Origin of the sequence: Oryzomicrobium sp. (assembly GCF_036820405.1) — a bacterium.
In the GTDB taxonomy this organism is placed as follows: domain Bacteria; phylum Pseudomonadota; class Gammaproteobacteria; order Burkholderiales; family Rhodocyclaceae; genus Oryzomicrobium.
This window is the reverse complement of sequence record NZ_DAISLS010000003.1, coordinates 55792-110882: the sequence shown is the minus strand read 5'-3', so window position 1 is coordinate 110882 and position 55091 is coordinate 55792. Positions and strand designations below refer to the sequence as shown.

Annotated in this window: 51 protein-coding genes (1 of these 51 running past the window's edge); 26 read left to right on the top strand and 25 right to left on the bottom strand. The window is 70.0% G+C overall.

Features of this window, described 5'->3' with window-relative positions; genetic code table 11:
- The 4 genes from V7Z98_RS03565 to V7Z98_RS03550 form a co-directional block, all read right to left on the bottom strand.
- Positions 1-337 carry the 5' portion of a hypothetical protein gene (locus tag V7Z98_RS03565; protein WP_334157016.1) on the bottom strand. Its footprint begins 281 nt before the window's first position, so 337 of the gene's 618 nt are visible here — the first part of the coding sequence; it begins with the start codon at positions 335-337; its stop codon lies beyond the left edge, outside the window.
- A gap of 156 nt (positions 338-493) precedes the next feature.
- Positions 494-781: a DUF1330 domain-containing protein gene (locus V7Z98_RS03560; protein WP_334157015.1), complete on the bottom strand. Its 288-nt coding sequence runs from the start codon at positions 779-781 to the stop codon at positions 494-496.
- Between the two features lie 148 nt (positions 782-929).
- Entirely contained in the window at positions 930-1736 is an 807-nt protein-coding gene (locus V7Z98_RS03555; protein WP_442951807.1) for an enoyl-CoA hydratase/isomerase family protein, read from the bottom strand.
- A gap of 2 nt (positions 1737-1738) precedes the next feature.
- Positions 1739-2467, bottom strand: coding sequence for a GntR family transcriptional regulator (locus V7Z98_RS03550; protein WP_334157013.1), 729 nt, complete (start codon positions 2465-2467; stop codon positions 1739-1741).
- Between the two features lie 274 nt (positions 2468-2741).
- Between V7Z98_RS03550 and scpA the strand changes: the two genes are divergently transcribed.
- From scpA to accC, 4 genes are all read left to right on the top strand, one after another.
- Positions 2742-4895, top strand: coding sequence for a methylmalonyl-CoA mutase (gene scpA, locus V7Z98_RS03545; RefSeq protein ID WP_293263174.1), 2154 nt, complete (start codon positions 2742-2744; stop codon positions 4893-4895).
- Between the two features lie 33 nt (positions 4896-4928).
- Positions 4929-6002 (top strand): methylmalonyl Co-A mutase-associated GTPase MeaB, encoded by a 1074-nt coding sequence (gene meaB, locus V7Z98_RS03540; protein WP_334157012.1) that lies wholly within the window; start codon positions 4929-4931, stop codon positions 6000-6002.
- Between the two features lie 61 nt (positions 6003-6063).
- Positions 6064-7596, top strand: a complete 1533-nt coding sequence (locus V7Z98_RS03535; RefSeq protein ID WP_293263170.1) for an acyl-CoA carboxylase subunit beta — start codon at positions 6064-6066, stop codon at positions 7594-7596.
- A 69-nt stretch (positions 7597-7665) separates the two neighbouring features.
- The gene (accC, locus tag V7Z98_RS03530; RefSeq protein ID WP_293263168.1) at positions 7666-9657 is read left to right on the top strand and encodes an acetyl-CoA carboxylase biotin carboxylase subunit; all 1992 of its coding nucleotides are present in this window, start codon (positions 7666-7668) and stop codon (positions 9655-9657) included.
- Positions 9658-9780: 123 nt separating this feature from the next.
- On the opposite strand, the gene V7Z98_RS03525 is transcribed toward accC, so the two are convergent.
- On the bottom strand, positions 9781-10962 hold the full coding sequence (locus V7Z98_RS03525) for a hypothetical protein (RefSeq protein ID WP_334157011.1): 1182 nt from the start codon (positions 10960-10962) through the stop codon (positions 9781-9783).
- Between the two features lie 161 nt (positions 10963-11123).
- Here V7Z98_RS03525 and V7Z98_RS03520 point away from each other — a divergent pair, with 161 nt between their 5' ends.
- Positions 11124-12998: a 7TM diverse intracellular signaling domain-containing protein gene (locus V7Z98_RS03520; protein WP_334157010.1), complete on the top strand. Its 1875-nt coding sequence runs from the start codon at positions 11124-11126 to the stop codon at positions 12996-12998.
- A 147-nt stretch (positions 12999-13145) separates the two neighbouring features.
- Here V7Z98_RS03520 and V7Z98_RS03515 read toward each other — a convergent pair whose 3' ends face one another.
- The 3 genes from V7Z98_RS03515 to lgt all read right to left on the bottom strand — a co-directional run bounded on the left by V7Z98_RS03515 (position 13146) and on the right by lgt (position 15968).
- On the bottom strand, positions 13146-13622 hold the full coding sequence (locus V7Z98_RS03515) for a VOC family protein (RefSeq protein ID WP_334157009.1): 477 nt from the start codon (positions 13620-13622) through the stop codon (positions 13146-13148).
- Between the two features lie 85 nt (positions 13623-13707).
- Positions 13708-15087, bottom strand: coding sequence for a malonyl-CoA decarboxylase (locus V7Z98_RS03510; RefSeq protein WP_334157008.1), 1380 nt, complete (start codon positions 15085-15087; stop codon positions 13708-13710).
- Positions 15088-15158: 71 nt separating this feature from the next.
- On the bottom strand, positions 15159-15968 hold the full coding sequence (gene lgt, locus V7Z98_RS03505; protein WP_334157007.1) for a prolipoprotein diacylglyceryl transferase: 810 nt from the start codon (positions 15966-15968) through the stop codon (positions 15159-15161).
- Positions 15969-16158: 190 nt separating this feature from the next.
- On the opposite strand from lgt, the gene ilvD reads away from it, so the two are divergent.
- Entirely contained in the window at positions 16159-18009 is a 1851-nt protein-coding gene (ilvD, locus tag V7Z98_RS03500; protein WP_334157006.1) for a dihydroxy-acid dehydratase, read from the top strand.
- A gap of 141 nt (positions 18010-18150) precedes the next feature.
- Here the strand turns inward: ilvD and V7Z98_RS03495 are convergent, their stop codons facing one another.
- Positions 18151-18828 (bottom strand): c-type cytochrome, encoded by a 678-nt coding sequence (locus V7Z98_RS03495; RefSeq protein ID WP_334157005.1) that lies wholly within the window; start codon positions 18826-18828, stop codon positions 18151-18153.
- 296 nt (positions 18829-19124) lie between these two features.
- Here V7Z98_RS03495 and V7Z98_RS03490 point away from each other — a divergent pair, with 296 nt between their 5' ends.
- The 9 genes from V7Z98_RS03490 to V7Z98_RS03450 all read left to right on the top strand — a co-directional run bounded on the left by V7Z98_RS03490 (position 19125) and on the right by V7Z98_RS03450 (position 28178).
- Entirely contained in the window at positions 19125-20657 is a 1533-nt protein-coding gene (locus tag V7Z98_RS03490; protein ID WP_334157004.1) for a protein adenylyltransferase SelO, read from the top strand.
- 366 nt (positions 20658-21023) lie between these two features.
- Entirely contained in the window at positions 21024-21332 is a 309-nt protein-coding gene (locus V7Z98_RS03485; RefSeq protein ID WP_293263150.1) for a c-type cytochrome, read from the top strand.
- Between the two features lie 260 nt (positions 21333-21592).
- Entirely contained in the window at positions 21593-22864 is a 1272-nt protein-coding gene (locus V7Z98_RS03480; protein WP_334157003.1) for a branched-chain amino acid ABC transporter substrate-binding protein, read from the top strand.
- A 63-nt stretch (positions 22865-22927) separates the two neighbouring features.
- Positions 22928-23851 (top strand): branched-chain amino acid ABC transporter permease, encoded by a 924-nt coding sequence (locus tag V7Z98_RS03475; RefSeq protein WP_334157002.1) that lies wholly within the window; start codon positions 22928-22930, stop codon positions 23849-23851.
- The gene (locus V7Z98_RS03470; RefSeq protein ID WP_334157001.1) at positions 23851-24960 is read left to right on the top strand and encodes an ABC transporter permease subunit; all 1110 of its coding nucleotides are present in this window, start codon (positions 23851-23853) and stop codon (positions 24958-24960) included. Before V7Z98_RS03475 ends, V7Z98_RS03470 begins: the two co-directional genes overlap by 1 nt.
- Positions 24957-25766 (top strand): ABC transporter ATP-binding protein, encoded by an 810-nt coding sequence (locus tag V7Z98_RS03465; RefSeq protein WP_334157000.1) that lies wholly within the window; start codon positions 24957-24959, stop codon positions 25764-25766. Before V7Z98_RS03470 ends, V7Z98_RS03465 begins: the two co-directional genes overlap by 4 nt.
- Positions 25759-26469 (top strand): ABC transporter ATP-binding protein, encoded by a 711-nt coding sequence (locus tag V7Z98_RS03460; protein ID WP_293263140.1) that lies wholly within the window; start codon positions 25759-25761, stop codon positions 26467-26469. Before V7Z98_RS03465 ends, V7Z98_RS03460 begins: the two co-directional genes overlap by 8 nt.
- 170 nt (positions 26470-26639) lie before the next feature.
- Positions 26640-26951: a metal-sulfur cluster assembly factor gene (locus V7Z98_RS03455; RefSeq protein ID WP_293263138.1), complete on the top strand. Its 312-nt coding sequence runs from the start codon at positions 26640-26642 to the stop codon at positions 26949-26951.
- 75 nt (positions 26952-27026) lie between these two features.
- Entirely contained in the window at positions 27027-28178 is a 1152-nt protein-coding gene (locus V7Z98_RS03450; RefSeq protein ID WP_334156999.1) for a hypothetical protein, read from the top strand.
- Between the two features lie 148 nt (positions 28179-28326).
- Here V7Z98_RS03450 and V7Z98_RS03445 read toward each other — a convergent pair whose 3' ends face one another.
- Positions 28327-29541 (bottom strand): EAL and HDOD domain-containing protein, encoded by a 1215-nt coding sequence (locus V7Z98_RS03445; protein ID WP_293263134.1) that lies wholly within the window; start codon positions 29539-29541, stop codon positions 28327-28329.
- A 19-nt stretch (positions 29542-29560) separates the two neighbouring features.
- Positions 29561-30595 (bottom strand): CDP-6-deoxy-delta-3,4-glucoseen reductase, encoded by a 1035-nt coding sequence (locus V7Z98_RS03440; protein ID WP_334156998.1) that lies wholly within the window; start codon positions 30593-30595, stop codon positions 29561-29563.
- A gap of 294 nt (positions 30596-30889) precedes the next feature.
- Between V7Z98_RS03440 and V7Z98_RS03435 the strand changes: the two genes are divergently transcribed.
- The 4 genes from V7Z98_RS03435 to V7Z98_RS03420 all read left to right on the top strand — a co-directional run bounded on the left by V7Z98_RS03435 (position 30890) and on the right by V7Z98_RS03420 (position 33947).
- The gene (locus V7Z98_RS03435; RefSeq protein WP_334156997.1) at positions 30890-31756 is read left to right on the top strand and encodes an NAD-dependent epimerase/dehydratase family protein; all 867 of its coding nucleotides are present in this window, start codon (positions 30890-30892) and stop codon (positions 31754-31756) included.
- 38 nt (positions 31757-31794) lie between these two features.
- On the top strand, positions 31795-32220 hold the full coding sequence (locus V7Z98_RS03430; protein ID WP_334156996.1) for a CopD family protein: 426 nt from the start codon (positions 31795-31797) through the stop codon (positions 32218-32220).
- A 75-nt stretch (positions 32221-32295) separates the two neighbouring features.
- Positions 32296-33507, top strand: a complete 1212-nt coding sequence (locus tag V7Z98_RS03425) for a THUMP domain-containing class I SAM-dependent RNA methyltransferase (RefSeq protein ID WP_334156995.1) — start codon at positions 32296-32298, stop codon at positions 33505-33507.
- A 119-nt stretch (positions 33508-33626) separates the two neighbouring features.
- The gene (locus V7Z98_RS03420) at positions 33627-33947 is read left to right on the top strand and encodes a c-type cytochrome (RefSeq protein ID WP_293263124.1); all 321 of its coding nucleotides are present in this window, start codon (positions 33627-33629) and stop codon (positions 33945-33947) included.
- Positions 33948-34040: 93 nt separating this feature from the next.
- Here the strand turns inward: V7Z98_RS03420 and V7Z98_RS03415 are convergent, their stop codons facing one another.
- The 3 genes from V7Z98_RS03415 to V7Z98_RS03405 all read right to left on the bottom strand — a co-directional run bounded on the left by V7Z98_RS03415 (position 34041) and on the right by V7Z98_RS03405 (position 36888).
- Positions 34041-34589: a gamma carbonic anhydrase family protein gene (locus V7Z98_RS03415; protein ID WP_334156994.1), complete on the bottom strand. Its 549-nt coding sequence runs from the start codon at positions 34587-34589 to the stop codon at positions 34041-34043.
- Between the two features lie 86 nt (positions 34590-34675).
- A complete protein-coding gene (locus V7Z98_RS03410) occupies positions 34676-35812 on the bottom strand; it encodes a PilT/PilU family type 4a pilus ATPase (protein ID WP_293263120.1) in 1137 nt (378 codons plus the stop codon).
- A gap of 32 nt (positions 35813-35844) precedes the next feature.
- The gene (locus V7Z98_RS03405; protein ID WP_293263118.1) at positions 35845-36888 is read right to left on the bottom strand and encodes a type IV pilus twitching motility protein PilT; all 1044 of its coding nucleotides are present in this window, start codon (positions 36886-36888) and stop codon (positions 35845-35847) included.
- A 268-nt stretch (positions 36889-37156) separates the two neighbouring features.
- Between V7Z98_RS03405 and V7Z98_RS03400 the strand changes: the two genes are divergently transcribed.
- From V7Z98_RS03400 to V7Z98_RS03385, 4 genes are read left to right on the top strand one after another with little or no spacing between them, the layout of a single operon-like run.
- Positions 37157-37861, top strand: a complete 705-nt coding sequence (locus tag V7Z98_RS03400) for a YggS family pyridoxal phosphate-dependent enzyme (RefSeq protein ID WP_334156993.1) — start codon at positions 37157-37159, stop codon at positions 37859-37861.
- Positions 37858-38679 (top strand): pyrroline-5-carboxylate reductase, encoded by an 822-nt coding sequence (gene proC / locus V7Z98_RS03395; protein WP_334156992.1) that lies wholly within the window; start codon positions 37858-37860, stop codon positions 38677-38679. The genes V7Z98_RS03400 and proC overlap by 4 nt, the downstream gene beginning before the upstream one ends.
- Positions 38680-38693: 14 nt before the next feature.
- Positions 38694-39260, top strand: a complete 567-nt coding sequence (locus V7Z98_RS03390) for a YggT family protein (protein WP_293263112.1) — start codon at positions 38694-38696, stop codon at positions 39258-39260.
- Between the two features lie 59 nt (positions 39261-39319).
- Entirely contained in the window at positions 39320-39577 is a 258-nt protein-coding gene (locus V7Z98_RS03385) for a DUF167 domain-containing protein (RefSeq protein ID WP_442951810.1), read from the top strand.
- Positions 39578-39841: 264 nt separating this feature from the next.
- On the opposite strand, the gene V7Z98_RS03380 is transcribed toward V7Z98_RS03385, so the two are convergent.
- The 6 genes from V7Z98_RS03380 to V7Z98_RS03355 form a co-directional block, all read right to left on the bottom strand.
- Positions 39842-41122, bottom strand: coding sequence for a dihydroorotase (locus V7Z98_RS03380; RefSeq protein ID WP_334156991.1), 1281 nt, complete (start codon positions 41120-41122; stop codon positions 39842-39844).
- 2 nt (positions 41123-41124) lie between these two features.
- On the bottom strand, positions 41125-42114 hold the full coding sequence (locus V7Z98_RS03375) for an aspartate carbamoyltransferase catalytic subunit (RefSeq protein ID WP_293263108.1): 990 nt from the start codon (positions 42112-42114) through the stop codon (positions 41125-41127).
- A gap of 134 nt (positions 42115-42248) precedes the next feature.
- Entirely contained in the window at positions 42249-42752 is a 504-nt protein-coding gene (gene pyrR / locus V7Z98_RS03370; protein WP_293263106.1) for a bifunctional pyr operon transcriptional regulator/uracil phosphoribosyltransferase PyrR, read from the bottom strand.
- On the bottom strand, positions 42742-43227 hold the full coding sequence (gene ruvX / locus V7Z98_RS03365; protein WP_293263104.1) for a Holliday junction resolvase RuvX: 486 nt from the start codon (positions 43225-43227) through the stop codon (positions 42742-42744). Before ruvX ends, pyrR begins: the two co-directional genes overlap by 11 nt.
- Complete coding sequence (locus V7Z98_RS03360) at positions 43220-43819, bottom strand: YqgE/AlgH family protein (protein WP_442951806.1); 600 nt, start codon at positions 43817-43819, stop codon at positions 43220-43222. Before V7Z98_RS03360 ends, ruvX begins: the two co-directional genes overlap by 8 nt.
- Positions 43820-43871: 52 nt before the next feature.
- Positions 43872-45545: a DUF342 domain-containing protein gene (locus tag V7Z98_RS03355; RefSeq protein WP_334156990.1), complete on the bottom strand. Its 1674-nt coding sequence runs from the start codon at positions 45543-45545 to the stop codon at positions 43872-43874.
- A 197-nt stretch (positions 45546-45742) separates the two neighbouring features.
- Here V7Z98_RS03355 and V7Z98_RS03350 point away from each other — a divergent pair, with 197 nt between their 5' ends.
- Together V7Z98_RS03350 and V7Z98_RS03345 are read left to right on the top strand one after the other, a co-directional pair.
- Positions 45743-47233: a cryptochrome/photolyase family protein gene (locus V7Z98_RS03350; RefSeq protein ID WP_334156989.1), complete on the top strand. Its 1491-nt coding sequence runs from the start codon at positions 45743-45745 to the stop codon at positions 47231-47233.
- Between the two features lie 77 nt (positions 47234-47310).
- Positions 47311-48372 (top strand): MBL fold metallo-hydrolase, encoded by a 1062-nt coding sequence (locus V7Z98_RS03345; RefSeq protein WP_334156988.1) that lies wholly within the window; start codon positions 47311-47313, stop codon positions 48370-48372.
- Positions 48373-48554: 182 nt separating this feature from the next.
- On the opposite strand, the gene V7Z98_RS03340 is transcribed toward V7Z98_RS03345, so the two are convergent.
- From V7Z98_RS03340 to cbiB, 3 genes are read right to left on the bottom strand one after another with little or no spacing between them, the layout of a single operon-like run.
- On the bottom strand, positions 48555-49481 hold the full coding sequence (locus V7Z98_RS03340; RefSeq protein WP_334156987.1) for a cobalamin-binding protein: 927 nt from the start codon (positions 49479-49481) through the stop codon (positions 48555-48557).
- On the bottom strand, positions 49478-50584 hold the full coding sequence (gene cobD, locus V7Z98_RS03335; protein ID WP_334156986.1) for a threonine-phosphate decarboxylase CobD: 1107 nt from the start codon (positions 50582-50584) through the stop codon (positions 49478-49480). Before cobD ends, V7Z98_RS03340 begins: the two co-directional genes overlap by 4 nt.
- Positions 50577-51602, bottom strand: a complete 1026-nt coding sequence (gene cbiB / locus V7Z98_RS03330) for an adenosylcobinamide-phosphate synthase CbiB (protein WP_334156985.1) — start codon at positions 51600-51602, stop codon at positions 50577-50579. The genes cobD and cbiB overlap by 8 nt, the downstream gene beginning before the upstream one ends.
- A 341-nt stretch (positions 51603-51943) precedes the next feature.
- Here cbiB and V7Z98_RS03325 point away from each other — a divergent pair, with 341 nt between their 5' ends.
- The gene (locus V7Z98_RS03325; RefSeq protein ID WP_334157113.1) at positions 51944-53461 is read left to right on the top strand and encodes a cobyric acid synthase; all 1518 of its coding nucleotides are present in this window, start codon (positions 51944-51946) and stop codon (positions 53459-53461) included.
- A 67-nt stretch (positions 53462-53528) separates the two neighbouring features.
- Here the strand turns inward: V7Z98_RS03325 and V7Z98_RS03320 are convergent, their stop codons facing one another.
- Positions 53529-53771 carry an RNA recognition motif domain-containing protein gene (locus V7Z98_RS03320; RefSeq protein ID WP_293263088.1) on the bottom strand — a complete coding sequence of 81 codons (243 nt, stop codon included), beginning with the start codon at positions 53769-53771 and terminating at the stop codon, positions 53529-53531.
- A 58-nt stretch (positions 53772-53829) separates the two neighbouring features.
- Positions 53830-54984, bottom strand: coding sequence for a polyphosphate kinase 2 (ppk2, locus tag V7Z98_RS03315; RefSeq protein WP_293263086.1), 1155 nt, complete (start codon positions 54982-54984; stop codon positions 53830-53832).
- Positions 54985-55091: the final 107 nt, after the last annotated feature.

The following is a 55091-nucleotide window of genomic DNA, read 5'->3' as shown; positions in this document are numbered from 1 at the left end:
CCAGGGCCGCGCCGGCGAGGAAGCTGCCCCAGCGGATGCCCAGGGGGGCCTGGGCGGACGCAAAATCCGCACGCCGGGCCGTGTCCGCCGCCAGGACGGCCCGGGCCTCGGCCAGCAGGGCGGCCATGTCGTCGGCCAGCTTGGGTTTGAGCAGCAGGGGCGGCCGGGCCTGGTCGAGCAGGAACTGGGCGTACAGCCAGCGCTTGTTGGTGATCCGGGCCAGGGTGTCGAGGGCCTCGCGGATTTCGGCGTTGCCCGGCGCCGGCACGGCGGGGTCGGCAAAGGAGCGGCTCAACTGGTTGATGAGCGCGGCGATGGCATCGAGGCGGACGGTCATGGCGGGACGGGCGAGGGCGTTGAAAAGGTTGCCCGGCGATTGCCCGGGTAGTCGCTATTATCCCAAATGTATATTGATTTGCGGCATTGCAGTTGCCGATGTCCTGACTGCCGGCCTGCCGCCGCCCACGGGGCCGGTGTTTCGGCCCGGTTCGGCTCAGGTGCCGTAGGCGGTCAGCACGATGTCGGCGGCGGCCGTGCGCAGGGGGATCAGGGCTTGGTAGGCGGGGGAGGCGTGCCAGGCGTCGAGGGCGGCCTGGTCGGGAAAGCGGATCACCACCACGTGGGCGTGGGGCTGGCGGCCGGCCAGGTCGCCCAGGCGGGCGCCGCGGAACACCAGTTCGCCGCCCCAGGGGGCCAGGGTGGTCGGCACCTGGCTACGGTAGTCGGCCCAGCGCTGCGGGTCTTTGACGGTGATGTGGCCGATGACGTAGGCGTGACTCATGGGAATCTCCTCCGGGGGGGGCGGTTGCCGGCACGGGCGGCGGGCATGGCAGCGGCCACGGTCGGGCGGTGCAAGGATCGGTTCGCCGCGCCGGCCGGCAGCCCTGCCAGGCGTTGCCCGGCCCGGAGCCGGCCGGCCGTTGCCGGGTTCAGCGGCCGGAAAAGCGCGGCTTTTCCTTGGCGAAGAAGGCGCGCAGGCCTTCCTTGTAGTCGTCGGTGGCGAGGAAGGCGAAGGATTCGGCCTTTTCCCCGGCCGTCAGCGGGGCGTCGTGGAGCAGGCGGCGCACCCACTGCTTGTGCCAGCGCGCCACCAGAGGGGCGCCGGCGGCGATGCGGCGGGCGGTGGCGTCCACTTCGGCGGCCAGGGTGCCGTCGTCCACCACCCGGGTAAGCAGGCCCTTGGCGTAGGCTTCCGCAGCGGCGAAGACCCGGCCTTCGAGGAGAATTTCCAGCACCACGGCGGGGCCGGCGAGGCGGACCAGGCCGGCCATTTCGCCGGGGTACATGGAAAAGCCCAGGCGGTTGATCGGTGCGCCGAAGCGGGACGAGGCGGTGGCGATGCGCAGGTCGCAGGCGGCGGCGATCTCCAGCCCGCCGCCGATGCACGGGCCGTCGATGGCGGCCACCGTGGGCAGGGGGCAGTCGGCGATGGCGTCGAGGGCCGGGGCCACCCGCTCGTCGTGGTAGTGCAGGGCCTGGTCCAGGGTGGTGCGCAGGGTGAGGAATTCTTCCAGGTCGCCGCCGGCGGCGAAGGCCGGGGTGGCCCCGTCCGGCTCGCCGGTGATGACCACCACCCGCAGTTCGCTGCCCGGAGCGTCGGCCTCGCGGCGCAGGTCGTCCAGGGCGGCCTTCAGCTCGCCCCACATGGCGTAGTCGACGGCGTTGAGCTTGCCCGGGTTGGCCAGGGCGACGGTGGCCACCGGCCCTTGCCGGCGGGTGTGGATCGCGCCGCCCACGGTCAGGAGGAGCGGACGGCGTCGCCGCGGGCCGGCGAGGACTGGGTGGCTTGGGCGGCTTGGGCGGTGCCGGATTCGCCGGCCAGGTTCTTGGTGACCGCCTCGCGGCCGGCCATCAGGTGGTCGCGCATCAGGCTCTCGGCCAGGGCCGGGTCGCCCTTGAGCACGGCGGCGAGGATGGTCCGGTGCTCTTCCAGGGACTGTTGCAGCCGGCCTTCGGCGGACAGGGAGTGGAGCCGGGTGAGCTTGAGCACCTTGCGCAGGTCCTGGATCACCTGGAGCAGCCAGCGGTTGCCGGTGATGGCCTGGAGGGTGCGGTGGAATTCCTGGTTGGCCTCGAAGAAGCGCGGGATGTCGCCGTCCCGGGCGGCCTGTTCCAGGTCGTCGTGGAGGGACTGGAGGCGTTCCCGGTCGGCGGCGCTGGCGCGCTCGGTGGCTTCGAAGGCGCAGCGGCCTTCGAGCAGGGCCATCAGCGGGAAGATGTCGCTGATGTCCTTGGGCGACAGCTCGGTGACGTAGCAGCCGCGACGGGGCTTGAGGATCACCAGCCCCTCGGCGGCGAGCACCTTGAGGGCCTCGCGCAAGGGGGTGCGGGAGATGCCGTATTGTTCGGCGATGGCCTGTTCGTCGATCCACGCGCCGGGTTTCAGCTCGTGGGCGAAAATACGCTGGCGAAGCCGCTCCGCCACCTCTTCATAGAGGGCTGGCTGGGCGATGCGATGGCCGGTCATGTTCCGTTTTCTCTCCCTGGGCGTGGGCGGGTGGCGCTCACTGCCGCCGGTGGTTGCATTCATAATTATGGATAACGTATTATCGAAGGTTTCCGCTGTCAAGCTGCGCCGTGAATTGCAAGGGGCATAATCTCTCTCCACCCTTGTTGGCGCGCCCGCTCAGGATGCGGTGCCCGGTCTGCCGGCGCCGTGCCGGCGGGTATGGCTGGACGGAACAGAACGCGGACCAGAACGAAAAGTGCCCCGGCGCCGGGGCCGAACACGAGGTGATGCCATGACCGAACCGACCCAACGCAACTCCGACCACCTGGATCAGTGGGAGAAGGCTGCCGCCAAGCAGGCTCCCGGCGGCGATGTCGCCAACCTGAACTGGGTGACTCCGGAAGGGCTTACGGTCAAGCCGTTGTATACGGCCAAGGACGTGGCCGGGCTGGAGTATACCGATACCCTGCCGGGCTTCGCCCCCTTCGTGCGCGGCCCCCAGCCGACCATGTACGCGGTCAAGCCGTGGACCATCCGCCAGTATGCCGGTTTCTCCACCGCCGAGGAATCCAACGCCTTCTACCGCAAGGCCCTCGCCGCCGGCGGCCAGGGCGTTTCCGTGGCCTTCGACCTGGCCACCCACCGGGGCTACGACTCGGACAATCCCCGGGTGCTGGGCGACGTGGGCAAGGCCGGCGTGGCGATCGATTCGGTCGAGGACATGAAGATCCTCTTCGATGGCATCCCCCTCGACAAGATTTCCGTGTCCATGACCATGAACGGCGCCGTGCTGCCGATCTTGGCCGGCTACATCGTGGCCGCGGAAGAGCAGGGCGTGCCGCAAGAGAAGCTGTCGGGCACCATCCAGAACGACATTCTCAAAGAATTCATGGTGCGGAACACCTACATCTATCCGCCCAAGCCGTCGATGAAGATCATCTCCGACATCTTCGGCTACACCGCCCAGCACATGCCCAAGTTCAACTCGATCTCGATCTCGGGCTACCACATCCAGGAGGCGGGCGCGAACCAGGCCATCGAGCTGGCGTTCACCCTGGCCGACGGCATGGAATACGTGCGCACCGGCATTGCCTCGGGCCTCGACGTGGACGCCTTCGCCGGGCGCCTGTCGTTCTTCTGGGCGGTGGGCATGAACTTCTACCTGGAAATCGCCAAGATGCGCGCCGGCCGCCTGCTGTGGCACCGCATCATGAGCCAGTTCGAGCCGAAGAACCCCAAGTCGCTGATGCTGCGCACCCACAGCCAGACCTCCGGCTGGTCCCTGACCGAGCAGGACCCCTACAACAACGTGGTGCGCACCACCATCGAGGCCATGGCGGCCGTGTTCGGCGGCACCCAGTCCCTGCACACCAACGCTCTGGACGAAGCCATCGCCCTGCCCACCGAGTTCTCGGCGCGCATTGCCCGCAACACCCAGCTGATCATCCAGGAAGAGACCCACATCTGTAACGTGGTGGACCCGTGGGCCGGCTCCTACATGATGGAAAAGCTGACCCAGGACATGGCCGACAAGGCCTGGAGCATCATCCAGGAGATCGAGGCCATGGGCGGCATGACCAAGGCCGTGGAATCCGGCTGGGCCAAGATGCAGGTGGAAACCTGCGCCGCCGACAAGCAGGCCCGCATCGACTCGGGCAAGGACGTAATCGTCGGCGTCAACAAGTACAAGCTGGCCAAGGAAGACCAGATCGACATTCTGGACATCGACAACCACGCCGTGCGCGAAGCCCAGATCGCCCGCCTCAAGAAGATTCGCGAGACCCGCGACGGCGCCGCCGTCCAGGCCGCCCTGGCCGCCCTGACCCAGTCCGCCGAGAGCGGCGAGGGCAACCTGCTCGACCTGGCGGTCAAGGCCATCCGCCTGCGCGCCACGGTGGGCGAAGTGTCCGACGCCCTGGAAAAGGTGTTCGGCCGTTTCCGTGCCAACAACCAGACCATTTCCGGTGTCTATGGAGGCGTCGTGGAAGGCGAGAACAGCTGGGAATCCCTCAAGGCCGAGGTGGCCAAGTTCGCCGAGGAAGAGGGGCGCCGCCCCCGCATCATGATCGCCAAGCTGGGCCAGGACGGCCACGACCGGGGCGCCAAGGTGGTGGCCACCGCCTTCGCCGACCTGGGCTTCGACATCGACATGGGCCCCCTCTTCCAGACCCCGGAAGAGGCCGCCCGCCAGGCCGTGGAAAACGACGTGCACGCCATCGGCGTGTCGTCCCTGGCCGCCGGGCACAAGACTCTGCTGCCGGCCCTGGTGAATTCCCTCAAGGAACAGGGCGCCGACGACATCATCGTCTTCGCCGGCGGCGTGATTCCGGCCCAGGACTACGACTTCCTGTACCAGGCCGGCGCCAAGGCCATCTTCGGCCCGGGCACCCGCATCGAGGATTCCGCCAAGCGGGTCCTGGAAGAAATCCGCAAGGCCCGCGGCTAAGTTCCGATGACCGGGATTACCGGGACTTCCGGAATGGCCGCATCCGCCGGCGCCGCCACGGCCGCCGGCGGCGCGCCGTTGCCCCCTGCCGACCAATCCCTGGTGGACGGGGTGCTGGCGCGGCAGCGGCGCGCCCTGGCCAAGTCCATCACCCTGATCGAATCGACCCGGCGCGACCACCAGGAGCGGGCCCAGCAGGTGCTGGGCGCCCTCATGCCGCATACCGGCCGGGCCATCCGCATCGGCATCTCCGGCGTGCCCGGCGCCGGCAAGTCCACCTTCATCGAGGCCCTGGGCACCTACCTCATCGACCGGGGGCACCGCCTGGCGGTGCTGGCGGTGGACCCCTCGTCCTCGGTGACGGGCGGTTCCATCCTGGGCGACAAGACGCGCATGGAGACCCTGTGCCAGCGCGAGGAGGCCTTCATCCGCCCGAGCCCGTCCGCTGGCAGCCTGGGCGGCGTCGCCGAGAAGACCCGGGAGGCCATGCTGCTGTGCGAGGCCGCCGGCTTCGACGTGATCATCGTCGAGACCGTCGGCGTCGGCCAGTCGGAAACCGCCGTGGCCGGCATGGTGGACATGTTCTGCCTGCTGCAGCTGCCCAACGCCGGCGACGACTTGCAGGCGATCAAGAAGGGCATCGTCGAGATCGCCGACATGGTGGTCATCAACAAGGCCGACATCGACCCCCGCGCCGCCCAGGTGGTGCGCGCCCAGTGGAAGAACGCCCTGCACTTCCTGCGCCACGCCAGCCCGCACTGGGCGCCGCCGGTGCTGACCCTGTCGGCCCTGCACAAGGAAGGCATCGTCGAGTTCTGGGAACAGGTCCTGGCCTACCGGGACGCCCTCACCCCCAGCGGCGAGTTCGAGGCCAAGCGCCGCCACCAGGCCCGGGCCTGGATGTGGAACCTGATCGATTCCGGCCTGCGCCAGTTCTTCCGCCATCATCCGGCGGTGCAGGCCGATCTGCCCGGCCTGCTCGACCAGGTGGATGCCGGACGCACCACGCCGACGGCGGCGGCCTACCGCCTGCTCGGCCACTTGCAGGCTCCGCCTGCCCCCAACATTGCGGCGGGTTCGGCGTCGGCCGACGCCAGCCCGCTGTGAGCCATGATTTCATGGCGCTCCGTTAGACAGTAGAACGCGAACTCTTCCGAGGGAGATTTTTATGCACGACATCATTCATCTGCTGGAGAAAAAGCGCGAAGCCGCCCGCCTCGGCGGTGGCCAGAAGCGCATCGACAGCCAGCACGCCAAGGGCAAGCTGACCGCCCGCGAACGCATCGAGCTGCTGCTCGACCCGGGCTCCTTCGAAGAGTGGGACATGTTCAAGGAGCACCGCTGCACCGACTTCGGCATGGCCGAGACCAAGAACCCGGGCGACGGCGTGGTGACCGGCTACGGCACCATCAACGGCCGCGTGGTGTTCGTGTTCTCCCAGGACTTCACCGTGTTCGGCGGCTCCCTGTCCGAAACCCACGCCGAGAAGATCTGCAAGGTCATGGACCACGCCATGAAGGTCGGCGCCCCGGTGATCGGCCTCAACGACTCGGGCGGCGCCCGCATCCAGGAAGGCGTGGCCTCCCTGGGCGGCTACGCCGACGTGTTCCAGCGCAACGTCATGGCCTCCGGCGTGATCCCGCAGATCTCCATGATCATGGGCCCCTGCGCCGGCGGCGCTGTGTATTCCCCGGCCATGACCGACTTCATCTTCATGGTGAAGGATTCCTCCTACATGTTCGTCACCGGCCCTGAAGTGGTGAAGACCGTGACCCACGAGGAAGTGACCGCCGAGGAACTGGGCGGCGCCGTGACCCACACCAGCAAGTCCGGCGTGGCCGACCTGGCCTTCGAGAACGACGTGGAGGCGCTCAACTACCTGCGCCGCCTGGTGAACTTCCTGCCCGCCAACAACCGGGAAAAGCCCCCGGTGCAGCCCACCAGCGACCCGGCCGACCGCCTGGATTACTCGCTGGACACCCTGGTGCCGGACAACGCGAACAAGCCCTACGACATGAAGGAACTGATCATCAAGATGGTTGATGACTGTGACTTCTTCGAGATCCAGCCCGACTACGCCAAGAACATCATCACCGGCTTCGCCCGCTTCGACGGCCACCCGGTGGGCATCGTCGCCAACCAGCCCCTGGTGCTGGCCGGCTGCCTGGACATCAAGTCCTCGATCAAGGCCGCCCGCTTCGTGCGCTTCTGCGACGCCTTCAACATCCCGGTGGTGACCCTGGTGGACGTCCCGGGCTTCATGCCCGGCACCTCCCAGGAATACGGCGGCATCATCAAGCACGGCGCCAAGCTGCTCTACGCCTACGCCGAATGCACCGTGCCCAAGGTCACCCTGATCACCCGCAAGGCCTACGGCGGCGCCTACGACGTGATGTCGTCCAAGCACCTGCGTGGCGACGTGAACTTCGCCTGGCCCTCCGCCGAGATCGCCGTGATGGGCCCCAAGGGCGCCGTGGAGATCATCTTCCGCGAAGAGAAGAACGACCCCGCCAAGCTGGCCGAGCGCGAAGCCGAGTACAAGGCCAAGTTCGCCAACCCCTTCGTGGCCGGCGCCCGCGGCTTCATCGACGACGTGATCATGCCCCACGAGACCCGCAAGCGCATCTGCCGCTCCCTGGCCATGCTGCGCGACAAGAAGGTCGAGAATCCGTGGCGCAAGCACGGCAACATCCCGCTCTGATCAACGATTAACCGCATTCGACACGGAGGCCGCTCCTCTGTGTTCTCTGTGTTGAGAGAGGTTGCATAAATGTTCAAGAAAATCCTGATTGCCAACCGCGGCGAAATTGCCTGCCGCGTCATCAAGACCGCCCGCAAGATGGGCATCAAGACCGTCGCCGTCTACTCCGAGGCCGACAAGGACGCCCTGTTCGTGGAGATGGCCGACGAAGCCGTCTGCATCGGCCCGGCCGCTTCCAAGGAATCCTACCTGGTCGCCGACAAGATCATCGCCGCCTGCAAAGCGACCGGTGCCGAAGCGGTGCACCCCGGTTACGGCTTCCTCTCCGAGAACGCCGAGTTCTCCCGCCGCCTGGAGGAAGAGGGCGTCAAGTTCATCGGCCCGAAGCACTACTCCATCGCCAAGATGGGCGACAAGATCGAGTCCAAGAAGCTCGCCATCGAAGCCAAGGTCAACACCATCCCCGGCTACAACGAGGCCATCTCCGGTCCTGACGAGGCTGTCGAGATCGCCAAGAAGATCGGCTATCCGGTGATGATCAAGGCCTCCGCCGGCGGCGGCGGCAAGGGTCTGCGTGTGGCCTACAACGACGCCGAAGCCCATGAAGGCTTCTCCTCCTGCGTCAACGAAGCCCGTAACTCCTTTGGCGATGACCGGGTCTTCATCGAAAAGTACGTGCTGGAACCGCGCCACATCGAAATCCAGGTGCTGGGCGACTCCCACGGCAACTACGTGTACCTGAACGAGCGCGACTGCTCCATCCAGCGCCGTCACCAGAAGGTCATCGAGGAGGCGCCGAGTCCCTTCGTCGATCCCGAGATGCGCAAGGCCATGGGCGAGCAGGCTGTGGCCCTGGCCCGGGCCGTGAATTACGAATCCGCCGGCACGGTGGAATTCGTGGTCTCCGGCGCCACCAAGGAGTTCTACTTCCTGGAGATGAACACCCGCCTCCAGGTGGAACACCCGGTCACCGAACTGATCACCGGCCTCGACCTGGTGGAACAGATGATCCGCGTCGCCTACGGCGAAAAGCTGCCCCTGACTCAGGCCGACGTGAAGATCAACGGCTGGTCCATGGAATGCCGGATCAACGCCGAAGACCCGTTCCGCGGCTTCCTGCCCTCCACCGGCCGCCTGGTGAAGTTCCAGCCGCCGGCCGAAGTGGCCGGCGAGGTGCGCGTCGATACCGGCGTCTACGACGGCGGCGAGATTTCGATGTACTACGACTCGATGATCGCCAAGCTGATCGTGCACGGCAAGGACCGGGCCGAGGCCATCGGCCGCATGCGCGACGCCCTGAACGGCTTCGTCATCCGCGGCATCTCCTCGAACATCCCGTTCCAGGCGGCGCTGATGCAGCACCCGCGCTTCCAGTCCGGCATCTTCGACACCGGCTTCATCGCCAAGGAATACCCGAAGGGCTTCGACGCCTCGATGGTTCCCCACGACGATCCGGCCCTGCTGATCTCGGTGGCCGCCTTCGTGCATCGCCGTTACCTGGACCGGGCCGCCCAGGTCTCCGGCCAGCTGCCCGGCCACGAGCGCAAGGTGGGCGACGAGTGGGTGGTGATCCGTAGCGGCGAGCGCTACCCGGTGGTGGCCAAGCCCGTCGCCGGCGGCTATCTGGTCGACTACAACGGCGAGCAGTACGAGATCCTGTCCGACTGGCGCCAGGGCCAATCCCTGTTCAACGGCACCTGCAACGGCGAGGAATTCACCCTGCAGGTGGAACGTCACCGCATGACCTACCAGCTGTTCCACTGGGGCACCCGCGCCGACATGATGGTGATGTCCGCCCGCGCCGCCGAACTGCTGGCTCTCATGCCGGAAAAGGCCGCCCCCGACCTCTCCAAGTTCCTGCTCTCCCCCATGCCCGGCCTGCTGCGCGAAGTGGCGGTGAGCGTGGGCCAGGAGGTCAAGGCCGGCGAGAAGCTGGCGGTGATCGAAGCCATGAAGATGGAAAACATCCTCAAGGCCGAACAGGACTGCAAGGTGAAGAAGATCTCCGCCGCTGCCGGGGAATCCCTGTCGGTGGATCAGATCATCATCGAGTTCGAGTGATCGCCTGATCCGTCCGCGTCCGCCGCCGCAACGCGGCGGGCCGCCGATGAAAAAAGGGACCTGCGGGTCCCTTTTTTCATGGTGCGCGGAACATGCCGCCCGGGGAGCTGGCGCCCGAAAGTTTCAGCAGGGCGCGCCCGGTTCCCGCTCGCCGACGAAGGCGGCCAGGGCCGCCGCCAGGCGGGGCAGAGGGGCGGGCCAGCGGTCTTCGGCCACCGCGTCGATCTGGCCCGACATGCCTTCCAGGGCCGACTCCAGGCGCGCGCGCACCGTGGCCGACTCCAGGTCGGGGGCGCCGAAATCCACCGCCCGGGACAGCAACTGGGCCACTTCGGCCAGGGGCGCGAGCCCGTGGCCGGCGGCCTCGTCGGCCAGTTCGGCGGCGCCCAGGGCCAGGGCGTGGCGGTCCGGCGGATAGCGGTGCAGGGCCTCGCGCAGTTCGGCCAGGCGCTCCGCCGCCTCGGCGGCGAACTCGGCGGCGACGGACAGGGAGCCGAAGGGGCGTTCGGCCGGCGCCGCCGCAGCGAACGTACCCTGTTCGCCTTGTCCGGCACGGGCCGGTGCCTTGGCGATGGCGTCGAGGCGCCGGGCCAGGTGGGCCACCCGGTCGGCGAAGCCGGGGCGGGCGGGGGCGTCCTCCTCGGCGAAGGCTTCCAGGGTGGCGGCCAGGGCGGCCCGGACGTCGGCCGGCGGATCGTCCCGGCCATCCATGCCTTCCAGCCGCTCCAGGGCGTCGGCCAGGGCCACGGCCAGGGCCAGGGCATCGGGTTGCTCCGGGGCCAGGGCGGTGGCGGCGGCGCACAGGGCGGCGGAGCTGCGGCGCAGTCCCTCCCACTCGGGCCGCACGGCGCCGTTCCAGGCCTGGGCCAACTGCCGGCCGGCGGCGTTCCAGGCGGCCAGCAGGGCCGGGTCCAGGCTGCGGCCGAGCAGGCCCGCCAGGGCGGCCAGTTGAGGAGGGAGGGGCGGTGGCGTGCCGGCGGATTCCGGCGCCGGCAGGGCGGCGCGCAGGGCGGCCAGTTCGCGGGCCAAGGTCGGGTCCAGATCGCCGCCGCGCTGGCTGCGCCGCATCTGCCGCTCCAGCCGGGTGCTCCACAACCGCTGGGCATCGCCGGGGGGCTCTCCAGCCGCAGCCAGAGCGTCATAGAAGGCGGTGCCACCATCCCACAGTTCGGCTTCGTTCCGGGGCCGTTCCCGGGCGAAGCGGCGCAGGGCCTCGGCCATGGCGGCGGCGTCGCTCCCGTTGCCCCGGCGCAGGAAACCGAGCAGGGCGGACTGGAAGGCGTGGAGGGGGGAAGGCAGGGTCACGGCGAAACGGGCGAGGAAGGCGGGGTGGGCAAGCCCGAGGATGATAATCCATGGTGGGGGCCGCCATTGCTCGCAATTCGCCGCGATTTATTCCGGCTGGCTGACAAAAGCTGGCATGCAGTATTGATACAATATTTGCATTGCTCTCCGTGGTTCCGCCCTTGCCCCCGCCTTCGCCCCTCCTTCGTTACTGGTTGTGCCTGCTCTGGTTCGTCCTTGCGGTCGGCTCGGCGGCGAAGGGTGCGTGGGCTGCCGCTCCGGCCCTGACCCTGGCGCCCCTGGCCCAGGGCCAGTCCCTGACGCCCTTCCTCGAAGTGCTCGAAGATCCGTCCGCCACCCTGTCCCTGGCCGGGGTGAAGGCCGAATCCGGGCGTTTCAGCCCTTTAAGCGGCCAGGGGTCGGACGTCAATTTTGGTTATTCGGCCAGCGCCTACTGGCTGCGCGCCACGGTGCAGGCCGGGACCGGAACGGTGCCGGGGAACGAGTGGCTGGTGGAGGTGGGCTACGCCTCCCTGGACCGGGTCACCCTCTACGTGGATGGCCCCGACGGCGCGACCGAGCAGAGCGCCGGCGACCGCCAGCCCTTTTCCGCCCGAGCCTTTCCCCATCGCCATTTCGTCTTTCCCCTGATCCTGCCGCCGGGGGAGAGCCGTACCCTGTACGTGCGCATCCAGTCCGAAGGTTCCTTGACCGCTCCGGTGACCCTGTGGGCACCCCGGGCCTTCCAGGTGCACAACCAGGAAATCTACGCCGCCCTGGCCCTCTACTACGGCATGTTGCTGGCCCTGGGGCTGTACAACCTGCTGCTCTACTTTTCCCTGCGCGAGCGCATCTACCTGGTCTACGTGGCCTTCGTCGCCGCCATGGCGGTGGGCCAGCTTTCCCTCAACGGCCTGGGCAACCAGTTCCTCTGGCCCGGCCTGCCGGCCTGGGGCAACGTGGCCCTGCCGAGCGGCTTCGCTGCCACCGGCTTCTTCGGCGCCCTGTTCACCCGCCAGTTCCTGATGACCCGGGGGCGCTACCCACGCATCGACCGGCTGCTGCTGGCCCTCACCCTGGGGTTTGCCGCGGCGGCCTTGGCGCCCCTGTACCTTGCCTACCGGCCGGCGGCGGTGTTCACCTCCCTGGTGGGGGTGGCCTTCTCCGCCGTGGCGGTGGCGGTGGCCATCTACTGCCTGCGCCGGGGCGATCAGGGGGCCCGCTGGTTCCTGCTCGCCTGGTCCTTGCTGCTGGTGGGGGTGGGTGCCCTGGGGTTGCGCAACCTGGGCTGGCTGCCGACCAACGTGTTCACCTCCAACGCCATGCAGATCGGCTCGGCCCTGGAGATGCTGCTGTTTTCCTTCGCCCTGGCCGACCGCATCCACGTCGCCCGCCAGGAACGGGCAGCGGCCCAGGCCGAAGCCCTCCAGACCAAGCACGACATGGTGGAGGCGCTGCTGCGTTCGGAACGGGAACTGGAGAATCGGGTGGCGGAACGGACCCGGGATCTGGCCGATGCCAACACGCGCCTCCAGGAAAGCGAGCGGTTGTTGCAGCAGATGGCCCACCAGGACCCCCTCACCGGGGTGGCCAATCGGCTGCTGCTCGACGCCCGCCTGGGCCAGGCGGTGAGCCTGGCGCGGCGCAACGGCAAGCGCTTCGCCGTGCTGCTGATCGACCTGGACCGCTTCAAGCCGATCAACGACCAGTTCGGCCACGGGGTCGGCGACGAGCTGCTGTCGGCGGTGGCCCGGCGCCTGGTGTCCCTGGTGCGCAACAGCGATACGGTGGCGCGCCTGGGGGGCGACGAGTTCGTCCTGCTGCTCGACGACGTGCGCTACCGGGAAGACGTGGAGAGCATCGCCCGGGGCGTGGTTTCCAGCCTGTCGGCGCCCTTCGAGATCCAGGGGATCAAACTCCAGATCGGTGCCAGCGTCGGCGTGGCCATCTACCCGGACCACGGCACGGACGCCCAGACGCTGCTGCAACAGGCCGACAGGGCCATGTACGCGGCCAAGAACGCCGGCCGCAACGCCTATTCCACCGCGCCGGAGTAAGCGGGCGGTGGGGCAGCGCGGGCAGTGGGGCCGCACGGCCCCGGGGTGATTGCCCGCAAGCCGGCGGCGGGGTAGGGGGCGCCGCCTCCGCGCCACCCCGCAACTGGCCGCCGTTACATAGGTGCAGCCGGCGGGATTGGCGGGACGTCAGCCGGCCAGCTTGGCGAAGGCTTCCACCACTTCCTGGGGCGCCTGGACCAGTTCGATCAGCACCCCTTCGCCGCCGATCGGGGCTTCCTCATTGCCCTTGGGGTGCAGGAAGCAGATGTCGAAGCCGGCCGCGCCCTTGCGGATGCCGCCCGGGGCGAAGCGCACGCCGTTGGTGCTGAGCCATTCCACCGCCTTGGGCAGGTCGTCGATCCACAGGCCCACGTGGTTGAGCGGGGTGGCGTGCACCGCCGGCTTCTTTTCCGGGTCCAGGGGCTGCATCAGGTCCACTTCCACCTTGAAGGGGCCCTTGCCCATGGCGCAGATGTCCTCGTCCACGTTCTCGCGCTCGGACACGAAATTGCCGGTGACCTCCAGGCCGAGCATGTCCACCCACAGGGTCTTGAGCTTGTCCTTGGACGGGCCGCCGATGGCGATCTGCTGGATACCGAGCACCTTGAACGGACGCTGGCTCATGGGGTTTCTCCTTGAATGCGTTAAAAATTCATAATTATACGCATGGCGGCGCCCGGTTTCCGGGGAGCACAGGGCGTGGCCCCGCTCAGTCCCGGGCGGCGCGGCGCACCTTGGCCACGGCGGCGATGGTGCCGTCGCGCAGCAGGGCTTCCACGTTTTCCTCGATGTCCTCGGGCCGGTACAGGTAGTTCACCATCATTCCGTAGGACTGGCCGTAACCCTTGGCCGAGGTGTCGGCGAGCATGTTGAGGCGCTCGATGCGGGCACCGTTGCCCAAGTGGAAGCGGGCCACCGGGTCCCGGGGCTTGCCCTTCAGGGTGGCGGTGACCAGGTAGCGGGCGGCCAGGCGCTCCAGCCCGTCGCGCAGGGCGCCCACCAGGCGGGGATCGGCGTCGGGGCCGGCCCAGGCCGGGGTGGCGAGCAGGTTGCGGATGGCGTGCAGGGTGGGGGCGATGCCGGCCAGCTTGGCGATGCGCTGCCGCTCGACCTCGGGAAAGGCCCGGGCCCACTCGCCCGGTGCCGCGTCGCTCTCCTTGTCGCCGTGGGCCTCGCTCCAGGCGCGGAAGCCAGGGAGCGGCGACAGGGTGGCGAAGGTGTCGAGGCGCGGGTAGTCGCGCTTCAGGTCGTCGATCACCCGCTTCAGCAGGAAGTTGCCGAAGGACACGCCGCGCAGCCCGGTCTGGGTGTTGGAGATCGAGTAGAAGATGGCGGTGTCGGCCCGTTTCGGGTCGAACACCGGGGCATGCACGTCGAGCAGGTCCTGGACGTTGCCGGCCAGGTGGTCGCACAGGGCCACCTCGACGAAGATCAGCGGCTCGTCGGGCATGCGCGGGTGGAAGAAGGCGTAGCAGCGCCGGTCCGAATCGACCCGGTTCTTCAGGTCGGCCCAGGACTGGATTTCATGCACCGCCTCGTAGGCGATCAGCTTTTCCAGCAGGCCGGCGGGGGAATGCCAGGTGAGCCGCTGCAATTCCAGGAAGCCCACGTCGAACCAGGCCGACAGGCGCGCTTCCAGTTCCCGGTCGAGCACCGCCAGTTCGGGGGCGTGGGGCAGGAAGCGCAGCAGGTCGGCGCGCAGGTCCACCAGGAACTTGACGCCCTGGGGCAGGGCGAGGAACTGGGTCATGATGCGGATGCGCGCCGAGCGCATGGCGGCGCGCAGGGCCGCCTCCGCCTCGCCCTCGGCCGGGGTGCCGATGGACGATTGCCAGGTGGCGTGGGCGCTGGCCACCTTGACCGGGTCCGGGCCGAAATCCCGGGCGATCAATTGCAGCACGGCGCGGCGGCCGGCGGCGTCGAGCTTGAGGTAGGTCTCGCCCAGGCGCGCGGCCCGGTTGCGTGCCGAGACCTCGCCACCCAGGCTGGCGGCGCATTCTTGCAACTGGGCGCGGATGCGCTCCAGTTCCTTGGCCGGGAGTCCTTCCACGGGGGCGGGCTGGGCGGCGGCGTGAGCGGTGCTGGTCATGATTCCCTCCTTGACCTCCCGATTCTGCCCCACGAAGAAGGGGAGTCAACCGCCGTGCCGCGCAGAATGGCTCAGGGCGCCGGTTTCGGAGCGGTGGCTGGAGCGCGGCGCAGCAGCAGCCACAGGCCGGCGGCGATCATCGGCAGGGACAGCCACTGGCCCATGCTGACGGTGGTGGACAGGCCGAAGATGCCGTCGTCCGGAGTGCGGAAGAATTCGCCGACGAAGCGGGCCAGGCCGTAGCCGATCAGAAACAGGCCCGACACCCGGCCGGCGGGGCGCGGCGTGGCCGAATACAGCCACAGCACGGCGAACAGCACCAGCCCTTCCAGGCCGGCCTCGTAGAGCTGGGAGGGGTGGCGCGGCAAGCTGTCCACCTGGGGGAAGACCATCGCCCAGGGCAAGGACGGGTCCGCCGGGCGGCCCCACAGCTCGCCGTTGATGAAGTTGCCGATGCGCCCGAAGAACAGGCCCAGGGGCACCAGGGGCGCAACGAAGTCGGCCACCTGGAACCAGCTGCGCCCGGTCTTGCGCGCGAACAGGGTGAAGGCAGCGAGGACGCCGAGAAAGCCGCCGTGGAAGCTCATGCCGCCCTTCCACACCGCCACGATCTCCAGGGGGTGGCTGAAGTAGTAGCCCGGCTCGTAGAACAGCACCTGGCCGAGGCGGCCGCCGAGCACCACGCCGATGGCGCCCCAGAAGAGCAGGTCGTCCAGCTCCTCGACGCTCCACGGCTTGGCCTGGCCGGCGCTGGCCAGGGCACGGCGCCGGCCGAGAAACCAGAATTGCAGGAAGGCCAGCAGGTACATCAGGCCATACCAGCGCACGGCCAGGGGGCCGATGGCCAGGGCGACGGGGTCGAACTGGGGGTGGACGAGCATGGGCGAGCCGTTCTTTCGCAGATAGAATGGCAAGATTATAGGCGTTACGCCGCATCGCCCTCGCCGGTCCGCCCCAGGCGGACCACCCCCGAGCCTGCTCACGGGGTGCGTCGGCCATGCGGCTTTTTGTTCCCCGTCAGGCCTGCCAGGCCCACTAGGCTTTTGCACCCAGGTTCCAGGAGTCCGCACCATGCCCCAGTACCGTTCCCGCACCTCCACCCATGGCCGCAACATGGCCGGCGCCCGCGCCCTGTGGCGCGCCACCGGCATGAAGGAAGGCGATTTCGGCAAGCCGATCATCGCCGTGGTGAACTCCTTCACCCAGTTCGTCCCGGGCCACGTGCACCTCAAGGACCTGGGCCAGCTGGTGGCCCGCGAGATCGAGGCGGCGGGCGGCATCGCCAAGGAATTCAATACCATCGCCGTGGACGACGGCATCGCCATGGGCCACGACGGCATGCTCTACAGCCTGCCCTCCCGGGACCTGATCGCTGACTCGGTGGAGTACATGGTCAACGCCCACTGCGCCGACGCCATGGTGTGCATCTCCAACTGCGACAAGATCACCCCGGGGATGCTGATGGCCGCCATGCGCCTCAACATCCCGGCGATCTTCGTCTCCGGCGGCCCCATGGAGGCGGGCAAGGTGCAATGGCAGGGCAAGACCATCGCCATCGACCTGATCGACGCCATGATCAAGGCCGGCGACAGCTCCTGTTCCGACGAGGACGTGGCCGCCTTCGAGCGTTCCGCCTGCCCCACCTGCGGCTCCTGTTCCGGCATGTTCACCGCCAACTCGATGAACTGCCTGACCGAAGCCCTGGGCTTGTCCCTGCCGGGCAACGGCACCGTGGTGGCGACCCACGCCGACCGCAAGAAGCTGTTCCTCGCCGCCGGCCGGCAGGTCGTCGAACTGGCGCGCCGCTACTACGAGCAGGACGACGCCTCGGTGCTGCCCCGGGCCATCGCCAGCAAGCAGGCCTTCGAGAACGCCATGAGCCTGGACGTGGCCATGGGCGGTTCCACCAACACCGTGCTGCACATCCTGGCCGCCGCCCAGGAAGGCGGGGTGGACTTCACCCTGTCCGACATCGACCGCATCTCGCGCCAGGTGCCCTGCCTGGCCAAGGTGGCCCCGGCCACCGAGAAGTACCACATCGAGGACGTGCACCGGGCCGGCGGCATCATGGGCATCCTCGGCGAAATGGACCGGGCCGGCCTGATCCACCGCGACGTGCCCACCGTCCACGCCAAGACCCTGGGCGAAGCCATCGACACCCACGACGTGATGCGCACCCCGTCCCTGGGCGTGCTCGAATTCTTCAAGGCCGCCCCCGGCGGTGTGCCCACCCAGACGGCCTTCTCCCAGGAGCGCCGCTACCCGGAACTGGACCTGGACCGCACCCACGGCTGCATCCGCAACAAGGAAAACGCCTATTCCCAGGATGGCGGCCTGGCCGTGCTCTACGGCAACATCGCTGAGAACGGCTGCATCGTGAAGACCGCCGGGGTGGACGATTCCATCCTCAAGTTCACCGGCCATGCCCGGGTCTATGAAAGCCAGGACGACGCGGTCAAGGGCATCCTCGACGGCGAGGTGGTGTCCGGCGACGTGGTGATCGTGCGCTACGAAGGCCCCAAGGGCGGCCCGGGCATGCAGGAAATGCTCTACCCGACCTCGTACCTCAAGTCCCGCGGCCTGGGCAAGGAATGCGCCCTGCTCACCGACGGCCGCTTCTCCGGCGGCACCTCGGGCCTGTCCATCGGCCACGCCTCGCCGGAAGCCGCCGAGGGCGGCGCCATCGGCTTGGTGGAAACCGGCGACACCATCGAGATCGACATCCCCAACCGCTCGATCCAGCTCAAGATCAGCGACGCCGACCTGGCTGCCCGCCGTGCCGCCATGGACGCCAAGGGCGACGCCGCCTGGAAGCCGGCCGACCGGGAGCGCAAGGTGTCGGTAGCCCTGCAAGCCTACGCCCTGATGGCCACCTCGGCCGACCGGGGCGCGGTGCGCGACCTGTCCCAGCTCAAGCGCTGATTTCCGGCGCGGCCTCGGTTTTCCGGTCCTCCGGCTGGAGAATCGAGGTGTGGCGCGGGACACAAGCGAAGGGGCTCCCGCGGGAGCCCCTTCGTCGCATCGGCGCCTGGCTAGGCGCCAGGTGCCCGGCGCGATGCCTGATCAGTTCTTAAGGGCCGACAGGTAGGCCACCACCGCTTCCACGTCGCTGTCGCTCAACTGGGCGGTCACCGCGCTCATCGGCGCGTAGAGACGCTCGCCGCTCTTGTTGCGATAGCGCAGCAGGGATTTCTTCAGGTATTCGCCCTGCTGGCCGGCCAGCCGCGGAATGGTCTCGTTGCCTTTGGCCTCGGCGCCGTGACAGCCGCTGCACACCCGGCTGAACAGGCCCTTGCCCCGGTTGATGTCGCCCACTGCGCCGGCCTTGATCGGGCTGACCTTGGCGTCGGCGTAGAACAGGGCGATCTGGGCCTTTTGCTCGTCGTTGAGCACCTTGATCAGGCCCTGCATGAAGTCGTCCTTGCGCTCGCCGCTGCCGAACTTGCGGATCTGCTCCACCAGGTAGGCGGAATTTTGCGCGGCCAGGTTGGGAACTTCCGGGTAGCGGCTGTTGCCATCATCCCCGTGGCAATTGGCGCAGAAGAACGCGGCCTTTTTCCCCGCGCCGATGGCGCTGGTCTTCTTGCCGGCGTCGGCTTCCCAGGCCTTGACCAGGTCGATGGGCTTTTCGCCCTGGGCGGCCGCGTCGAGCGGTCCGAGCAGGGGCAGCGGTACCAGCAAGGCGGCCAGCAGGCCATGCGGGCGTAGCCGGGCAAGGCGTCCGGTCAGCCGAGGAAACATCGGTTTCTCCCTGAGTTGAATGGCAAACCTTGCGATTTTAACGTCATTTTTTTTCGCCGTTTCGGCAATGCTCCGAGCTTCATTGATCCAGCGCAAATCTCCGGAATGGCGCGCCGGGGCTTCCGGTACGGCAGAGCCCCTGGCCCCAGGTCGGCACGGCGTTCGTCGTCGGGCGACCGCCCTGGCCCAGCACCATGGCGCGCTCGGGTGCCGATTTCCGGTTTGCCCGGTCTAACATCGACATGGCCCGGCGCGGCGGGGTCGGTTTCCCCGCTGTGCCCGGTCGAGAGGATTTCATGTTCAAAAGCGGTTTCACCTTCGACAACAGCTACGCCCGGGACCTGCCCGGCTTCTACGTCCCCTGGCAGCCCCAGCCGGCCCCGGCGCCCCGGCTGCTGTTCCTCAACGCCGCCCTGGCCGAGGAGCTGGGCCTGGACCTGGCGTCCCTGGATGCCGGGCAACTGGCCGACCTGTTCGCCGGCAACGCCCTGCCGGACGGGGCCGAGCCCATCGCCCAGGCCTACGCCGGCCACCAGTTCGGCGGCTTCTCGCCCCAGCTCGGCGACGGCCGGGCCCTCCTGATCGGCGAGGTGCTGGACCGTCACGGCGCACGGCGCGACATCGCCTTCAAGGGCTCGGGCCCCACCCCCTTCGCCCGGCGCGGCGACGGCAAGGCCGCCCTGGGCCCGATGCTGCGCGAGGTGCTGATCGGCGAGGCCATGCACGCCCTGGGCATTCCCACCACCCGGGCCCTGGCCGTGGCCGGCACCGGCGAGGCGGTGGCCCGGGGCGCGCCCCTGCCCGGCGCCGTCCTCACCCGGGTGGCGGCCAGCCACCTGCGGGTTGGCACCTTCCAGTTCTTCGCCGCCCGGGGCGACCATGACCGGGTGCGGCAACTGGCCGACTACGCCATCGCCCGCCATTACCCGGACCTGGCCAGCGGCACCGCGCTCTACCTGGATTTCCTTCGCGCCGTGGTGCGGCGCCAGGCCGAGCTGGTGGCCTGCTGGATGGGCGTGGGCTTCATCCACGGGGTGATGAACACCGACAACATGAGCATTCCCGGCGAGACCATCGACTACGGCCCCTGCGCCTTCATGGAGGCCTACGACCCGGGGACGGTGTTCAGTTCGATCGACGAATACGGCCGCTACGCCTACGCCAACCAGCCCGCCATCGCCCAGTGGAACCTGGCCCGCCTGGCGGAAACCCTGGTGCCCCTGCTGGCCGAGGATGGCGGCGAGGCCGTGGCCCTGGCCACCGGGGCGGTGGACGGCTTCGTCGCCGACTACCAGGCCTGCTGGCTGGCGACGATGCGGGCCAAGCTGGGCCTGGCCGCGGTGGGCAACAGCACGGAGGATGAGGCTGCGGCGGACGTCGCCCTGGCCGCCGACTGGCTCGCTCTGCTCCAGGCCGCCCGGGCCGACTTCACCCTGGCCTGGCGGCATCTGGCGGATGCGGCCGGCGCAGGGGGCGTGGCGGCGGGAGGTACGGCCCTGGCCGCCCTGCTCCCTGACCAGTCCGCCTTGGCGGCCTGGCTGGCCCGCTGGCGGGCGCGCTGTGCCGCCGAAGAGGGCGGCGACGCTCCCGCCGCAGCCTGGGCCGCCCGGGCCGCGCGGATGCGCCGGGCCAATCCCCGGATCATCCCGCGCAACCACCGGGTCGAGGAGGCCCTGGCCGCCGCCTCCGACCGGGGCGACCTGGCCCCCTTCGAGGCGCTGCTGGCGGCCCTGCGCCGGCCCTACGACGAACGCCCGGAAGATGCCCGCTACGCCGAGCCGGCGGCGGCCGGCTTCACCGCCTCCTACCAGACCTTCTGCGGCACCTGATGGCGCCTTGTCCGCGATATATTAATTTTTCTCATGTATTGCGCGGGGCCTATCGTCAAGATCAAGTATTGGCAGGGACCTTCGATTTTTTTCTGGTGGAATGTATTAATTTTTTTCAAGTATCGGGCGCCGCCGCCGGCGGCCGCGTGCGCCTGAGGCCGGGCCGGCTCGGGATGCCGGGCACGCCGCGCAAGGTCAACGCCGGGCCGGACCGGCGCGTTAACCGCCTGGCCCGCATCCGGCGGAAAACGGCCCGGCGACCCCGCTGTTAGGTAGTTTTGACGGTAGGCGCGGCGTTCCCAAGGGGGGCAAAAGCCAGTACCATCCCCGAGCTGTTGTTCAACCAATCAATCACGGAGCGAGATCATGAAAGCAATCCTGTCCCTCCTGGCCGTCGCCGGCCTGCTGTCCGCCGGTGCCGCCCAGGCTGACGAAGCCCTGGCCAAGTCCAAGGGCTGTCTGGCCTGCCACGCCGTCGACAAGAAGCTGGTCGGTCCGTCCTACAAGGACGTGGCCAAGAAGTACGCCGGCGACAAGACCGCCGAAGCCAAGCTGGTCGAGAAGGTGAAGAAGGGCGGTTCCGGCGTCTGGGGCCCCGTCCCGATGCCCCCCAACGCCGCTGTCAGCGACGACGATCTGCACAAGCTGGTGAAGTGGGTCCTGTCCCAGAAGTGAGCCTCGCCTGACCGCAGTGCGCAAAAAGCCGGGAGTCTTAGGACTCCCGGCTTTTTTTGTGTCCATTTTGGTGCATCGTGCCGGACCGTGAAAAACCGCGCAGGGCTTGTGCGGCGCCTGATTGACAGGCAAAAGCGGCCACTCGCAGAATGGCCCGGAAAGCTCTTTGTGTTGTCGGCCGTACGTTTTCCCCTGCCGCCCTGCCCGAACCGGGTGCGGCGTTTCCGGACCCTGTCCGAACCCTGCGGAGAATCGGAACCATGACCAAGACTTGCCCCGCCCGCCCGGCCCATCCCCTTGCCAGCGCGGTGCCCCTGGCCCTGCTGATCGCCGCCGCCCTGGCCGGCTGCGGCAACAAGGAAGAGCCCAAGCCGGCGGCCGCCCCTGCCGCGGCTCCGGCTGCCGCGCCGACGATCACCGTGCGCATCGGCCACGTCGGCCCCCTCACCGGGCCCCAGGCCCACCTGGGCAAGGACAACGAGGACGGCGCCCTGCTCGCCATCGACGACCTCAACGCCCAGGGCGTCGAGATCGGCGGCGCCAAGGCCAAGTTCGAGCTGCTTTCCGAGGACGATCAGGCCGATCCCAAGCAGGGCACCATCGTTGCCCAGAAGCTGGTGGACGCCAAGGTGAACGGCATCGTCGGCCACCTCAATTCCGGCACCACCATCCCGGCGTCGAAGATCTACTTCGACGCCGGCATTCCCCAGGTGTCCGGCTCGGCCACCAACCCCAAGTACACCCAGCAGGGCTTCAACACCGCCTTCCGCGTCATGACCAACGACGTGCAGCAGGGCCTGGTGCTGGGCGAGTACGGGGTGAAGGCGCTGGGGGCGAAGAAGATCGCCCTGGTGGACGACCGCACCGCCTACGGCCAGGGCCTGGCCGACGAGGTCGAGAAGTCGATCAAGGCCAACGGCGGCGAGGTGGTGGCCCGGGAATTCACCAACGACAAGGCCACCGACTTCAAGGCCATCCTCACCAAGATCAAGTCGAAAAAGCCCGACCTGATCGTTTATGCCGGCATGGACGCCCAGGCCGGGCCCCTGATGAAGCAGCTGCGTGAACTGGGCATCAAGTCCAACTTCCTCACCGGCGACGGCGGCTGCACCCCCGAATTCATGAAACTGGCCGGCGAGGCCGCCGAGGGCCAGATGTGCTCCCTGCCCGGGGTGCCCCTGGACAAGATGCCCGGCGGGCCGGCCTTCGTGAACAAGTTCAAGGTCAAGTTCAACACCGACATCCAGCTCTACGCGCCCTACGTCTACGACGCCACCATGGTGCTGGCCGACGCCATGAAGCGCGCCGGCTCGGCGGACCCGGCCAAGTACCTGCCGGAGGTGGCCAAGACCGACTACCAGGGCGTCACCGCCCGCATCGCCTTCGACGCCAAGGGCGACCTGAAGAGCGGCCCCATCTCGCTCTACAAGTACGTCGGCGGCAAGCTGCAATTCGTCGAGACCGTGGGCGGCGGCGCCGGTGGCGCCGGCGGCGATGCCCCTGTCCCGGCCAAGGGCGACGGGCAAAAATAAACCAACCGCGACGGCGCCTTCCCAGGCGCCGTTTTTCCATGCTGGACCCAAAGGCGACGGGCCATGGACATCTTCATCCAGCAGATCATCAACGGGCTGGTCCTGGGCAGCATCTACGCCCTGGTCGCCCTGGGCTACACCATGGTCTACGGCATCCTCGGCCTGATCAACTTCGCCCACGGCGAGGTGGTCATGCTCGGTGCCCTGACCGCCTATTCGACCATCACCGGATTGCTTGGCCTGGGCGTGCCCCTGCCCGTGGCGGCCCTGGCCGGCCTGGCCGTAGCCGCCCTGCTGTGCATGGCGGTGGGCTATACCGTCGAGCGCATCGCCTACCGCCCCCTGCGCGGCGCGCCCCGGCTGGCGCCACTGATCACCGCCATCGGCGTGTCGATCGTGCTGCAAAACGGCGCCATGATGGTGTGGGGGCGCAACTACCATGCCTTTCCCAACCTGGTGCCGGAACGCCAGTACGACGTGTTCGGCGCCACCATCACCCTGCTCCAGGTGCTCACCGTGTTGCTCGCCGCCCTGACCATGGCCGGCCTGATGCTGCTGGTGCTGCGCACCAAGCTGGGCCGGGCGATGCGCGCCACCGCCGAGAATCCGGCCATCGCCCAGCTGATGGGGGTGGACGTGAACCGCATCGTCTCCCTGACCTTCGTCCTTGGCTCGGCCCTGGCGGCCCTGGCCGGGCTGATGGTCAGCGCCAACTATTCGATCGCCCACTACTACATGGGCTTCATCCTCGGCCTGAAGGCCTTCACCGCCGCCGTGCTGGGGGGCATCGGCAACCTGGCCGGGGCCATGGTCGGCGGCATCCTGCTCGGCCTGATCGAATCCCTGGGGGCCGGCTACATCGGCGACCTGACCGGCGGCTTCTTCGGTTCCAACTACCAGGACGTGTTCGCCTTCTTCGTCCTGATCGCCGTGCTGGTGTTCCGTCCCTCGGGCCTGGTCGGCGAAAAAGTCGCGGAGCGGGCGTGATGGCGGCCGCTCCCGCTTCCGCCGCCGGCCGCGCCCCGGTCTCTGCCCCCATCCCCGCCCGGGTATGGGTCGCCTACGCCGGCCTGGCCCTGCTGCTGGCGCTGCTGCCCTGGCTGGTGGGCGGGGTGCTCGGCCTGGGCAACGCCTGGCTGCGCACCCTCAACTTCGCCGTGCTCTACGTGATGCTCGCCCTCGGGCTCAACATCGTGGTCGGCTTTGCCGGGCTGCTCGACCTGGGCTACATCGCCTTCTACGCCGTGGGCGCCTACATGTACGCCCTGCTCGCCTCGCCCCACTTCGGCCTGCACCTGCCGGCCTGGGCCATCCTGCCCGCCGGGGCGGCCCTGGCCGGGCTGTTCGGCGTCATCCTGGGGGCACCCACCCTGCGCCTGCGCGGCGACTACCTGGCCATCGTCACCCTGGGCTTCGGCGAGATCGTGCGCATCTTCCTCAACAACCTGAACGCCCCGGTGAACATCACCAACGGCCCCCAGGGCGTGTCGGGCATCGATCCCCTGGCCTTCTTCGGCGTTTCCCTGGCCAAGCCGGTGGTGGTGGCCGGCATCATCCTGCCGCCCCTGGCGGCCACCTACTACGTCTTCCTGCTGCTCGCCCTGGGGGTGGTGTTCGTCACCCTGCGCCTGGAGAACTCGCGCATCGGCCGGGCCTGGGTGGCGATCCGCGAGGACGAGGTGGCGGCCAAGGCCTGCGGCATCGACACGCGCAACATCAAGCTGCTCGCCTTCGCCATGGGCGCCAGCTTCGGCGGCGTGGCCGGCGGGCTGTTCGCCGGCTTCCAGGCCTTCGTCAGCCCCGAATCCTTCAGCCTGATGGAATCGGTGATGGTGCTGTGCATGGTGGTGCTGGGCGGCATGGGCCACATCCCCGGGGTGATCCTCGGCGCCGTGCTGCTGTCGCTGCTGCCGGAGGCCTTCCGCTACGCTGCGGTGCCGGTGCAAAAATACCTGTTCGGCCACGTGGTGGTGGACCCGGAAAGCCTGCGCATGCTGCTCTTCGGCCTGGCCCTGATCCTGGTCATGCTCTACCGCCCGGCGGGGCTGTGGCCCTCGCCCCTGCGCAAGCGCGAACTGAAGCGGAGCGGCCCATGAGCGCCCCCCTGCTCGACGCCCGGGGAGTGGCCAAGCACTTCGGCGGGGTGAAGGCCCTCAAGGACGTGTCCCTGTCCATCGCCCCCGGGGAAATCTACGGCCTGATCGGCCCCAACGGCGCCGGCAAGACCACCTTCTTCAATTGCCTGACCGGCCTGTACGCCCCGGACGGCGGCGGCTTCACCTTCGCCGGGGCGCCGCTCAAGGCCAGCGCGCCGCACCAGGCGGCCCGGCGCGGCATCGCCCGGACCTTCCAGAACATCCGCCTGTTCGCCCACATGACCGCCCGGGAGAACGTCATGGTCGGCCGCCACGTGCGCACCCGGGCCGGGGTGATCGGCGCCATCCTGCGCGACCCGCGCACCCGGGCCGAGGAAGCGGCCATCGCCCGGCGCGCCGACGAACTGCTCCACTACGTGGGCATCGCCGACCGGGCTCACGACCTGGCCAAGCACCTCTCCTACGGCGACCAGCGCCGCCTGGAGATCGCCCGGGCCCTGGCCACCGACCCGCGTCTGCTGTGCCTCGACGAGCCGGCGGCGGGCATGAACGCCACCGAGCGCGCCGCCCTGCGCACCCTGATCGCCGGCATCCGCGCCGACGGCGTCACCGTGCTGCTGATCGAGCACGACGTGAAGCTGGTGATGGGCCTGTGCGACCGGGTGGCGGTGCTCGACTACGGCCAACTGGTGGTGGAGGACGTGCCGGCGGTGGTGCAGCGCGACCCCCGGGTGATCGAGGCCTACCTGGGCGCCGCACCGGACGAGGCGGGCCAGGGTGGAGCGGGGGAGGGCGGCCATGCTTGAAGTCACCGGCCTGGCCGTGGCCTACGGCGGCATCCGCGCCGTCAAGGGCATCACCTTCCACGTCAACGCCGGGGAACTGGTGGCCCTGATCGGCGCCAACGGCGCCGGCAAGACCTCCACCCTCAAGGCCCTGGCCCGGCAACTGCCCGCCGCCGGCAGCCTGCGCTACGAAGGGCGGGAGCTGGCCGAGCTGGCGCCCCATGAGCTGATCCGCGCCGGCATCGCCCTGGTGCCCGAGGGCCGCGGCGTGTTCGCCCGGCTGACGGTGGAAGAGAACCTGGACATGGGCGCCTACTCCCTCTCCGGCCGGGCCGGCCGCCAGGCCCTGGCCCGGGGGTTGGAGCGGGCCTACGCCCTGATGCCGCGCCTCAAGGAGCGGCGTGCCCAGCTGGCCGGCACCCTGTCCGGCGGCGAACAGCAGATGCTGGCCATCGCCCGGGCCCTGATGGGCGAGCCGCGCCTGCTCTTGCTCGACGAGCCTTCCATGGGCCTGGCGCCGCTGATGGTGCAGAAGGTCTTCGAGGTGATCCGCGAGGTGCGCGCCGCCGGCGTCACGGTATTGCTGGTGGAGCAGAACGCCCGTCTGGCGTTGCAAGCCGCCGACCGGGGCTACGTGCTCGAATCCGGCGAAGTGACCCTGGCCGACGACGCCCCCCGCCTGCTCGCCGATCCCCGGGTGCGGGCGGCCTACCTGGGGGAATAGGGCGCCGGGGGGATGCGACGCTGGTCGTGCGCCCCGGCGGCGTTTCCGCCATTTTTGCCGCAAGGCAAAGCCGCACATCGCGGCCTCGATGTAGTCTGCTCCCTGCCCGCGCTCCCCTTCCGGCCTTCCGGAACGCGGCGGCGAGCGCGGCGTGCAATGAAAGGACGACCATGGCCACCGTACCCGACCAGACCGCCGTGCTGGCGGCCCTTTCCACCGTCTCCGACCCGGAGCACGGCATCAACATCGTGGACCTGGGTCTGGTCTACGGGGTCGAGGTGGCCCCGGGCCAGGTGACCGTGCGCCTGACCCTGACCAGCCCGGGCTGCCCCATGGGCAACCTGATCCTGGGCGACGCCGAGGAGGCGGTGCAGGGCGCGGTGCCGCCGGGCACCGTGGTGGACCTGGACCTGGTGTGGGAGCCCCCCTGGGGGCCGGAGCGCCTGTCGGACAGCGCCAAGCAGCACTTCGGCTGGGAGTGAGTTCCGAGCTTCGAGCCCCTCCGCGCCCACGCCTCAAGCCGCAAGCCACGCACCGGAATCCACGGAATCCTTGCCATGCCGGTCCGCTACCGTATCCCTCTCTTTCTTTTCGCCGTGGTTGCTCTGGTCAGCGGCCTGTGGGGCGGTCTCGGCCGCCTGCCCGGGCTGGCCGATCTGACCGGCGGTGCGGCCCTGCCGCCGCCCACCGCCGCCGGTTTTCACGGCCCCCTGATGGCCGCCGCCTTCTTCGGCACCGTCATCAGCCTGGAGCGGGCGGTGGCCCTCGACCGCCCCTGGGCCTACCTGGCCCCGGCCCTGTGCGGCCTGGGCGGCGTGGCCCTGCTGGCAGGGGCCGCGCCGGGAGCGGCGGGCGGCCTGCTGGCCTTGGGGCTGGCGGTGCTGGTGCTTGCCTCCGCCGTGGTGTGGCGGCGCCAGCCGGCCCTGCACAACGCCATCCTGCTGCTCGCCGCCCTGCTCGGCGCCCTGGCCTGCCTGGGCTTCGCCCTGGGGGCGCCGCTGCGCGCCGGAGTGCCCGGGTGGGGTGCTTTTCTCGTGCTGACCATCGCTGGGGAGCGGCTGGAACTGTCCCGCCTGCTGCCACCCTCGCCCCTGGCTCGGCGCGGCGTGGCCGTGGCGGCCCTGGTCGCCGCCGGCGCGGTGCTGGCCGGCGTCCTCGGTGCCCTGGGCGGGTTGGGCGGTGGCGAGGATTTGTGGAGCAATCGGGCGGCCCGGGGCGCGGCCCTGGCCTACCTGGCCCTTGCCGGCCTGCTGGTGAAGCGGGATGTGGCCTGGAAGTCGGCCCGGCTGCCCGGGCTGCCGCGTTACATCGCGGTGTGCCTGCTGTCCGGCTACCTGTGGCTTGCCGCCGGGGCCTTGATGCTGCTGGCCTGGGGCCTGCCCGGGGCCGGGCCCCACTACGACGCGGCGCTGCACGCCCTGTTCGTCGGCTACGTGCTGGCCATGGTCTTCGGCCACGCGCCGATCGTGCTGCCGTCGGTGGCCGGGGTGCCCTTCCCCTACCGGCCGGCCCTCTACCTGCCTCTGGCGGTGCTGCACGGTTCCCTGGCCCTGCGCCTGCTCGGCGATGTGGCGGGCGAGCCGGGCTGGCGTCTGGCGGGGGGCATGGGCAACGGGGCGGCGGTGCTGCTGTTCGCCCTCACCGCCGTCGCGGCGGTGCGCGCCGGGCGGCGGCAGCGGCGCGGCCGGCGTCCGGCGGAGCGGGGATGATTAGAGGGTAGATGGCTGAAACCCCGCGACTGGCGCGGGGTTTCATAGGGCAGGTCTGGAGAGCGGCGTCTGGCGCGGCGTTTCGCGGGTGTACCGTGAAAGTCCGCGCCAGTGGCGGATCTTGGCGCAGCCCGTCAGGGCGCCTGCGTCAGAATTCCAGCTTTTCCGCGAAGGCCAGGGCTTCCAGCTGGGCGGCGTTCACCTGCTGGGCCGAGAGGCCCAACATGCCGGCCTGGCGGGCCAGGTCGGCGCCGTCGCCGGCTTCGCAGGCCCGGGCCAGGTCGAGGAAGGCGGCATAGACGCCGGTGTCGCCGATCAGGGCGTCGCTGATCGGCTCGGGCAGGTGCATCGCCTCCAGGGCGGTTTCCATGGTCACCCCGAGCATCACGTCGAGCAGCGAGAAGGCGCCGGTGATGAACAGGTTGTCGTGCTCCTGCCGGTCCACCAGGCCCTGGCCGAGCAGTTCCATCAGCCGGCCCCGGGTGATGGCGGTGTGCAGCAGCACCGGCGCCATCGGGTCCTTGCTCGAATGGGCGAGCAGCAGCGACAGCCAGCGGTTGAGCTTCTCGTAGCCGAGGATGGTCACCGCGTGGCGGAACGACTGGATTTCGCACGAGAGGCCGAAACCCGCCGAGTTGATGTAGCGCAGCAGCTTGTAGGACAGGGCCACGTCCTGCTTGAGCGCCGTTTCGATGTCGCGCAGGTCGGCGTTCTGGCGCACCAGGTTGAGCACCTGGATGGTGTGGGCCTCGGATGGGGCCAGGGTGGTGGCCTTGGCCTGGCCATCGATGCCGTGCAGGAAGAACCAGCCGGCCACGGCGCTGGCGCCGGCTTCCAGGGCGGCCTGGCAGGCGGCGTGGCTGCCCACGTTGAGCACCACCGGCACGCCCAGGGAGCCGGTCTTGCCGATCAGGGTGGCCAGGGCCGGGGCGCTCAAGGTGCGGCCGTCGAAACCGATGAAGCGCGGCGCCAGGCGGCTGCCGGCCACGGCGTTGAGGGCGGCGGCGCCGTGCTCCATGGAAAAGTCGAGGCACAGGTGCCCGGCCAGGGGCGCCAGGGCGGTTTGCAGGGGCTCTTCGCCGGCGGCCTGGGCGACCAGGCCGGCGGACACTTCCAGGGTGGCGTTGGGCGGCGCCACCCAGTCGGCCAGGCTGGCCAGATCCGGGTAGCCGGCGGGCCGGTCCAGGCCGGGCAGGTGCACGAACACCGAACGCTCGCCCCGGGGCCAGTGCTCGTCCAGGGCGTTCAGGGCGGTGGCCACCGCGGCGGCGGAGCCTTGGTCGTGCACCGTGAAGCGGTGGGCGATGATCTTGCTGTGCCGGTTGACCACCGGCTCGCGGGAGAAGAACAGATCGGCGGGCATGGCGTGTTCCGGGCGTTGGTCAGGCCGGGCTGGCGCTGAGGGCGTCGGCCGAGAATTCGAAGGAATCGGCGAAGAAGGCGTCCTCGGGCAGGCCGGCGGCGGCGAAGTCGCGCTTGGCCGCCTCGACCATCACCGGCGCGCCGCAGACGTAGGCTTCGTGGCCGGACAGGTCGGGGAAGTCGGCCAGCACCGCCTGGTGCACGAAGCCGGTGCGGCCGTCCCAGGCGTCGCCGGCGGCCGGCTCGGAGAGCACCGGCACGAAGCTGATGTGGGGGTGGGCGGCGGCCCAGCCGGCCGGCAGGTCGGCCAGGTACAGGCCGGCCTTGTCCCTGGCGCCCCAGTAGATGGCCATGGGCCGGGTCAGGCCCTCGTGGAGGGCGTGCTCGACCAGGGCCTTGATCGGTGCGAAACCGGTGCCGCCGGCCACCAGCACCATCGGCTTGGTGGATTCTTCGCGCAGGAAGAAGGTGCCGTGGGGGCCGTTGAAGCGCAGGATGTCGCGCTCCTTCATGGTGGAGAACACCTTGTCGGTGAACAGGCCGCCGGGCACGTGGCGCACGTGCAGTTCGAGGAAGGCGTCGTCGTGGGGGGCGTTGGCGATGGAGAAGCTGCGCCGCTTGTTGCCCGGCAGCAGCACGTCCACGTACTGGCCGGCGAGGAATTGCAGGCGCTCGGCGGCGGGCAGCTTGAGCTTGAGGATGGCCACGTCGGCGGCGGGTTTTGTCAGCACCTCCAGGCGGGCCGGCAGGGTCTTCACCGGAATGTCGGTGGCGCGGCGCACCTCGCGGCACTCGATCACCAGGTCGCTTTGCGCCGTGGCGCAGCAGAACAGGGTCTTGCCGGCGGCCTTGTCGGCGTCGGTGAGGGCGTGGGGGGCGGCCTTGCCGTGGTCCACCGTGCCTTGCAGCACGCCGCCCTTGCAGGCGCCGCAGGCGCCGTCGCGGCAGCCGTAGGGCAGCAGCAGGCCCTGGCGCAGGGAGGCTTCGAGCAGGGTTTCGCCTTCCTCGGCGGTGAAGGCGTGCTGGCTGGGTTCGATGCGGACGTTGTAGGTCATGGCGGCGGGCGGCGTGGCGGAGGATGGTGCGGAGAAAGCAGCGTTCGGGCGGCGGCGCGGCGGGGTGGGGAAAGTGGGACGGGCGCCATCGGCTAAAATGGCCCCATGTCGTCATTCCCTTCTCTTGCCGTGCCGGTGCCCGGGGCGGCGCAATCTGTGAATTTTGCCACGGCCGCGCCCCGGATAGATGGCCGTCCGTGCGCCGGTCCGCGCCACACGTCCGCCCCGGCGCTCCACGGGTGCCGTCCGGGGCCCGCGCCGCAGCGCCGCCTGCTGCTGGTCGGCAGCGGCGACGTGGCCCGCCGCGCCTTGCCGCTGCTGGTGCGCCGCTACCGGGTGTATGCGGTGATCCGCGATCCGGCCGATGCCCCCACCCTGCGCGCCCTGGGGGCCGTGCCGGTGGTGGCCGACCTGGACCGGCCGGCCTCGCTGCGCCGCCTGGCCGGCCTGGCCGGGGACGTGCTGCACCTGGCGCCGCCGCCGGATTCCGGCGAGCGCGACCCGCGCACCGCCCGGCTGCTGGCGGCCCTGGCCCGGGGCCTGACCCTGCCGCACCGGCTGGTCTACATCAGCACCAGCGGTGTCTATGGCGACTGCGCCGGGGCGCGCATCGACGAGACCCGGCCGGCGGCGCCGCACAGCGCCCGGGGCAAACGCCGGGTGGATGCCGAGGCTCGGGTGCGGTCCTTCGCCCGACGCAATCGGGTGGCCGCCACGGTGCTGCGCGTGCCCGGCATCTACGCCGCCGACCGGCTGCCGGTGGAGCGGCTCAAGCGCGGCACCCCGGCCCTGCTGCCCGGCGAGGACGGCTACACCAACCACATTCACGCCGACGACCTGGCCGCCGCCTGCGCCGCCGCCCTGGCCCGGGGCCGGCCCGGCCGGGTGGTGAACGCCTGCGACGATTCGGAATTGACCATGGGCGACTGGTTCGACGCCGTGGCCGAGGCCTTCGCCCTGCCGCGCCCGCCCCGGATCGGCCGGGCCGAGGCCGAGCGGACCCTGTCGCCGGCCCTGCTGTCGTTCATGAACGAATCCCGCCGCCTGTCCAACCGGCGCCTGAAACGCGAACTGCGCCTGCGCCTGATCTATCCCACCGTGGCCGAGGGCCTGGCGGCGGCGGTGGCTGCCGCCGCCGCCAGCGCACCGCGGCGCGCCTGACCCCGCATCGTTTCCACCATTCCAACCGCTCCCCGACCATGCTCACCATCAAAGCCCTGCACCTGATCTTCGTCGTCAGCTGGTTCGCCGGCCTGTTTTACCTGCCGCGCATCTTCGTCAACCTGGCCATGGTGCCGGTCGACTCGGTGGCCGAGCGCGACCGGCTGTTGCTCATGGCCGGCAAGCTGTACCGCTTCGTCACCCCCATCGGCGCCCTGGCCGTGGGCCTGGGCTTCTGGCTGTGGTTCGGCTTCGGCGCCGACCGCTTCCCCGGCGGCTGGCTCCACGCCAAGACCTTCCTGGTGATGCTGCTGGTGGCCTACCACCTGCTCTGCGGCCAGCTGCTGCGCCGCTTCCAGAAGGGCGCCGAACTGCGCGGCCACGTCTGGTTCCGCGTCTTCAACGAGATTCCGGTGCTGCTGCTGGTGGCGGTGGTGTTCCTGGTCGTGCTCAAACCCTTTTAATCCGGCTTCGCACTCGACGCGATGACGGCCTTGCCTGGCCCTCGCTTTGATTGCCCACCCCTATAAGGACTGCCTGTGTTCCAATTTTTCGCCTCCTGTCCCCGGGGGCTCGAAGCCCTGCTCGTCGAGGACCTGACCGCCGCCGGCGCCCTGCGCGTGACCCAGGTGCCCGGCGGGGCCCAGTTCACCGCCATGTGGGACGCCTGCTACCGGGCCAACCTGCACTCGTCGGTGGCCACCCGCATCCTGTGGCGCATCGCCCACAACCGCTATACCCGGGAAGAGGACATCTACAAGATGGCCCTGGGCATCAGCTGGACCGACATCTTCGACCCGAGCCAGACCATCCGCTGCGACACCGTGGCCACCAAGAGCCCGCTGCGCAGCCTGGAATTCGTCACCCTGCGGGTCAAGGACGCCATCTGCGACCGCTTCCGCGCCAGCACCGGCATCCGCCCCAGCGTGGACACCCGGGACCCGGACGTGCGCATCTCCCTGCACCTCACCGAGGACGAGGCCACCCTCTACGTGGATACCTCGGGCAACCCCCTGTGGCAGCGCGGCGAGCGTCTGGATACCGGCGAAGCGCCCCTCAAGGAGAACCTGGCCGCCGGCATCCTGCGTCTGTCCGGCTGGCAGCCGGGCATGGCCCTGCTCGACCCGATGTGCGGCAGCGGCACCTTCCTGCTCGAAGCGGCGCAGATGGCCAAGGGCGAGGCCCCGGGCCTCAACCGCACCTTTGGCTTCGAGCGCCTGGCGAGCTTCGATCCGGCCATTTGGCGCGACCTGCGCAACGAGGCGGCGGCCAGGGTGCAGCCCCTGACCAAGCTGCCCATCGTCGGCAGCGACATCGACGGCGGCCTGCTGCGCAAGGCCCAGGCCAACCTGCGCCGCGCCGGCCTGGAAGGGGCGGTGGAGCTCAAGCACTGCGACGCCCGGGACATCCGCCCCCACGCCGCCGAAGGCATCTGGGTGACCAACCCGCCCTACGGCGTGCGCATCGGTGAGGCCAACGAGCTGGCCGAGCTGTACCCGGAGCTGGGGGACCACCTCAAGGCCGAGTTCGCCGGTTGGACCGCCTGCTTCTTCTCGTCGGATACCCGCCTGCCCAAGCTGATCGGCCTGCGCCCGGACCGCAAGACGCCGCTCTACAACGGCAAGCTGGAATGTCGCCTGTACCAGTTCCGCATCGTCGCCGGCTTCAACCGGCGCGAGGCGGCCATGCCCGGAGCCCCGGCCCGGGACGACGACCTGCCCGATTGGGCGGCGGACGACCTGGACCAGTAACGGCGTGGCGGGAAGGCCGCTGTAACGAATGCCCCTGTAACCTTCGTGGGCTTGCTCCGCCGCGCCAGCTGGGGCAAGCTGATGCAGCATTCATAACAACGACCCGCACGGAGGTATCCATGAAGCATGCTCCCCTCGCTCTCTCCCTCGGCCTGACCCTGTCCGCCGCTTTCGTCGCCATGCCGGCCCAGGCGTCCGAAGACCTGGCCAAGGCCAAGTTCTGCGTCGGCTGCCACCAGATCGACAAGAAGCTGCTTGGCCCGGCCTACAAGGACGTGGCCAAGAAGTACGCTGGCACGGCCGGCGCCGAGGCCGATCTGGCGAAGAAGATCCGCGGCGGCAGCAAGGGCGTCTGGGGCGGTGCGGAAATGCCGGCCAACGCCAGCGTTTCCGATGCCGAGGCCACGACCCTGGCGAAGTGGATCCTGAGCCTGAAGTGATCCACCCGCGCCCGTAGCGGGGCGCCCGCAACGAAAAAGCCGGCAGCGATGCCGGCTTTTTTGCGCCTGTGTTTTCGTGCCGGGATCGGAATGTCAGCGCGCGGCGTCGGGCGTGCCGTTGCGGTAGTTGTCCTTGACCCGCACGTAGTGCTCGGCGGAGTACTTCAGGTAGGCGATCTCCTCGGCGCTCAGGGGGCGCACCGGCCGGGCCGGGCGGCCGGTGTACAGCATGCCGCTCTCCAGGGTCTTGCCCGGGGACACCAGGCTGCCGGCGCCGATCATCACCCGGTCCGGGATGTGGACGTCGTCCATGACGATGGTGCCCATGCCGATCAGGCATTCGTTGCCGATGACGCAGCCGTGCAGGATGACGCCGTGGCCTACGGTGACGTGGTCGCCGATGATCAGGGGCGAGCCCTCGGGCTTTTGCGGCGTGCGGTGGGAGACGTGGGCCATGGCCAGGTCCTGGATGTTGCTGCATGCGCCGATGACGATGCGGTTCACGTCGCCCCGGACCACGGTGTTGCACCACACCGAGCTGTCCGGGCCGATGGCGACGTCGCCGATGACCTGGGCGGAGGGGTGGAGGTAGACCCGTTCGCCGATGCGCGGCGTCTGGTCGAGGTAGGGGGCGATGGGCATGGCGGTGGGGCACCCGGGGGCGCGGGGAATGGGAGTGCGTGTTGCGGCAGGGGGAGGGCGGCGCCGGCGGCCGGCGCCGCGCCAGGTCAGACGATGTCCAGGTGGCCGATGCCGGCGGACAGGTCCCGGTCCTTCGATTCCTTGCCGTGGAGCTTGATCTGCAAGCGCAGGTCGTTGATCGAGTCGGCGTTGCGCAGGGCGTCCTCGTAGCTGATCTGGCCAGCCTCGTAGAGGTCGAACAGGGACTGGTCGAAGGTCTGCATGCCCAGTTCCCGGGACTTCTTCATGATCTCCTTGATCTCGGCCACCTCGCCCTTGAAGATCAGGTCTGAGATCAGTGGCGAGTTGAGCATCACTTCCACCGCCGCCGAGCGGCCCTTGCCGTCGCGGCGCGGGATCAGGCGCTGGGAGACCAGGCCGCGCAGGTTGAGGGACAGGTCCATCAGCAGCTGCTGGCGCTTCTCCTCGGGGAAGAAGTTGATAATCCGGTCCAGGGCCTGGTTGGTGGAGTTGGCGTGCAGGGTGCCCATGCACAGGTGGCCGGTCTCGGCGAAGGCGATGGCGTGCTCCATGGTTTCCCGGTCGCGGATTTCGCCGATCAGGATCACGTCCGGGGCCTGGCGCAGGGTGTTCTTCAGCGCCGCTTCCCAGGAATCGGTATCCACCCCCACCTCGCGCTGGGTGACGATGCAGTTCTTGTGCTCGTGCACGTACTCCACCGGGTCCTCGATGGTGATGATGTGGCCGTAGGAGTGCTCGTTGCGGTAGCCGATCATGGCCGCCAGGGAGGTGGACTTGCCCGAGCCGGTGCCGCCGACGAACAGCACCAGGCCGCGCTTGGTCATGGCCACGTCCTTGAGCACCTGGGGCAGCTTCAGGTCGTCCAGGTCGGGGATGGCGGTGTTGATGGTGCGCAGCACGCAGCCGATGCGCCCCTGCTGGACCAGGGCGTTGACCCGGAAGCGGCCGATGCCCGAGGGCGAGATGGCGAAGTTGCATTCCTTCTTCGCCTCGAACTCGGCAGCCTGGCGGTCGTTCATGATCGCCCGGGCCAGTTCGGCGGTGTGCTGCACCGTCAGGGGCTGGTTGGTCACCGGGGTGACCTTGCCGTCGATCTTGATCGCCGGCGGGAAGCCGGCGGTGATGAAGAGGTCCGAGCCCTTTTTCTCCACCATCAGGCGGAGCAGGTCGTACATGAATTTGAGGGCCTGGTCGCGTTCCATGTTGCGTGTTCCTTGGGTTGGGGCCGTGCGGCTCAGATGCCGAAGGCGTCCTTGTTGGCGGCCTTGGTCTTGGCTTCCGCCGCCGAGACCACGTTGCGCCGCACCAGGTCCATCAGGCACTGGTCCAGGGTCTGCATGCCCATCTGCTGGCCGGTCTGGATGGCGGAATACATCTGGGCCACCTTGTTCTCCCGGATCAGGTTGCGGATGGCCGGGGTGCCGATCATGATCTCATGGGCCGCCACCCGGCCGGTGCCGTCCTTGGTCTTGAGCAGGGTCTGGGAGATCACCGCCCGCAGCGATTCGGAGAGCATGGCCCGGACCATTTCCTTTTCCGCCGCCGGGAACACGTCCACGATCCGGTCCACGGTCTTGGCCGCCGTCGAAGTGTGCAGGGTGCCGAACACCAGGTGGCCGGTTTCCGCCGCGGTCAGCGCCAGGCTGATGGTTTCCAGGTCGCGCATTTCACCCACCAGGATCACGTCCGGGTCCTCGCGCAGGGCCGAGCGCAGAGCGTTGTTGAATGACAGGGTGTGGGGCCCAACCTCGCGCTGGTTGATCAGGCACTTCTTCGATTCGTGCACGAATTCGATCGGGTCTTCCACGGTCAGGATGTGGCCGTAGTCGTTCTCGTTGATGTGGTTGATCATCGCCGCAAGGGTGGTGGACTTGCCCGAGCCGGTGGGGCCGGTCACCAGCACGATGCCCCGGGGGTATTCGGAGATGTCCTTGAAGATCTTCGGCGCGTTCAATTCTTCCAGGGTCAGTACCTTGGAGGGAATGGTCCGGAACACGGCGCCGGCGCCGCGCTGCTGGACGAAGGCGTTGACCCGGAAGCGGGCCAGGCCGGGAATCTCGAAGGAAAAGTCGCACTCCAGGTGCTCTTCGTAGGTCTTGCGCTGCGCATCGTTCATGATGTCGTACACCATGGCGTGCACGTCCTTGTGCTCCATGGGCGGCAGGTTGATGCGGCGCACGTCGCCGTGGACCCGGATCATGGGCGGCAGCCCGGAGGACAGGTGCAGGTCGGAAGCCTTGTTCTTGACGGCGAAGGCGAGCAGTTCGGTGATATCCATGGTGGGTCCTGAGGGGAATTCCGGAGGGCGGCGCGGCAGTACGGGCGAGGGCGGAGCGGGTTGGCGACGGGGGCGAAGAACGGCCGCCGGAGCGGCGGGACGGGCGGGGTATACTCGCGGCTGGCCGGATTCCCCGGCCAGGGGTTCGACGCGGAGTCCCCCGAGTCCCCAGACTTCCCCGACTCCCCGTTGATCACCGACCCATCCCCGATTCCACCGGGCTCGCGCCGTGCGCGGCGGGGCGCCGGTACTGACGATCCGGCCGATTATGACGTTCATTTCCGCCAACCTGCAAGCCGTGCGCGCGCGCATCCGACAGGCGGCCGCCGCCGCCGGCAGGGATGCCGAAGGCATTGATTTGCTGGCTGTTTCCAAGACCATGCCGGCCGAAGCGGTGGCCGAGGCCGCCGCCGCCGGCCAGCGCGCCTTCGGCGAGAACTACGTCCAGGAAGGCGTGGACAAGGCGCGCCAGCTGGCCGGCCTGGGGCTGGAGTGGCACTTCATCGGCCCCCTCCAGAGCAACAAGACCCGGCCGGTGGCCGAGACCTTCGCCTGGGTCCATTCCATCGACCGCCTCAAGCTCGCCGAGCGGCTGTCCGCCCAGCGCCCGGCGGGGCTGCCGCCGCTCAACGTGTGCGTCCAGGTCAATGTTTCCGGCGAGGACACCAAGAGCGGCTGCACCCTCGAAGAAGCGCCGGCCCTGTGCCGCGCCGTGGCCGCCCTGCCCAACCTCGCGCTGCGCGGCCTGATGGCGATTCCCGCGCCAGCCGATGAGGCGGCCGCCCAGCGCGAACCCCTGGCGCGGCTGCGCCAGCTGTTCGAACAACTCAACCGGGAAGGGCTGGCCCTGGACACCCTGTCCATGGGCATGTCCCACGACCTGGAAGCCGCCGTGATGGAGGGCGCCACGATGGTGCGCATCGGCACGGCGATCTTTGGCGAACGCAAGAAACCACAAGGACTGGAACAATGAAGATCGTCTTCCTCGGCGGCGGCAACATGGCCAACGCCCTCATCGGCGGCCTCACCGGCAAAGGCTTTGCCGGTGCCGACATCACCGTCATCGAACCCCACGCCGAGAACCGGGAACGCCTGGCCCGCGACTTCGGCGTCGCCACCCGGGAAGCCGCCGGCCAGGCCGGCGCCGAGGTGGCCGCCGCCGACGTGGTGGTGCTGGCGGTCAAGCCCCAGAGCATGAAGGAGGCGGTGGCCCCCCTGGCCGCCCACCTCAAGGACCAGCTGGTGGTGTCGATCGCCGCCGGCCTGCGCTTCGACGCCCTGTCGCGCTGGCTGGGTGGCCACGCCAAGATCGTGCGCACCATGCCCAACACCCCGGCCCTGGTGGGCGCCGGCATCACCGGCCTGTGGGCCGCCCCGGCGGTGAGCGCCGCCCAGCGCGACGCCGCGGCGCGCATTCTGGGCGCCGTGGGCGAGACCGTGTGGATCGACGACGAGGCCAAGATGGACGCGGTCACCGCCGTGTCCGGCTCCGGCCCGGCCTACGTCTTCCTGTTCATCGAGGCCTTGCAGCAGGCCGGGGCCGAACTCGGCTTCGACGCCGAAACCGCCCGCCAGCTGGCCATCGGCACCGTGCTCGGCGCCGCCAAGCTGGCCGCCGGCAGCCCGGAGCCGGCCAGCGTGCTGCGCGAGCGGGTCACCTCCAAGGGCGGCACCACCTTCGCCGCCCTGGAAGTGATGGCCGCCAAGGGGGTCAAGGAGGGCATCGTCGCCGGGGTGCACGCGGCCGACGCCCGGGGCAAGGAGCTGGGCGATCAGCTCGGCCAGGGCTGAGACGGGGAGCGCCCATGCTGCTGCAAATCGTCTTCTTCCTCATCGACACCCTGGCCAGCTTCTTCGCCGGCCTGATGCTGCTGCGTTTCCTGATGCAGCTGCGCCGCCTGTCCTTCGCCCATCCCCTCGGCCAGTTCGTCGTCAAGCTGACCAACTGGGCGGTGCTGCCCCTGCGCCGCGTCATTCCCGGCGTGGGCGGCTACGACTGGGCCAGTCTGCTGCCGGCCTGGGTGCTGCTGGCCGGGGTGCAGGGGCTGCAACTCGGCCTGGTCCTCGGCGGCGACGTGCTGCGCTGGCTGCCGGCGGCGGCCCTGTTCGGGGTGCTGGAGCTGATCCACCTGACCGTGGTGGTGTTCATCGCCCTGGTGCTGGTCCAGGCCATCCTCTCCTGGGTCAATCCCTACGCGCCCCTGGCCCGGCCGGTGGCCGAGCTGACCGAGCCGATCCTGGCGCCCCTGCGCCGCATCATCCCGACCATCTCGGGCATCGACCTGTCGCCCCTGGTGGCCCTGCTGGCCGGCCAGGTGGTGCTGATGCTGCTCTCCGGGGTGCGCGCCAGCCTGCTGCCGGCCCTGTTGTGAGCGGCAGCCCGGCCGCTGCGGTCCCGCCCGTCTGGTGGCGGGTCGGGCGGGACGGCACGGTGACCGTGGCCTTCCACGTTCAGCCCGGAGCGAAGAAGACCGAGGTGGCCGGCCCTCACGGCGAGGCGCTCAAGGTCAAGCTGGCCGCCCCGCCGGTGGACGGCAAGGCCAACGCCAGCCTGCTGGCCTTCGTCGCCGACATCCTGGGGCTGCCCAAGGCGGCGGTGACCCTGAAGAGCGGCCAGACTTCGCGCCAGAAAGTGGTGGAAATCCACGGCGCCCCGGCCGACGGGGCGCGGCGGCTGTACGCGGGCTGAGGGCGGGTTAAGTCTGGGGTGGGCCTGGGCTGGGGCGGACTGGTTTGCTCGGCCTTGCCAGCAGGCCAGAACAGGAGCTGCTGATCGCCCGGCCCACACGGCACGGCGCCTGTTCTCCGATTTACTACCCTGCCTGAAAGCCAATAGGGGCGGGCATCTTCACGGCATGTGCCTGGAGATGCCCGCCCCTATTGGCGTTTGGCGGGTGCTCCGTGGAGGTCCGCGCCAGGCGCGGGTTTCCACGGGGTAGGTCAGTGGCGGCCCTCAGTCCTGGCGGGCATAGACCAGCCGGCCGCCCACCAGGGTGGCGCTGGTCCGGCCGGTGACGGTGCGGCCGAGGAAGGGAGTGTTGCGGCCCCGGCTGACCAGGGTGTCGGCGTTGGCCGTCCAGGTGGCCTCGGGATCGAACAGCACCACGTCGGCGGGGGCGCCCGCCCCCAGGTCGCCGCCGGCCACGCCGAGCAAGGCGGCCGGGTCGCAGGTCAGGCGGGCCACGGCGGTGGCGAGCGGCACGCCGGCCTCCCTGGCCCAGGCCAGAGTCAGGGGGAGCAGCAGTTCCACGGCGCTGACCCCCGGGGTGGCTTCGCCGAAGGGCACCTGGCGCTCGTCGTCGGCCAGGGGGGTGTGGTCGGAACACACCGCCGCCAGGGTGCCATCGGCCAAGCCCTCGCGCAGGGCGGCCCGGTCGGCGGCGGTGCGCAACGGCGGGTCGACCCGGGTCAGGTTGTTGAAGAAGCCGATGTCCTCGTCGGTGAGGTGCAGGTGATGCACCGCCACGTCGGCGGACAGGGGCAGGCCCTGGGCGCGGGCGGTGCGCACCAGGGCGACGCCGGCGGCGGAGGACAGGCGGGTGAGGTGGATGCGCACGCCGGTGGCGCGGCACAACTCGACGATCTGGGCGATGGCCACGGTTTCGGCCACCACCGGGATGCCGGGCAGGCCGAGGCGGGCAGCCACCTCGCCGTCGTGGGCGACGCCGCCCCGGGCCAGGGACAGGTTCTGTGGGTAGCACCACACCGGGAAGTCGAAGGTGGCGGCGTATTGCAGGGCGCGCAGCAGGGACTGGCTCTCGCGCACGGCGCGCTTGGCCTGGGAGAAGGCGACGCAGCCTTCGGCGGCCAGGCCGGCCATCTCGGCCAGCTTCTCGCCGGCCAGGCCCTGGGTGAGGGCGCCGACGGGATGGACCCGGGCCAGGCCGGCGTCCTGGGCGCGGCGCACCAGGCGTTCCACCAGCTCGGGCTCGTCCATGGGCGGATCGCTGTCCGGCGGGCAGGCCAGGCGGGTCACGCCGCCGGCCACGGCGGCTTCCAGTTCCGGCTCCAGGCCGGGCAGGCGGGCGGCCAGATCGACGACGCCGGGCAGCACCAGCTGGCCGGCCGCATCCAGGGTCCGGTCGGCGGCAAAGCCGTCCGGGGTCTGGCCGGCGGGCAGCACCGCGGCGATTTTGCCGTCGGCGATGAACAGGTCCCGGGGGGCGTCGATGCCGTGCCTGGGGTCGACCACGCGGCCGTTCTTGATGGCGATCTTCATGGTGGTTTGGCTCATGTTCAGTTCCCCGCCAGGATGCTCATCACCGCCATGCGTACGGCGATGCCGAAGGTGACCTGGTCGAGGATCACCGCCTGGGGCCCGTCGGCCACGGCGGAGTCGATCTCGATGCCCCGGTTCATCGGCCCCGGGTGCATGACGATGGCGTCGGGTTTGGCCAGCTTGAGCTTGGCCGGGGTCAGCCCGAAGCGCTTGAAGTATTCGGAGGCGGAGGGCAGCAGGGCGCCATCCATGCGCTCGTTCTGCAAGCGCAGCATGATCACCACGTCGCAGTCCTTGAGACCTTCTTCCAGGTTGTGGAAGACCTTCACCCCCTGGGCCTCCAGGTGGGCCGGCAGCAGGGTCTTGGGGCCGACGGCGCGGATCTCGCCGCAGCCCAGGGCCCGCAGGGCGTGGATGTCGGAGCGGGCCACCCGGGAGTGCAGGATGTCGCCGACGATGGCCACGGTCAGCCCGGCGAAGTCACCCTTGTAGTGGCGGATCGTGTACATGTCGAGCAGGCCCTGGGTCGGGTGGGCGTGGCGGCCGTCCCCGGCGTTGACCACCCGGATGTCGTGGCGGCCGGTGCGGGCCAGGTGCTCGGCGATCAGGAAGGGGGCGCCGGAGGTGGCGTGGCGCACCACGAACATGTCGGCGTGCATCGAACAGAGGTTGTCGATGGTATCGAGCAGGGTCTCGCCTTTGGCCGTGGACGAGCGCGACACATCCAGGTTGATGACGTCGGCCGACAGCCGCTTGGCGGCGATTTCGAAGGTGGTGCGGGTGCGCGTCGAGTTCTCGAAGAACAGGTTGAAGACGCTCTTGCCGCGTAAGAGCGGCACCTTCTTCACGTCCCGGTCCGAAACCTCGAGGAAGCTCTTGGCGGTGTCCAGGATGTGGGTGATGGTCTGCCGCGGCAGGCCCTCGGTGGACAGCAGGTGCAGCAGCCGGCCGTCGGCGCCGAGCTGGGGAGAGGCGGGGGTGGGCGGGGTGGAGAGCAGGTCAGCCATTGGGCGGTCTCGCAAAAAGCAGGGGCTGAGGGGGATTTTCCATCAACCGTCTGACGCGGGCCGGGCCGCCTGGTGGGGCCCCGGCGTTCGTTCCGCCATCCGGTCGTCGGCAAATCCGCGTGAAGAGGCGGCGCCTACAGGGTGCCGAGTTTCCAGGAGAGGGTGCCGCCCTCGTCCTTTTCCAGGATCAGCTCTTCGCCGTCGTCCAGTTCCACATCCCAGACGCAGTACTGGGCGGCGATCGGCAGCTCGCGGCCGCCCCGGTCGGCGAGGACCGCCAGGTCCACCGCCGCCGGCCGGCCGTAGTCGAAGATTTCGTTGAGGGCGGCCCGGGTGGTGCGGCCGGTGTATAGCACGTCGTCCACCAGGATCAGGTGGCGGCCTTCCACCTCGAAGGGGATCGAGGTCGGCTTCACCTGGGGATGCAGCCCCTTCTCGCCGAAGTCGTCGCGGTAGAACGACACGTCGATCATGCCCACCGGCGCGTCGATGCCGAGCACCTCGCGCAGCCGTTCCGCCAGCCAGGCGCCGCCGGAGAAGATGCCCACCAGGGCGGTGTCGGCGGTCAGGTCGGGGCGGATCTTGGCGGCCAGCTCGGCCACCTGGGCTTCGGCGTCGGGAAGGGGCTTAGAGAGCATCGAGATATCCTTGCAGGATGAGTTGGGCCGCCACCGCATCCAGGTGCTGGCGGGCGGAGCGGCTGGAGTGGCCGGCCTCGTGGAGGCGGGATTCGGCGTCCGCCGAGGTCAGGCGCTCCTCGGCCAGGGCCACCGGCAGGCGGAAGCGGCCGTGGAGCTGGTTGGCGAAGCGCTCGCAGCGGGCGGTGAGTTCGTGGGGCGTGCCGTCCATGTGCACCGGCCGGCCCACCACCAGCCCCACCGGGCGCCATTCGGCGATCAGCTTGGCGATGGCGGCGAAGCGGGCATCCACCCGCTCGCCCTGGACCACGGTCAAGGGGTGGGCCTGGCGCAGCAGGGTCTCGCCGGTGGCCACGCCGATGCGCTTTTCGCCGAAATCGAAGCCGAGCAGGGTGCCGGCGGGCAGCACCACGGGAGGGGCGGAGGCGGGCGCCGGAGCCGGCGCGAGGGGGGCGGGGGCCGGCTGCTCAGGCATGCCCGGCGCCGCCGGCGAGGAAGGCCAGGTTCACGCCCAGCTTTTGCAGGGCGGCGGGGAGCCGTTCTTCCGGGGGCAGGACGAACAGTACGTCCGGGTCCGCCGGCACGGTCAGCCAGGCGTTCTGCATGATCTCGTCCTCGAGCTGGCCCGGCCCCCAGCCGGCGTAGCCGAGGGACACCAGCACCTCGGCCGGCTCGCCGGTGCCGCCGATGGATTGCAGCACGTCCCGGGAGCTGGTCAGGCCGATCTTGTCGCCCACCGCCAGGGTGGACTGGAAGCCGCCCACCGGACGGTGCAGGACGAAGCCCCGGTCGGTCTGCACCGGGCCGCCGAAATACACCGGCTGGGCGGCGAAGCCCGGGGCGTCGAGGGTCAGGTCCACCTTCTCGAACAACTCGGCCAGGGTCATGTCCAGAGGACGGTTGACCACCAGCCCGAGGGCGCCGCGCTCGTTGTGCTCGCACAGGTACACCAGGCTCTTGGCGAAATAGGGGTCCGCCATCGCAGGCATGGCGATCAGGAAGTGGTCGGTCAGCTGGCCGCTGGCGCTGGCCGCGGCGGGCGTGGACGGGGTTCCGGGAGAGGTCATGTCCCGAATTGTAAACCGCCCCGGGGTTCCCCCCAAATCCGGCGCGTTCCGGTCAACTGCCAGGGACGGCGAACAGCCAGGACAGGGTGCCCTTGTCCAGGGCGAATACGCCGCCGTGGCCGCGCTCGCCCTTGACCCGGTAGCTCTGGCCGGCCAGGAACACCTCCACCCCTTCATGCACGTCGCTGGCCGCCACCACCTGGGCGTCGCTGGCCAGTTCCACCTGGCGTTGCAGGAACTGGTCCCGGGCGGTCAGCTCGGCCAGTTCTTCGAGGAGGCGCAGGCGGGTCGGCCCGGCTTTTTCGACGAAGCCCGGCGGCAGGCGTTCCGGCTGCTTCTGGCCGAGGGCCAGCAACTGCACCAGCTGATCGAGCTGGCGGGCCTTTTCCTCCCGGCTGCGGGCGATGCTGGCGCGTTCGTGCAGTACCGCCTGGGGCACCCCCACCTCGATCCGGGTTTCGGCGTGGGAGGGGGAGCCGAGCACCTTGGCCTGGACCAGCAGCCCGGCCCGGGCGATGCCGCCGGCGAGCAGGCCGCGCTTCTTGTCGCCGACCAGGATGCGCTGGCCGGCGGAGAGCTGGCATTGCAGGGCCACGTCGTCGATGATGATCGCCTCGCTGGCCTCGATGGCCGCCTGCTGGACGAAGGTGGCGGTGAAGGTGCCCTCGCAGCGGATGCGCCGGCTGCCGCCCTCGGATTCGGGGCGGCCCAGGGCGCCGAGCACGCCGCCCTTGATGATGATGTTGCCGCCGGCCTCCAGGATGACGGCCTCAGCCGTGCCGCCGATCTCGATGTCGCCGCCGGCCTTGATGGTCATGCCGGCCTGGACGTCGCCCTCCACCGCCACCGAGCCTTCGAAGACGACATTGCCGGTGGCCATGTTCACCGCCCGCACCCGGTGGGTGGGCTCCACCATCACCCCGCCGCGCACCTCCACCGGCTGGCCGACCAGGGTGGCGGCCAGCAGGTCCGGGTCGTTCGGGTCCACCGCCACGCCGGCCAGGTTGGGGGCGAACATCATCTCCTTGCCCGGCTTGGCCGGGATCGCCAGGCCGGTGACGGTCTCGCCGGCCACCCCGGCGGTGGCATGGACGCGCCGCAGCAGGGGGGCGCCGGGCTGGACGGTCTGGATGTCGCCCAGGTTGCGGTAGTCCACCCGGCCGCTGGCGTCGATCTGGGGCACCCGGGAGCGCATGCCGGGCAGCAGGGATTCGAAGCGGCCGTCCTCGCCGGGCACCGGCTGGCGACCCACGGCCACCACCAAGGCCTCCCGGGTGCCGTTCTCGCCCAGGCCGGCGGCGAGGCGGATCACCGCGTCGTCGATGCCGGTGATCACGTTGCGCTCGTTCAGGGCGCGGCGGATGGCCGTCTCGTCGGCCGGAGCGCCGCCCTGGGGCGGGCGGATGGCCAGCCAGGCGGTCATGCGGTCTTCGGCCAGAGTGATCAGCACCTCGCCATCCAGGGCGTCGGCCACCGGCAGGGCGGCGATGGACTGGCCGTGGGCCAGGGCCTGGGCCAGCACCGGGATGGCGGCTTCCTTGGGCCGGCAGGCGCCGAAGCCGGCTTCGGCCAGGGCGGCGGCAATGGCTTCGGGCCCCTGGGCCGGGTCGGCGATGGCCGGCCCCCGGGTCGGGTCGAAGCTGGCCAGGACCGTCCCCCCTTCCCGCGCGAAGGCAAGCCCCGGCAGCTTGCCGGCGGCGGGGGACGTGGCGGTGCTGGCGTCCATGGTGGGTTCTCCTTGTGTGCGCTCTTGTCGGCGCTGCGGCGGCGCTCCTGGCGCCGCCTCGATCGCGGGGGCGGGCGTTGGGGGGCCGGCCGTTGTTGGGGCTGAAGTATGGCCTTTATTGCGCGCCGCCGCATCCCGCAGTGCAGCGCCGGGGCGATAATCCGCCCACCCGTTTTTTCGAGCCCCTCCGTCCTGCCATGCCGATCCTGCCGCCGCCGTCCGCCGACGCCGCCCTGGTCTGGTTCCGCCGCGACCTGCGCGACTACGACCACGCCGCCCTGTACCGTGCCCTCAAGTCCGCCCGCCGGGTGTATTGCGCCTTCGTCTTCGACCGGCCGATCCTCGACCCCCTGCCCCGGGACGACCGGAGGGTGGAGTTCATCCACGGCAGCGTGGCCGAGCTCGATGCCGCCCTGCGCGCCCAGGGCGGCGGGCTGATCGTGCGCCACGGCGACGCCGCCACCGAGATACCCCGCCTGGCGGCAGCCCTGGGTGCGGGGGCGGTGTTCGCCAACCGGGACTACGAGCCGGCGGCCATCGCCCGGGACGCCCGGGTGGCCGCCGAACTGGCCGAGTCCGGTATTGCCTTTGGCGCCACCAAGGACCAGGTGGTGTTCGACGGCGACGAGGTGCTTACCCAGGGGGGGGCGCCGTTTTCCGTGTTCACCCCCTACAAGAACGCCTGGCTGAAACGCCTGGCGGCCCCGGGGGGCGACTTCTACCTGCGCCCCTACCCGACCGAGGGGGCCGGTTTCGGCATCCTGGCCGCGCCGCCGGCGGAACTGGATTCACCGCTGCCCAGCCTGGCCGACCTGGGCTTCGCCCCCACCAACCTGGCGGACCTGAAGGTGCTGCCCGGCATGGCCGGCGCCCGGGCGCGGCTGGCCGACTTTCTGCCCCGGCTGGCCCGTTACAAGGCCCTGCGCGACTTCCCCGGGGTGAAGGGCGTCTCCTACCTGTCGGTGCACCTGCGCTTTGGCACCCTGTCGATCCGGGAACTGGCCGGCCTGGCCTGGCGCGACGGCGGCGAAGGGGCCCAGGCCTGGCTCAACGAGCTGATCTGGCGCGACTTCTACTTCATGATCCTGGCCCGCCATCCCCGGGTGGTCGGCGCCTGCTTCCGCCCCGAGTACGACGCTCTGGCCTGGGACGAGGGGCCGGACGCGGAGGAGCGCTTCGCTGCCTGGTGCGCGGGGCGCACCGGCTACCCCCTGGTGGATGCGGCCCAGCGCCAGCTCAACCAGACCGGCTACATGCACAACCGGCTGCGCATGGTCTCCGCCTCGTTCCTCACCAAGGACCTGGGCATCGACTGGCGGCGCGGGGAGGCTTACTTCGCCGAACAGCTGATCGACTTCGACCTGGCTGCCAACAATGGCGGCTGGCAGTGGGCGGCCTCCACCGGCTGCGACGCCCAACCCTACTTCCGCATCTTCAACCCGGTCACCCAGTCGGAGAAGTTCGACCCGGAGGGCCACTTCATCCGCCGCTACGTGCCCGAGCTGGCGGCGGTGCCGATCAAGCACCTGCACGCGCCGTGGACCATGGGGCCCCTGGTGCAGGAGGCCTGCGGGGTGAAGATCGGCCGGGACTACCCGGCCCCGGTGGTGGACCACGCCAGCGCCCGGGAGGCGACCCTGGCGCGCTTTGCCAAGGTGCGGGGAACGGAGCCGGACGGCCAGGGCTAGGGCCGGCCCCGGGGCGGCGGTTGCATCAGAAAAAGCTAAACTACTGATCCTGATAACCACAATAGTCCGGAGACCCCATGTCCCACGCCCCACGCCCCCTGAACGATTCCGATCCTGCTTCCGCCCCTGCCGGGCGCCGCCGCTTTCTCGGCCTGGCCGCCGGGTTGGCCGCCGGCGCGGCCCTGGGGCCCAGCCTGTCGGCCTTCGCCGAGGACATGAAAATGGCGGTCAAGGGGCCGCCGGTGCGCGACATCGCCCCCTTGCGCCTGACGCCCCGGGTCTGGGTGATCCAGGCGCCGGACGGCTTCCCCACCCCGGAGAACCACGGGATGATGGCCAACGTCACCTTCGTCTCCACCGGCAAGGGCGTGGTGGTGATCGATTCCGGCGCCTCGGTGCAGATCGGCGAGATGGCCATCCGCCAGCTGAAGAGGCTCACCGACGAGCCGGTGGTGGCGATCTTCAATTCCCACTACCACGGCGACCACTACCTGGGTAACCAGGCCTTCGTCGACGCCTTCGGCGCGGGCAAAAACTCCCTGCCGATCTACGCCCACGCCGAGACCATCAAGGCCATCCGCGGCCACGAGGGCGAAAGCTGGCGCGCCGCCATGGAGCGCTGGACCAACCTGGCCTCGGCCGGCACCCGGGTGGTGCCGCCCAACACGGCGGTGGACCACGGCCAGGAGTTCCGCATCGGCGACCGCACCTTCCGCCTCCACCACCTGGGCCATGCCCACACCCCGGGCGACATCAGCGTCGAGGTGGTGGAGGACGGGGTGACCCACGTCGGCGACATCGCCATGGACCGGCGCATCGCCAACATGGACGACGGTTCCTACGTGGACACCTTCAAGACCTACGACATGCTCATCGCCAACACCCGCACCAAGGTGTGGATTCCCGCCCACGGGGTGCCTTCGGCCGGGGTGCTGCAATGGAACCGGGAGCTGTTCGCCGGCATCTACGAAACCTGCGTCCAGGCGGTGCAGGACGGCCTGCCCTTGGAGGCGGCCAAGGCCCGGGTGCTCAAGGACCCCCGGGTGGCCTCCCGGGCCGCCGAGACCAAGGGCTTCGACAACAACATCGGCAAGTACGTCAGCCTGGCCTACCTGGAGGCGGAAGCGGCGTCGTTCTGAGCCCCGCGCCAATAGGGCGTCTCCAGAGGACGGTGGCGGAGAGTGGCGCCCAGTCTCGTTCTCCGGCCAATGCCCATGAAGAACAACGCCCCGCCTGGGTTTCCGGGCGGGGCGTTTTTCCTGGTGCGAGTCGGAGTGATGTGGTGTGGCGTGGTGTGACGTGACTGCGATAGGCCGGGTGCTCAGGGCTTGCCCGACGGGCGGCGCGAACGGGCGGTTTCCAGCTGTTCGCACAGCCGCTCGGCGCCTTGCAGCAGGCGCGGCGTGTGGCGCTGGATCAGGGCCGGCGGAATGAAGAACAGGTTGCCCCGGGCCACCGCCGTGACGCGCGTCCAGCGCTTCCAGTCGTCGAGCCAGTCGGGGCGTTCTTCGCCCATGCCGCTGGCGACGATGGCCTCCGGGTTGGCCGCCAGCACCGCCTCCACCGACACCGTGGGGGCCATGGTGTCCAGGTTGGTGAAGACGTTTTCGCCGCCGCACAGGCGGATCACGTCGGAGATGATCTGGTGGCCGCCCACGGTCAGCAGCGGCTGCTTCCACACCTGATAGAAGACCCGCACCTTGGGGCGCTGCCGGTAGCGCTTGTCCAGGTCGGCCAGCTGGCGGCGGAACCGGTCGGCGGCGGCCTCGGCGGCGGGGGCGGTGCCGGCCAGCTGGCCCAGTTTCTCCAGGCTCGTCGCCACGTCCTCGATGCGGTTGGGCTGGGACAGGAACAGGGGCAGCCCCAGGGACTTGAGCTTGTCCAGGTGGGCGACGGCGTTGCCGCTCTGCCAGGCGATCACCAGGTCCGGCTTGGCGGCGGCCACCGCCTCCAGGTCGATGCGCGAATAGCCGCCCACCCGGGGCAGCTTGGTGGCGGCTTCCGGATAGTCGCTGTGCTCCACGGTGGCCACCACCCGGTCTCCGGCGCCGGCGGCGTAGAGCAGCTCGGTGATGTGGGGCGCCAGGCTGACGATGCGCTTGGCCGGGGCCGCCAGGGTGACGGTCTGGCCGGTGTCGTCCACCACGCTCACCGGCGCGGCCAGGGCGGCCGTGTTGGCAACGAGTCCCAGGACGGCGGCCGCCAGGACGGCGCGGGAGGGGAAAAAGCGGAAGGGGAGGCGGATCATCGCAATGCCTTGAAGTCGTCGAGGGCCCGGGCCAGGCGCTGCCAGGCGGCGGAATGGGGGAGGTCGGCGGGATCACCGGAATCGCAGGAATCCGCCGACGTGGCCGAGGGCAGGCCGAAGCGCACCCGGCCCTGGGGGGCGAACAGGCGCGCCAGCAGGCCGCGCCGGGCCAGGTGGTCGTAGAGAGCGGTGGCCTGCTCCGGGCCCAGGGTCAGGGTCTGGAACAGGGCGCAGCCGGCCACTGGCCCCAGGGGGGCGAGCAGGGACGCCAGGCGGGCGGCGGCGCGGCCCAGGTCGGCGGCGGCGCGGCGTTGCCAGGCCCCATCCGCTAGGGCGGCCCGGGCTGCCCAGCGCGACGGGCCGGCCACCGGCCAGGGGCCCAGGGCCTCGGCCAGGCGGGCGGCCAGGGCCGGGGCGAGCAGGACAAAGCCGACCCGGGCGCCGGCCAGGCCGTAGAACTTGCCCAGGGAGCGCAACACGATCAGCCCCGGGTAGGCCGGCGAACCGGCGAAGGGGGCCACCGAGCCGTCGTCCGTGGCATCGGTGGCATCTGCACCGCCCGCTAGGCTGTCGGCGTCGGCAAAGGCCTCGTCCACCACCAGCCAGCCGCCCCGGGCCTGGAGAAGGCGGGCGGCGTCGAGCAGGGCGGCGCGGGAAAAGCGGGTGCCGTCCGGGTTGTTCGGGTTGCCCAGCACCACCACGTCGTGGCGGGCGGCGGCCTCCAGCAGCCCGTCGGCGGCGAAGGTGGCGAGGCGGTGGCTGCTCCCGTGGCCGGTCCGGGTTTCCCAGGCGTAGGGGTGCTCGGCGTAGGTGGGGGCGAGCACCGCCACGCTGCTGGCCGGGCGCAGGGCCGGCAGGGCCTGGATGGCGGCCTGGGAACCGGGCAGGGCGAGCAGGGCCGCCGCCGGGTCGGCGCCGTAGGCGGCGCGGGCGGCGGCTTCCAGGCCGTCGTCGCCCTCGGGCAGACGCTGCCAGGCTTCCGGCGGAATGGTCGGCAGGGGGTAGACCGCCGGGTTGATGCCGGTGGACAGGTCGAGCCAGTCCTGCCGAGGGATGCCGTAGCGCAGGCTGGCGGCGTGGAGGCGGCCGCCGTGCTCAAGCATGGGCGCCTCCCGCCAGGGCGGCCAGGGTGACGCGGGTGAGCACGGCAACGGCGCCGAGCAGCAGGGCGGCGGCCAGCCACAGGCCGGCGCTGCGCCGGATCAGCACCAGGGCCCGGCCCAGGTCGCGGCGGTCCGGGGTGCGGCCGGCCCCCAGGGGCGGGCGGACTTCCTCGACACCGTGGTAGATGGCGGCGCCGCCCAGTTGCACACCCAGGCTGCCGGCGCCGGCAGCCATCACCGGCCCGGCGTTGGGGCTGTCCCAGGCCGGCGCCTGGGTCTTCCAGCAGGCCAGGGCGGTGGCCCGGTCGCCGAGCAGGGCGTAGGTCAGGGCCGTGAGCCGGGCGGGAACCCAGTTGAGCAGGTCGTCGATGCGCGCCGCGGCCCAGCCGAAGCGCAGGAAGCGCGGCGTGCGGTAGCCCCACATGGCGTCCAGGGTGTTGGCCAGGCGGAACAGTACGGCGCCGGGGCCGCCCAGCACGAGGAACCAGAACAGGGCGCCGAACACGGCGTCGTTGCCGTTTTCCAGCAGGGATTCGACCCCGGCCTTGGCCACGCCGGATTCGTCCAGGTTCGAGGTGTCGCGGGAAACCATCCAGCCCACGTGGGTGCGGGCGGCGGCCAGGTCGCCCCGGGCCAGGTCGTCGGCCACCCGGGCGCCGTGCTCGGCCAGGCTGCGCTGGCCCAGGGCGAAGTACAGGCACAGGGCGTGGAAGACCGCCCCGAGCCAGGGCTGGGCGCATAGCCAGGCCGCCAGGGCCACCGGCGGCAGTACCGCCACCGCCCAGGCCAGGATGCCCAGGGGACGGCCGCCGCGCAATTCGTGGCCGGTGGCCTCGGCCACGGCGGTGAGGGGGTTGAACAGGGCCTCGATGCGCTGGGCCAGGGTGCCGAAGCCCACCAGCGGGTGCCAGCGGCCGACCTCGCCGAAGCGGCGGTCCAGGGCCCAGCCGGCCAGGGCCAGGAGCGGCAGGAGCAGGGGCGAGAGAAGGACGGGCCAGGAGGGCAGGGCGGCAGTCATGCGACAATCGGGGCGTTGGAAATGATGCCGGGCGTGGCGATCCGAGAGATCCGCCGAATTCCGGAAAACGGATTAAAACGGATTCGGCGCCGGCGCGGGCCGTCATTATCGCCTCCCCGGGCCGCTTTTCAGCGGATTTGCCCGCCGGTTGGCGGCCGGGCCCCGGTTTTTTGCCCCCGCTGCGGGGGTTTTTCCACCGACATCCAGCGCGGCGCGCCATGCCGCCGCCCTTTCGCCCCAGTCCCGATCCCGCTTTCGCTTTCGCTGCCGCAATGACCATGTCTTCCACCGCTCCTGCCGATTCCCCCGCCACCCCGCCTGCCCCGCGCATCCCCACCCTGATGGTCCAGGGCTGCACTTCGGACGCCGGCAAGAGCACCGTGGTGGCCGGGCTGTGCCGCCTGTTCGCCCGGCGCGGGGTGAGGGTGGCGCCCTTCAAATCCCAGAACATGGCGCTCAACGCGGCGGTCACCGAGGACGGCGGCGAGATCGGCCGGGCCCAGGCCCTCCAGGCCCTGGCCGCCGGCCTCAAGCCCCACACCGACTTCAACCCGATCCTGCTCAAGCCCACCACCGACCGGCGCGCCCAGGTGATCGTGCATGGCCACCCGGTGGCCGACCTGGACGCCCGGGATTACCACGCCTACAAGACCCGGGCCATGGCGGCGGTATTGGAATCCCACGCCCGCCTGTCCCGGGCCTACGAATGCCTGCTGGTGGAAGGGGCCGGCAGCCCGGCGGAGATCAACCTGCGCGACCGGGACATCGCCAACATGGGCTTCGCCGAGGCGGTGGACTGCCCGGTGATCCTGGTGGCGGACATCGACAAGGGTGGCGTGTTCGCCCACCTGGTGGGCACCCTGGACCTGCTCTCGCCCTCCGAGCAGGCCCGGGTGCGCGGCTTCGTCATCAACCGCTTCCGCGGCGACATCTCGCTGCTCGAACCCGGCCTGCGCTGGCTGGAAGAGCGCACCGGCAAGCCGGTACTGGGGGTGCTGCCCTACCTGCACGGCCTGTTCCTCGACGCCGAGGACGCCCTGGGCACCGCCACCGTGGCCAAGGTGGCGCCCAAGCTGACGGTGATCGCCCCGGCCTATCCCCGGGTGTCCAATCACAACGACCTGGACCCCCTGCGCCTGCATCCGGAGGTGGATTTCCGCTGGATCGGCCCGGGCCAGACCCCGCCCCCGGCGGACCTGGTGGTGCTGCCCGGCTCCAAGGCGGTCCAGGCCGACCTGGCCTGGCTGGAGGAGCAGGGCTGGATTCCTTACCTGAAGCGCCACCTGCGCTACGGCGGCAAGGTGATCGGCCTGTGCGGCGGCTACCAGATGCTGGGCGAGTGGCTGCACGACCCCCAGGGACTGGAAGGGGCGCCGGGCAGCCGTTCCGGCCTGGGGGGGCTGGAGGTGGAAACCACCCTGGAAGCGGAAAAGCAGCTGCGCAACGTGGCCGGCCGGCTGGCCCTCAAGGGCCTGCCCGGGGTGCCCGACGGGGCGGCGGTGCAGGGTTACGAGATCCACATGGGCGTCACCCGGGGGCCGGGCTGCGGCCGGCCGGCGGTGTGGCTGTCGGCGCCGGGCATGGTGCTGCCCCGGCCGGACGGGGCCATCTCCGAGGACGGCCAGGTGCTCGGCACCTACTGCCACGGCCTGTTCGACGATCCCCAGGCCCTGACCGCCCTGCTCGCCTGGGCGGCCCAAGGCAGTGGCCGGGACGGGGCGCAGAGCGGCTTTCAGACGGTGGATTTGGCCGCCCGGCGCGAAGCCGACCTGGACCGGTTGGCGACTAGCATCGCCGAACACCTGGACCTGACGCTGCTGGCTGACTGCCTGCCGGAGCGGGCTCTGGCCGGGGGGTGATGGTGTGAGGCGACGGGCGGCCCGCCGGATGCGGGCTGCGCCGTGAGCAATGCGGTGGGTGCCGCGCTCAGTCGCGCAGCATGGTGAACACGCGCAGGAACTGGCCGTCGTGCCACAGGCCGTCCAGGCGCACCGCCAAGTCGTGCAGGCTGATCGGGTCCATGGCGAACTCGACCATCGCCAGGGGCTTGTCCGGGTTGCCTTCGGTGATCAGGGTCACGGCGACGACTTCGCCGTAGCGTTCCAACCCGGCGCGGATGTCGTCGGGGCTGGCGTCGGGGGGAAAACCGCCCAGACAGAGCTTGGCCATGGGGCCTCCTTTCGCTGCGGGCCGCCGGGACGGCTTGGCGCCGCCCCGGCGGGCCGGGTTAGAGCAGGGGAGCGTCGTCCTTTTCGCCGGTCTCGTAGACCACGTTGGCGCGGCCGACGATGAGCGGGTCCAGGGGGCCGATGCGCTCCAGGTCCTTCTTGGCGTAGGGCAGCTTGTGCAGCACGTAGCGCAGGGCGTTGAGGCGCGCCCGCTTCTTGCAGTCCGACTTGACCACCGTCCAGGGTGAATCGGCGGTGTCGGTGTAGAAGAACATCGCTTCCTTGGCCTTGGTGTAGTCGTCCCACTTGTCGAGGGAGGCCAGGTCGATGGGGGATAGCTTCCACTGCTTGAGCGGATGGTTCTCCCGTTCCTTGAAGCGGCGGCGCTGCTCGGCCCGGCTCACCGAGAACCAGAACTTGATGACGTGGATGCCGCTGCGCGCCAGGTTGCGCTCGAATTCCGGGCACTGGCGCATGAATTCGTTGTACTCGTCGCCGTCGCAGAAGCTCATCACCTTCTCGACCCCGGCCCGGTTGTACCAGGAACGGTCGAACAGGACGATCTCGCCGGCGGTGGGCAGGTGCTGGATGTAGCGCTGGAAGTACCACTGGCCCTTTTCCACCTCGGAGGGCTTCTCCAGGGCCACCACCCGGGCGCCCCGGGGGTTGAGGTGCTCCATGAAGCGCTTGATGGTGCCGCCCTTGCCCGCGGCGTCGCGGCCTTCGAACAGGATCACCACCCGCTGGCCGGTCTCCTTGACCCAGGCCTGGAGCTTGAGCAGCTCCACCTGCAGGCGGTACTTCTGCCGCTCGTAGTTCTTGCGCGACATCAGGTTCTTGTAGGGGTAGCCGCCCAGGCGCCAGTGTTCCGACAGCTCGTCGTCCGGCGAGGCCGTCGGCTGCTGGGTGCTGGCCGACAGCAGGGTGGCGCGCAGGGCCTCGATGTCGTCGGGGGAGGCGCCGGCCAGGATGGCTTCCAGGGTCTGGGACACCTTGCCGTCGGTCTGGCGGGCGGCGGCCTTGAGGATGTCGCTGACGGCGGTGACCTTGGCGTTCTCGGCGGCGGCGATGGCCTGGCCCACTTCGAAACGCTCGATGGCTTGGGGCGTCAGGGCCGGGGCGGTGTCGCCGGCGCTGGCGCGGCGCGGGGCCTCGGCGCCGACGGGCTTGCGGGAACGGGGAGAGGGGGTTTTCTTGTTGTTGTCGGCTTCCATGCGGCAAAACTCCTGTGGCTCACGGTGAAAGGACACTGCCGGGCCATTGTAGTCCGTGCCGCCGGCATGAACCCATACCGTTGCTGTGGGTTTTGGTGTGTTTTTTG

What these genes read in the sequence shown, in the direction of transcription:
- V7Z98_RS03340 (WP_334156987.1), bottom strand. Translation starts at nt 49,481, where the DNA reads ATGATCCGCCTCCCCTTCCGCTTTTTCCCCTCCCGCGCCGTCCTGGCG.
- V7Z98_RS03560 (WP_334157015.1), bottom strand. Translation starts at nt 781, where the DNA reads ATGAGTCACGCCTACGTCATCGGCCACATCACCGTCAAAGACCCGCAG.
- V7Z98_RS03325 (WP_334157113.1), top strand. Translation starts at nt 51,944, where the DNA reads ATGGTCCAGGGCTGCACTTCGGACGCCGGCAAGAGCACCGTGGTGGCC.
- V7Z98_RS03535 (WP_293263170.1), top strand. Translation starts at nt 6,064, where the DNA reads ATGCACGACATCATTCATCTGCTGGAGAAAAAGCGCGAAGCCGCCCGC.
- lgt (WP_334157007.1), bottom strand. Translation starts at nt 15,968, where the DNA reads ATGCTCGTCCACCCCCAGTTCGACCCCGTCGCCCTGGCCATCGGCCCC.
- meaB (WP_334157012.1), top strand. Translation starts at nt 4,929, where the DNA reads ATGGCCGCATCCGCCGGCGCCGCCACGGCCGCCGGCGGCGCGCCGTTG.
- V7Z98_RS03550 (WP_334157013.1), bottom strand. Translation starts at nt 2,467, where the DNA reads ATGACCGGCCATCGCATCGCCCAGCCAGCCCTCTATGAAGAGGTGGCG.
- pyrR (WP_293263106.1), bottom strand. Translation starts at nt 42,752, where the DNA reads ATGCTCTCTAAGCCCCTTCCCGACGCCGAAGCCCAGGTGGCCGAGCTG.
- V7Z98_RS03420 (WP_293263124.1), top strand. Translation starts at nt 33,627, where the DNA reads ATGAAGCATGCTCCCCTCGCTCTCTCCCTCGGCCTGACCCTGTCCGCC.
- V7Z98_RS03465 (WP_334157000.1), top strand. Translation starts at nt 24,957, where the DNA reads ATGAGCGCCCCCCTGCTCGACGCCCGGGGAGTGGCCAAGCACTTCGGC.
- V7Z98_RS03510 (WP_334157008.1), bottom strand. Translation starts at nt 15,087, where the DNA reads ATGACCAGCACCGCTCACGCCGCCGCCCAGCCCGCCCCCGTGGAAGGA.
- cobD (WP_334156986.1), bottom strand. Translation starts at nt 50,584, where the DNA reads ATGCTTGAGCACGGCGGCCGCCTCCACGCCGCCAGCCTGCGCTACGGC.
- ilvD (WP_334157006.1), top strand. Translation starts at nt 16,159, where the DNA reads ATGCCCCAGTACCGTTCCCGCACCTCCACCCATGGCCGCAACATGGCC.
- V7Z98_RS03485 (WP_293263150.1), top strand. Translation starts at nt 21,024, where the DNA reads ATGAAAGCAATCCTGTCCCTCCTGGCCGTCGCCGGCCTGCTGTCCGCC.
- V7Z98_RS03495 (WP_334157005.1), bottom strand. Translation starts at nt 18,828, where the DNA reads ATGTTTCCTCGGCTGACCGGACGCCTTGCCCGGCTACGCCCGCATGGC.
- V7Z98_RS03405 (WP_293263118.1), bottom strand. Translation starts at nt 36,888, where the DNA reads ATGGATATCACCGAACTGCTCGCCTTCGCCGTCAAGAACAAGGCTTCC.
- V7Z98_RS03515 (WP_334157009.1), bottom strand. Translation starts at nt 13,622, where the DNA reads ATGAGCCAGCGTCCGTTCAAGGTGCTCGGTATCCAGCAGATCGCCATC.
- accC (WP_293263168.1), top strand. Translation starts at nt 7,666, where the DNA reads ATGTTCAAGAAAATCCTGATTGCCAACCGCGGCGAAATTGCCTGCCGC.
- V7Z98_RS03460 (WP_293263140.1), top strand. Translation starts at nt 25,759, where the DNA reads ATGCTTGAAGTCACCGGCCTGGCCGTGGCCTACGGCGGCATCCGCGCC.
- V7Z98_RS03470 (WP_334157001.1), top strand. Translation starts at nt 23,851, where the DNA reads ATGGCGGCCGCTCCCGCTTCCGCCGCCGGCCGCGCCCCGGTCTCTGCC.
- cbiB (WP_334156985.1), bottom strand. Translation starts at nt 51,602, where the DNA reads ATGACTGCCGCCCTGCCCTCCTGGCCCGTCCTTCTCTCGCCCCTGCTC.
- V7Z98_RS03475 (WP_334157002.1), top strand. Translation starts at nt 22,928, where the DNA reads ATGGACATCTTCATCCAGCAGATCATCAACGGGCTGGTCCTGGGCAGC.
- V7Z98_RS03430 (WP_334156996.1), top strand. Translation starts at nt 31,795, where the DNA reads ATGCTCACCATCAAAGCCCTGCACCTGATCTTCGTCGTCAGCTGGTTC.
- V7Z98_RS03360 (WP_442951806.1), bottom strand. Translation starts at nt 43,819, where the DNA reads ATGACCTCTCCCGGAACCCCGTCCACGCCCGCCGCGGCCAGCGCCAGC.
- V7Z98_RS03450 (WP_334156999.1), top strand. Translation starts at nt 27,027, where the DNA reads ATGCCGGTCCGCTACCGTATCCCTCTCTTTCTTTTCGCCGTGGTTGCT.
- V7Z98_RS03380 (WP_334156991.1), bottom strand. Translation starts at nt 41,122, where the DNA reads ATGAGCCAAACCACCATGAAGATCGCCATCAAGAACGGCCGCGTGGTC.
- V7Z98_RS03375 (WP_293263108.1), bottom strand. Translation starts at nt 42,114, where the DNA reads ATGGCTGACCTGCTCTCCACCCCGCCCACCCCCGCCTCTCCCCAGCTC.
- scpA (WP_293263174.1), top strand. Translation starts at nt 2,742, where the DNA reads ATGACCGAACCGACCCAACGCAACTCCGACCACCTGGATCAGTGGGAG.
- V7Z98_RS03345 (WP_334156988.1), top strand. Translation starts at nt 47,311, where the DNA reads ATGTCCCACGCCCCACGCCCCCTGAACGATTCCGATCCTGCTTCCGCC.
- V7Z98_RS03445 (WP_293263134.1), bottom strand. Translation starts at nt 29,541, where the DNA reads ATGCCCGCCGATCTGTTCTTCTCCCGCGAGCCGGTGGTCAACCGGCAC.
- proC (WP_334156992.1), top strand. Translation starts at nt 37,858, where the DNA reads ATGAAGATCGTCTTCCTCGGCGGCGGCAACATGGCCAACGCCCTCATC.
- V7Z98_RS03410 (WP_293263120.1), bottom strand. Translation starts at nt 35,812, where the DNA reads ATGGAACGCGACCAGGCCCTCAAATTCATGTACGACCTGCTCCGCCTG.
- V7Z98_RS03355 (WP_334156990.1), bottom strand. Translation starts at nt 45,545, where the DNA reads ATGGACGCCAGCACCGCCACGTCCCCCGCCGCCGGCAAGCTGCCGGGG.
- V7Z98_RS03390 (WP_293263112.1), top strand. Translation starts at nt 38,694, where the DNA reads ATGCTGCTGCAAATCGTCTTCTTCCTCATCGACACCCTGGCCAGCTTC.
- V7Z98_RS03400 (WP_334156993.1), top strand. Translation starts at nt 37,157, where the DNA reads ATGACGTTCATTTCCGCCAACCTGCAAGCCGTGCGCGCGCGCATCCGA.
- ruvX (WP_293263104.1), bottom strand. Translation starts at nt 43,227, where the DNA reads ATGCCTGAGCAGCCGGCCCCCGCCCCCCTCGCGCCGGCTCCGGCGCCC.
- ppk2 (WP_293263086.1), bottom strand. Translation starts at nt 54,984, where the DNA reads ATGGAAGCCGACAACAACAAGAAAACCCCCTCTCCCCGTTCCCGCAAG.
- V7Z98_RS03320 (WP_293263088.1), bottom strand. Translation starts at nt 53,771, where the DNA reads ATGGCCAAGCTCTGTCTGGGCGGTTTTCCCCCCGACGCCAGCCCCGAC.
- V7Z98_RS03350 (WP_334156989.1), top strand. Translation starts at nt 45,743, where the DNA reads ATGCCGATCCTGCCGCCGCCGTCCGCCGACGCCGCCCTGGTCTGGTTC.
- V7Z98_RS03490 (WP_334157004.1), top strand. Translation starts at nt 19,125, where the DNA reads ATGTTCAAAAGCGGTTTCACCTTCGACAACAGCTACGCCCGGGACCTG.
- V7Z98_RS03440 (WP_334156998.1), bottom strand. Translation starts at nt 30,595, where the DNA reads ATGACCTACAACGTCCGCATCGAACCCAGCCAGCACGCCTTCACCGCC.
- V7Z98_RS03480 (WP_334157003.1), top strand. Translation starts at nt 21,593, where the DNA reads ATGACCAAGACTTGCCCCGCCCGCCCGGCCCATCCCCTTGCCAGCGCG.
- V7Z98_RS03455 (WP_293263138.1), top strand. Translation starts at nt 26,640, where the DNA reads ATGGCCACCGTACCCGACCAGACCGCCGTGCTGGCGGCCCTTTCCACC.
- V7Z98_RS03415 (WP_334156994.1), bottom strand. Translation starts at nt 34,589, where the DNA reads ATGCCCATCGCCCCCTACCTCGACCAGACGCCGCGCATCGGCGAACGG.